The sequence below is a fragment of the Pseudonocardia sp. genome (assembly GCF_025965585.1).
GTDB lineage: Bacteria > Actinomycetota > Actinomycetes > Mycobacteriales > Pseudonocardiaceae > Pseudonocardia.
On record NZ_JAOPWR010000477.1, the window covers coordinates 1 to 56,764 of the forward strand.

The following is a 56,764-nucleotide window of genomic DNA, read 5'->3' on the forward strand; positions in this document are numbered from 1 at the left end:
TGCACCTGGTGCAGCAGTCGCTCAGCGCACAGATCAGACAGCTCGAGGACGAGCTCGGGGTGCAGCTGCTGCGCAGGACCACGCGCACGGTCGAGCTGAGCGAGGCCGGGGAGATCCTGCTCGGGCACGCCCGATCCATCCTGGACGCCGTCGGCAGCGCCCTCGAGCAGACGCGGCGCACGGCCTCGGGCGAGGCCGGCAAGCTGGCCATCTGTTACACCCCGACGCTGGCAGCGGAGACGCTGCCCCGGCTCGTCACCGGCCTGCACGAGCGCCATCCCGGGGTCACCCTGCAGATGTGCGAGATGTGGCAGTCCGAGAGCGTCAACGCGGTGCGCTCCGGCCGCTTCGACGTCGGCCTGGCCCGCTGCCCGGACGTCATCGACGGTGTGGAGTACGTCCGGCTGCGCGAGGAGCCGCTCGGGGTGGTCCTCGGCGACAGCCACCCCCTCGCCCGTCGCGACCACGTCGAGCTGCACGACCTCGCGCGGAGCACGCTGGCGATCTGGCCGCGGTCCCTCTCCCCCGGGTTCTACGACCTCGTCGTCGACTTCTTCCGCGGCCAGGGCTTCGCCGGTGCCATCCAGGAGTTCGAGTACCTCACCTCGGCGGTCTTCCACAGCGACCCCGCGGCCCGCGCCGAGATCCGTAGGGGCGGGGCGTTCTCCGTCACCTTCGCGACGCAGTTCGACCCGGTGCCCGACGGCTTCGCGTGGCGCCCCGTGGTCCCGGCTCCGATGGTGCCGGTGCAGCTGTTCTGGCGCACCGGAGCCGGGCCCGTGACGAGGAACTTCCTGACCCTGGCCCGCGACGTCGGCGAGGACGAGGGATGGCTCGACCCTTCTTCTAGGCCACGCAGTGCAGCGGGTGCCCGTCGTTGAACGCGACCATGTCGGCGACGACGCGGTCGAAGTCCAGCGCCACGCCCAGCGGCTCGCCACGCAGCTCGGAGTAGGCGCGGTGGAGGTTGCCCACCAGCCGTTCGCGGTCGGTCAGCCCCGCGAACTCACCGAGGTCGATCTGCCGGCCCCAGTCCAGGGGCGCGATCCCCGCCGCGAACCCCTCCTTGGCGCGGTCCTGCAGGAACCGCAGGTAGCGCAGCTGGTCGCCGATCGTCTCCGGCCCGCAGACGGCTCCGTGGCCCGGCGCGACGACGGCGGCACCGAGGCGGTCGACCTGCACCAGGGTATCGATCAGGCCCTGCACCGAGCCCATGACGACGAACGGCGTGCCCCCGTTGAACGCGAGGTCCCCGGTGAACAGCAGCCCGCGGTCCTCGATCCAGAGCGTCACGTCGTCGGTCGTGTGCGCCGGACCCCAGTAGCGCAGCTTGCCGGGGACGTCGTCGAACCACACCGTGAGCTCCTCGGTGAACGTCACCTCGGGCGCCCGGATCTCGAGGTCGCCCCAGTCGACGCCGGGGAACCACTCCTTGGTCGCGAACCCGGTGGCGAGGGTGGCGCTGCGGCACAGCTCGTGCCCGATGATCGTGGCCTCGGGGAAGAGGTAGTTGCCGTAGGTGTGGTCGGCGTGGTGGTGGGTGTTGATGACGGTGCGGATCGGCTTGTCGGTCAGCTCCGCCACCGCGCCGCGCAGCGCACGTGCCCGCCGCTCGGTCATCGTCGTGTCGATCAGCGTGACGGCCTCGCGGCCGACGTGGATCCCGACGTTGTTCAGGCCCCAGCTGCCGTCGAGCTGCACGTAGAGGTGGAACCCGTTGCCCAGGTCGTGCAGGTAGGGCTCGGGCATCCCCGACGCGGCGCTCACGAGCCCGCCACCGGAGCGGCTCCGGTGAGCCCGAACTCCGGCATGATCTCGGTGCCGAAGAGCTCGAGCATCGGCAGCGCCTCCTCGCGCGGGATCATGCCCCAGTGGTACAGCCACACGAAGTAGTCGATCGGCATCTTCTCCAGGAAGCCCTCGACCTGGCGCTTGACCTGGTCCACGGTGCCGCCGATGAGCAGCCCGCTGTTGATCAGCCGGTCGGCGAGGTGCTCGCCGGGCTTGGGGACCGGACCCTCCTCACCGTCGTAGCGGGCCGCCTCCATGAAGCCGAAGCGCTCGTACCAGCCGTGCCAGACCGGCTGCTCGTAGAGCTCGACGCTGCGCCGGATCCGGGCCCTGACCTCGTCGTCCGGCGTGCCGTTGGGGTAGACGTAGAACGTGCGGCAGACGCCGATCCCCTCGCCGAACCGCGGGCTGCGGCCGCGGGAGTTCGCACCCTCCATGTAGATCTCCATGAGCTGGCGCAGCATCTGGTGCGAGCCCATCAGGATCGTCGGGGTGACGTCCTCCTCGCCGCACCAGCGCAGCGTGCCGGGGCTGGCCCCGAAGGCCTGGAACAGCTGCGGGTGCGGGCTGGTGTAGGGCCGCGGCACGACGCTGACGCCCCTGATGGTGCCGTTCTCGTCCACCTCGCCCGGCGTGCCGTAGCGGCCGGTGATCGACTCGGCCGGCGGCCAGTTCGGGATGCCCTCGCGCGGGTAGGGCACCTGGTAGGTCGGGCCGTCGTAGGTCAGCAGGTCCTCGGCCCACGCCTTCTTCATGATCGCGAAGTTCTCGCTGAACAGCAGCCGGTTGCGCTTGTCGGCGTCGCTGGCGTCCGACGACGTCGCGGTGACGCCGAAGTGCTGGCACAGGATGTTCTGCCAGCGGGCCTGGTAGCCGCGCGCCATGCCGACGAACAGGCGCCCCTCCAGCATGTGGTCGGCGATCGCGATCTCCTCGGCGAGGCGGATCGGGTCGTGCGACGGCAGGACGAGGCCGAGCTGCCCGTGCTTGAGGCGCTTCGTGTGACGCGCCAGGTAGAGGTTGAGCATCAGCGGGGCCGGGGAGATCTCCATCCCCTCGGAGTGCATGTGGTGCTCGGTGTGGCAGATGCCCCAGTAGCCCAGGTCGTCCGCCGCCTTGCAGAGCTCGACGAGCCCGGCCAGCATCCGCTGGTATGCCCCGTTGTCACGGCCGATCGGCCGGTGGGCGAGCATCTCGTCCTCGGCCCCCAGGGCCGGGTACACCTGCAGGATCACCTCGGTCATCGCGTGCCTCCTCTGTTCAGGTCGATCGCCTGCCGGCCCGGGTCCTTCTTCGCGCCGACGGTGTTGCGCAGTACGCCGATCCCCTCCACCTCGAGCTCGACGACGTCGCCGGACGCGATCCAGCGGTCGAGCTCCAGCCCGCAGCCCCGGCCGACCGTGCCGCCGCCGAGCACGTCACCGGGCTGCAGCGGCTGGTCCTGCGAGAGGAGCGAGATGACTTCGGGGAAGCTGAAGTTCATGGCGCCGAGGTCGCCCTCGGACCAGGTCTCGCCGTTGATCCGTGCCGCCAGCCGCACGGTCCCGATGTCGATCGCGTCGGCGGTGGTCAGACACGGGCCGAGCGACGTCGCGAAGTCCTTGCCGAACGCCGGGCCGATCCCGACCGCCATCTCGCGGAACTGGATGTCGCGGGCGCTCCAGTCGTTGAAGATCGTGTATCCGGCGATGCACGCGGCGGCCTCGGCCACGCCGACCCGGTAGGCGGGCCGGCCGAGCACGGCGGCCACCTCGAGCTCGAAGTCGAGCTTGTCGGTGTAGTGCGGCCAGGGCACCTCGTCCCCGGGGCCGAAGACGGTGTCGGGATTGCCCTTCCAGTGGACCGGGATGTCGTACCACTCCGCGGGGACGGTGCCGAAGCTGTTCTTCACGTGCTCCTCGACGAGCATGAAGTCGCGCATCGAGTTCGGCCGCGGGAGTGGCGCGCGCAGCCGGACGCGGTCCAGCGGCTCCCGTTCACCGGTTCCCTCCATCGCGGCCGCGGCGAGGGCCATGCCCTCGTCGCCGAGCCTCAGCAGTTCGAGCATCGTGGGGGGCCCGTCGATCGCGACGACCTTGCCGTCGTGCTGCACACCGATGCGCTCGCGGGCGTCCCCGGGACGGCAGTAGGTGACCAGTTGCACGCAGACCTCCCTGTCCGGTTGGCCCGACCGTAGGAGCACGGCGAGGGCGGAGGGAAACACCGGCTGATGGTGGATTCACCATCAGCGGTGGTGAATGCGGCGACGAGCGGGGATTGTGCTGGAATCGAGCGGCATCAGACCCGACGAAGGGAGCACCACGTGGCCGACCCGAACCCGCCGGGCTACGCCGGCTCCGTGGTGCGTCGGATCCCGGCACCACTCGAGGAGCTCGGGTTCCGGGGGCACGACGTCGTCACTGCAGACGGGACCAGCACGTTCGTCGTGCGGGGCGGTACCGGCCGGCCGGTCGTGCTGCTGCACGGGTACCCGCAGGACTGGACGGTCTGGTCGGACGTCATGGCGGATCTCGTCGACACCCACGACGTGGTGGTGCCGACGTTGCCGGGCATCGGCGCCTCACAGGTCTGGCCCGGCGGGTCGTCCACCCCCGCACTGGCCGACTGGCTCTCGAGCGTCCTGGCCTGCTCCGGGATCGCCGGGCCGGTCACGGTTGTCGGACACGACGTGGGGGCGTGGATCGCCGCGGCGTTCGCGGCCGGCCACCCCGGGGAACTGACCGAGCTGATGCTGATCGACGCGTTCCTCCCGGGGATCTCGGACCGTGCTGCGCTCGCCCTCCGACCCGACAGTCCTCTCTGGCACATGCACCTCCACGCGCACGCCGACGCGCTGCGGGTCCTGGTCGGCGGACAGCTACGTACGTTCCTCGCCTGGTTCCTGCGATCGAAGAGCGGCACGGCCGGCGTCTTCCCGGACAGTCGCATCGACCATTTCGCCGCGGTCTACGGCGAGCCGGGTGTCCTCGAGGCCGCGTCCGGCTTCTACCGCGCACTGGCCGAGTCGATCGACGCCGTCCGGGCCGTCGCGGCCGGGTCCGGCTTCGACGGGGACGTGTTCGTGGTCAGCGGTGAGACCGGTCGCGGCCGGCAGATGATCGACGAGGTCGCGGCGCTCTGGCCGAACGTCGACGGGCAGGCGCTGGCCGGACGCGGTCACTACATCCCGGAGGAGGCGCCCGCCGAGCTCGCGCGCCTCATCCGGTCGCTGGCTACCCGCGACGGTCCCGACGGCGGCACCTCCACCGCATGAGGTCCGCGTGCGGGTCACGGGCGAGCGCCAGCATCACGGCGCCCGCGGCCAGCAGCGCCGTCAGGCAGAGGACGGCGATGCCCGACTCCAGCACCACCTCTCACCCCACGAGCGCGACGGCCCTGGTCGGGCCGCCGTGGGCACCCTGCAGCTTGAGCGGGAAGCCGACGAACGTGAACCGGGTGTTGACGATCTTGTCGAGGTTGGCCAGGTTCTCGTAGTGGGTGATGTGCTCCCGACGGCACATCATGTGGCACGGGTAGCTGGTGCTCGCCGGGTTGTCGGGCGTCGGGCTGTCGACGCCGAACGTCTTGACCCCCCGCTCGACGATCCACTCGCTGGCCGACTCGCCGAGCCCGGCGAACTCGCTGAGGTAGCGCTTGTCGCCGTTGTACCTGTTCCACGTGGCGGTGTGGAACAGCACGATGTCGCCGCGCTGCACGTCCACCGGGGACGCGTCGACGACCCGGTCGAGGTCCTCGGCGGTGATGTCGGTCTGGGGCTTGAACTCCGTGACGTCGAGGCACACGGCGGTGCCGTAGAACAGCTCCAGCGACATCTTCTCGATCGTCTCGGCGGACGGGTCCGGGTCGAGGTGGGAGAAGGAGTCGACGTGCGTCGGCCCGTTGTCGTTGAGCATGAACCCGGTGGTCTGGAACGAGAACCCGCTGTCGAAACGCGGGGCGGTCTCCTCGTGCGTGGCGTGGTCGAACTGCACGGTCTTGAGGTGCCCCGGGTAGACCTTCATGCCCTCGTAGATGTCCTGCGAGAGATCGATCAGCTGCATGTCCACTCCTAATACATCACGACGCCTGCGGTCACGTTCAGGTCCTCGCCGGTGATCGCCGACGCGGCGTCGGAAGCGAGGTACGCGCACGCCGCGGCCACCTCCCCCGCCTCGACGAGCCGCCCCAGTGGTGCCGCCCCGGTGAACGCGGCGAGCGCCTCGGCCTCGCTGATGCCGCGCGCGGCGGCCTGACGGGCGATCACCTCGTCGATGCGCGGGCCGGCGACCGCGCCGGGGCAGACGGCGTTGACGCGGATCCCGTGCGGCCCCAGCTCCAGCGCGAGCGTCCGCACCAGCCCGATCACGCCCATCTTCGCGGCCGCGTAGGGCGTGCGGCCGTGCAGCGGGCGCTTGCCCGTCATCGACGAGACCGCGATCAGGCTCCCCTCCCCCGCCGCGATCAGCGCCGGGACGAACGCGCGGAAGGTGAGGAACACGCCGTCGAGGTCGGTGGCGACGCAGTCACGCCAGTCGGCGAGCGCGATCTCGTGCAGCGGCGCCGTCGGGCCGGCGATCCCGGCGTTGGCGACGACGGTGTGCACGGGCCCGAGCTCGCGCGCCGCGTCGGCCACGGCCGCCACCGACGCCTCGTCGCGGACGTCGCAGGCCAGCGCGAGCGTCGTGGCCCCGCCGGCCTCGACGTCGTCGACCGTCTCCTTGAGCGTCGCGGGGTCCCGCGCCGTGACGGCCACGGCGAACCCCGCCGCCCCGAGCGCGACGGCGATGGCCCGCCCGATGCCGCGGTTGGCCCCGGTGACGACGGCGACCCGGGCGGTCATCCGTGCCGGCTCGTGCGCCGATCCGTGCCCACTCGCGCACGGGGTCGTGCCGACTCGCGGGGGGTCACCGGTCCGCCGCCCGGATCGCCGCCCGGAGGCGGTCCGGGGTCATCGGCAGCTCCGTCACGCGGACCCCCAGCGGCGCCAGCGCGTCGTTGACCGCCACGTTGATCGCCGCCGGCGCCATCATCCGGCCGCCCTCGCCGCCGCCCTTGATGCCGTGCAGCGTGTACGGCGACGGGGTCTCGTGGTGGCCGATCTTCAGCTCGGGCACCTCCATCGCCGACGGGATGAGGTAGTCGAGGTAGCTGGAGGTGAGCAACTGCCCGTCGTCGTCGTAGACGAACTCCTCGTAGAGCGCCGTCCCGATGCCCTGCGCGGTACCGCCGACGATGTGGCCGGCGAGCGAGCGGGGGTTCACCAGCGTGCCGCAGTCGTGTACGGCGGCGTAGGCGAGGAAGGTGACCGCACCGGTCTCGATGTCGACCTCCACCACCGGCACGTGGCAGGCGTGCCCCATGAACGGGTAGAAGACGCCGAGGTCCTTGCGGTCGGCCGAGGGCATCGTCGTGTACGGGTGGTCGAAGACCTTCGAGTCCTCGAGCCCGGACTCCATGTCCTCGGGGAAGCTGTGCTTGAACAGGTGCAGCATCACCGCGATGTCGGCGAGGGTCTTGCGTTGCTCGGGCACGCCCTTGACCTGGTAGCCGCCGTCCACCCACTCCAGGTCGTCCGGATCGGCCTCCAGCAGGTGCGCCGCCGCCCGCAGCGCCTTCGCCTTGATCTTCGCCGTGGCGCCCTCGACGGCGCCGGCGAGCATCACCGTGGTGCGCGACCCACCCGGGCCCGTGGCGGGCAGCCCGTTCTTGCTGCCCTGGTAGACGATCGCGACGTCGTGCGGGTCGCAGTCGAACTCCTCCGCGACGAGCTGCGCCACCATCGTCTCCGGGGAGTTGCCCCAGAACGCGCAGGAGTACAGCGTGGCGGTGATCCCGCCGGTGGCGTCGACCTTGAGGGTCACACTCTCGGGCATGGACGTCACCGGGGCGCCGGGCTCGTCGAACCAGAACCAGAACTCCGTGGCCGAGAACACCGAGCGCTCCTGCGCGGTGATCAGACCGATGCCGATGTAGCGCCCCTCCTCGCGGGCCTTCGCCTGCTCCGCGCGCCAGTGCTTGTACTCCGAGAGCTCCAGCGCCTTGTCCAGCACCGCGTCGTAGTCGCCGGAGTCGTAGACGTTCCCGGTCGGGATGAAGTGCGGGAACTCGCGGATGAAGTTGCGCCGCCGGATCTCGACGGGATCGAGATCGAGCTCGCGGGCGGCCTTGTCCACCATCTGCTCGAGCATCCAGTTGTTCACCTCCGAGCCGAAGCCGCGGTAGGCGCCCTGCTGGTTCTTGTTGGTCATCGCCGCGCGCACCCGGTACCGCACGCTCGTCATCGCGTACGGCCCGACGACCTGGGCGAGCGCGTTGCCGTGGTGGCCCACGCCGAACTGGATGTAGGCGCCGTAGTCGTCGACGGTGTCGATGTCGATCCCGCGCAGGGTCCCGTCGCGCATCAGGGCCAGCCGCACGTCGTAGACGCGGTCCGAGCCGTGGTGGTCGCAGTTGGAGATGTTGTCGACGCGGTCCTCGAGGTACTGGACGGGCCGGCCCACCTCGCGCGAGCACATCCCGGCGATCACCGAAGGCTTGGTGGCGAACAGCTTCGAGCCGAAGCTGCCGCCGGCCGGTACGGGCCGGACGTCGAGCTTGTTGGCCGGGATCTTCAGCGTGCCGGCCACCATGAACAGGTAGCTGGTGAAGCTCAGCGAGTTGGTGTGCACGGTGAGCTCGCCGGTGGCGTGGTCGAAGTCGGCGACAGCGCCGACGGTCTCCAGCGGCTGGCCGCCCGAGCGGCGCCAGCGCAGCCGGTCGGTGACGATCACGTCGGCCTCGGCGAAGTCGCGCTCGACGTCGCCGAAGTCGAACGTGCGGTCATACGCGCAGTTGGAGCCCAGGTCGTCGTGGACAAGCGCGGCGCCGTCCTCCAGCGCCCGTTCCGGGTCGACGACGGCGGGCAGTGGCTCGTACTCCACCTCGATGAGCGCGAGCGCGTCCTCGGCGAGGTAGCGGCTGTCGGCCACGACCACCGCGACGCCCTCGCCGACGTAGCGCACCTTGTCCAGCGCGAGGCAGCGCCACGTGTGCTTGGCGGGATCGGGCCCGAAGTCGGGAAGCGGGCCGCACAGCTGCGCCGCCTGGGCTCCGGTGATCACCGCGTGGACGCCCGGGGCGGCCAGGGCCTCTGCGGCGTCGATGCCCGCGATCACCGCGTGGGCGTGCGGGCTGCGCAGCACCGCTGCGTGCAGCATGCCGGGCACGGTCATGTCGCCGATGTAGCCGCCGCGCCCGCGCAGGAACTTCGGGTCCTCGACGCGGCGGATCGACTTGCCGACCCACGTGCGGCCTTCCTTGTGCGTGCGGACGGGCGGGGCGTCGGGCCGGTCCATGGTGGTCATGCCTGGGCTCCCGTCGGTGCGTCCGAGTCCGCCTTCATGCGCGCGGCGGCGGCGCAGACGGCCTCGGTGATGAACTGGTAGCCGGTGCAGCGGCAGAGGTTGCTCGCGATGCCCGCACGCACCTGGTCGTGCGTCACGTCGGGGTTCTGCTCGACGATCTCGCAGGCCCGCATGAGCATCCCGGGCGTGCAGTAGCCGCACTGCAGGCCCTGCTTGTCCCAGAACTCGTCCTGCAGGGGATGCAGCTCGGCGCCGTTCGCCAGCCCCTCGACCGTACGGATCTCCGCCCCGTCGACCTGGACGGCGAACGTCGTGCAGGAGCGGATGCTCGCGCCGTCGCGCAGCACGGTGCACGTACCGCAGACGCCGTGCTCGCAGCCGACGTGGGTGCCGGTGAGCCCGAGATCCTCGCGCAGCACGTCGACCAGCAGCTTGCGGGCCTCCACCGACACGGTGCTCGTGCGGCCGTTGACGGTCAGGGTGACGTCGTGCCTGTCCGCTGTGCCTCTGTCCACGGGGCTCACCTCCGGTCCTGGGCGCGGGTCAGCGCCAGCTCGATGCCGCGGCGCAGGTAGCTGCGCGCGATGTCGGTGCGGGTCTCGGTGCTGCCGTGCACGTCCCCGGACGGCGCCAGCTCGGCGGTCGCGGCGTCCGCGGCCGCGCGGACCGACGCCGCGTCCGGCACCGTGCCGGTCAGCGCCCGTTCGGCGGCGTCGGCGCGCACCGGGGCGCCGGCGACACCGCTCAGCGCGATCGACGCGCGGGCCACGGTGTCGCCGTCCAGCTCGATGACGCAGGCGACGCCGACCAGCGCGAAGTTGCCGTGGGTGCGGGCGAACTCGACGAATGCCTCCCCGCGCCTGGCGCCGGCGGAGCGCGCATCGGCGTTGCCCCCGCCCCGCCGGGGGACGCGCACCTCGGTGAGGATCTCGCCGGGCTCGATGGCCGTCGAGAACGGGCCGCGGAAGAAGTCGGCGGCCGGGATCGTGCGCGACCCCTGCGGCCCGGCCACGACGAGGTCGGCCTCCAGCGCGAGCGCGACGGCGGGCAGCTCGGCGGCCGGGTCGGCGTGCGCGATGCTCCCGCCGACCGTGCCGCTGTTGCGGATCGGCGGGTGCGCGACGTACCCGAGCGCCTCGGCCAGCAACGGCGCGGTGAGCGCGACCTCGGGCGAATGCTCGGCGTGCGACTGGCGGACCATCGCACCGATCACCAGGGTGTCGCCCTCGGTCCGGATCCGCGTCAGCTCCTCGACGCGCCGCAGGTCGATCAGGTGCGCCGGCTGGGCCAGCCGGAAGTTCATCAGGGGCACGAGGCTCTGCCCGCCTGCGAGCACCCGCGCCTCGTCGTCGGCGTGGGCGCCCAGCAGCTCGACGGCCTCGGCCACGCTCGTCGGCGCGGCGTAGTGGAACGGGGGCGGTTTCACGGCGACCTCCTTGTCGTCTGCGCGCCCACGGCAGGCAACGCACTGCCACCGGCGCCCGCCGATCCTGTCGAGTCGGCGGACCGGCAGACCATGTGTGGGCCCTCAGAGGAACCGGACATGTGCTGGCCACACTCACAAGGTGCGCACCTGATCGGGCGCTACCGGTCCTCGACGCGGACGATGTCGCGCACCGTCAGCGCGAGCTGGAGATCCAGCCGGGTGTCGCTGCGGCGGAGGCTGCGCCCGGTGAGCTTCTCGATGCTCGCGAGCCGGTAGCCCACCGTGTTGGGGTGGACGACGAGTGTCCGGGCGGTGGCCGAGGTCGAGCAGCCGGCGGCGAGCCACACCCGCAACGTCGGGAGCAGGTCGCCGCCGCGCCGGGCGTCGTGGGCCACGACGGGCCGCAGCAGGTTCCTGGCGAACCGGCGCAACGCGCCCGGTGTGCCCTCCTCCAGGAGGAACGCGGCCAGCCCGAGGTCGCGGACGTCGACGAGGCCCCCCGGTCGGACCGCGCGGCGCAGCCGGACGGCGCCGCGGGCCACCCGGTACGCGGCCTCGTGGTCGGTGGGCCCGTCCGCGACCGGGCCGACCGCCATCGTGGCGGTCCGTTCCGGCAGGGCGTGCTCGACCTGGGTGAGGATGCCGCGCAGCACGTCGTCGAGACCGGGCACGTCCGGGAGCAGGAGGACCTGCACGTCCTCGTGCGGCCCGACGAGCGGTGGCACGGTCCGGCGCGCGGCCGCGTGCACGACCTCGGCCAGCCGGGGAGCCGGCCCGGGCGGATCGAGCGTGAGCACCGCGACGACGTGCGGACGGGAGAGGTCGTGGCCGAGGGCGGCCGCCCGGTCCAGCACGCCCTGCGGGTGCAGCGGCCCGCCCGGGTGGAGCAGGTCGCCGATCAGGTCACCCGACAGCCGCTCCTCGACGTCCACCAGGTACTGCTGCTTGAGCACCTCGAGCGCCACCACCAGCGCGAACCGCTCGATCACCCGCCGTTCCACCGGCGCGGGCGCCGCGCGCGGGTTGGTCACCCACAGCCGCGCGGCCAGCTCGCCGCCGACCACCACCGGCGCCACCCAGACACCGCGCGTTGCGGCGACGGGGTGCCCGACCGCCGACGCACCCGGGCGGCCCGGGCGGCCCGCGGGCACCTCGACCACCTCGTTCTGGCGGGCCAGCGTGTCCAACGCCGCCCGCACCGGCCGGCGACGGCGCGCGGCGCCGTCCGGCGGTGGGTGGTAGCCGCTCTCCGGCGCTCGCGCGAGCACCCTGCCGTGGCGGTCCTCGACCGTGACCGACGCCCCGAGCGTCTCGGCCAGTGCGGTGACCAGTCCGGCCAGCCCGACCTCGTCGAGCACCAGGCGCATGAGCCGGCGGTGCTGCCGCTCGGCCCATTCCATCACGGCGCGGCTGCGCTGCAGCTCGTCGTTCGTCCGCGAGAGCTCGGTGATCACGTTCTGCTGGTCGCTGCGCAGCCGCGCGGTCTCGCACGCCAGCGCGGCCTGGTCGGCGAGCAGTTCGATGAGCTCCACCTCGGCGGCGCCGAACTCCCGGGCGGCCACGGAGTAGGCGACGATCACGCCGAGGAGCCCCGAGTCGGGTGCGTGCAGCGGCGCCGCGATCAGCGCCTGGTACCCCTGCTTGGGGGCCAGGTACCGCAGCCGCCCGTACCGGACGGCGCTGCCGACATCGGAGACAGCGACGGTGTGCCCGACGCGGTAGGCCTCGGCGGCGGGCGAGTCCAGGTTCGGTCCCGCGGGGTGGATGAGCAGCGACCCGGTGTCGCTGACGAGGGCGACGTAGTCACGGGACAGCCCCGACGAGCCCGCCACCCGCAGGTGCTCCTGGTCGGGTTCGGCGAGCATCACGGCGCAGTACTCGAAGCCGATCAGCGCGCAGGCCTGCTCGGCGACCCTGGTGAGCACCCCGTCCAGCGGTTCCGCGGCGTTGACGGCCCGCGCGATCTCGCCCACCACGCTCATCCACGAGCGCAGTGTCGACGGCACCTCCGGCGCACCCACCCGAGCACTGTGACCGCGCAGGGCCGGACCGGCAAGGGGCGGAGCCCCCCGCGGCCACGGTGCCGGCCGTCAGGCGTGGTGCTCGGCCCGGTGCGCGGTGAGCGCGTCGAGCCCGAAGTCGGTCTCGGGATCGCGCCATACGGAATGCGCGTGGTTGGCGCCGCGGGCCGTGTCGTCCCACTCGAGGAGCAGCCGCGGGGCCTGCAGCCGGTAGTAGTGGGGTGCGCCCGGTTCGGTCGAGCCGGCCCAGGCGAAGTGGACGGTGTCCTCCTCGATGGGGGCCGCGAGGCCGGCGGGCACGCGCCCGCGGTACGCGGCGAGCAGGCCGCGCAGGATCTCGCGCTGGCCGGCGTCGAGAGCGGTGGCGGGGATGCCCTTCGGCTCGTCCGTGATCGCCAGTAGCCGGTGGTCGGCGGCGTCCAGGCCCGACGCCTGCTCCGCCTTCCGGCTCATGGCGGTGACCCGGTCGTGCAGCCGCTCCTCGGTGAAGTGCCCGCGCCAGATGTCGGGCAGGAGGATCATCTCGTCGCCGTGGGCGATGCGGGAACGGTTGCCGCCGACGATGTCACTCGGCGCGCGGTCGAGCAGCACCGCGCGCGCGGCCGCGTCGGGCGACAGCGACCGCACCAGGTCCCTGGCGAGGTCCTCCACCCGGCCCAGCGGCCGCAGCAACCCGTCACCCACCAGCGGGGACGACGCGGGGTCGGCCCCGAGGAAGCACGGCGTGGTGGACCGGACGGCCCCGTCGACGACGAGCATGTTGAGGGAGACGTGGTGGCCGCCGAACCGCCATCCCCACACCCCGCTCGGCCCCGGCTCGCCGAAGATCCGCAGGTAGTAGAGCCCGGGGTCGCGACCCCGTTCGCGGCCCCAGTCGACGGCGAACTCCTCGACGTGGTCGAGCACGTTCTCCAGGCCCATGATCGCGGCGACCGTCACGTAGCCCGCGGTGGAGGTCCCCGCGGCGACGAGCTGCATCGCCAGGCTCTGCTGGGCGGGGCGCTGGACGCCGACGGGGAGCCCGCCGTGGTCCGTGGGCGTGTAGTACCAGCGCAGCCGCTCGGCGTCGGACTCCTCGGCTGTCCCCGGGGCCGCCCAGTGGGCGAGCGCCCGCTGGGCGGGGTCGAGCGTGGCCAGCCAGGCCTGCGCCGCGGCCGCCATGCGTTCCGCGACGGTGACCGACACCGGAACAGTGAGCTGGTCCGTCATGGGATGGTCCTCTCTGCCGAGGCGAGCGCCTGCCGGATGGCGGCGCGGAGCAGGGGCGGCTCGTGCGCAGGGTCCATCGAGGCGATCAGCGCCAGCCCCGCCCGCGAGAGATGGCGGGCCAGGAGCGTCGTGGCCGCGGCGGTGTCGCGCTCCCGGCACAGCCGGGCGAGCTCGGCGTGCTCGCGGGCACCGAGCGTCCAGCCGCTGCCGTCCCTGCTCACGTAGATCTTGCGGTAGCGCCCGGTGTGCTCGGCCCACTGGGTCATCGAGCTCAGCATGCGCTCGCCGGCGTGCGCCACCAGCCTCATGTGGAAGCGGTGGTGCTGGTCCTCCCACACGTCGAAGCCCTGCGACTCGGCCGCGGCCACCGCGTCGACCAGGCGGTCGAGCTCGTCGAGGTCGGCGGCGGTGAAGCGGGGGACGCTCAGCCCGAGGGCCAGGGTCTCGTTCGACACCCGCATCGCGTAGAGGTGCTCGACCTCGTCCACCGACAGATCGGTGACCCGGGCCCGCTGGTTGATCTCCACCTCGATCAGGCCCTCGCGCTGCAGCAGGCGGAAGGCCTCACGCACGGGCCCTCTGCTGACCTGGTGGTCCTTCGCGATCCGCGCCTGCGACAGCCAGGCTCCCGCCGGGACGTCGCCGGACAGGATGCGGCCGCGCAGGTCGGCGTGGATCACCTCGGTGGCGTCGCGGCCACCCGGGACGATCAGCCGGCCGGTGACCGCGTTCTCCTGCACCGGGCGGATTCTCCCGGACGCGACCGCCGGCGTCATTGCCCCGGACCGTGCAGCCCGAAGATCAGGCGCGGATCACCCGGCCGGAACGTCCCGTCGAACTGGGAGCTGTCGCCGATCTCGCGGTTGCGTTCGAGGAGCCGGGAACCGAGCGCGAGCTGCGATTCCTCCCAGGCGGTGAGCGCCTTGATCACGTCGCCGCCGGCGGCCTCGAGCTCCGCGGCGAGGACCCAGCCGTCCTCCGCCGCCTTCGCGGTGCCGGCCGCGGCGTGCGGCCGGACGGCGAAGGCGGCGTCGCCGAGCAGGCAGACCCGGCCGAACACCATGCGCGGCACCTCGATGTCGAAGACGGCCTGGACGAACGGCTCACGGATGCGGGCGGCGACCTCCGCGATCGGCGGTGCCAGGAGCGCATCGGCGGAGCTCCGCAGCTCGTCGACGAGCTCGTCGCGCACCGAACCCGGCGGCAGCGACACCGATCGGCGTTGGCCGTCGCGGTCGGTGAGGAACTCGGCCAGGTCGGGCTCCGCCACGTTGCGGTACCAGACCATGTTGATCAGCCGCTCGCCCACGTCGATCGCGCCGTCGGGCCCGGGGATCGGGTAGGCGAGGATGTGGCTGCCGGGCAGGACCTGGTAGGTCAGCGCGTCGTGCAGGGCGTCGAACGTGCCCGCGTCGAGCTCGCGCTCGGGCACGGTGCCGCGCCACGCGACGTAGCCCGCGTAGCGCGGCACGACGTCCGGGAGCAGCGTCGAACGTGCGAGCGAGCCGATGCCGTCGGCGCACACGAGCAGATCGGCGCGCACCTCGTCGCCGTCGGCGAAGCGCACGCTCACACCGTCCTCGACGTCGGCGAACGACGCCATGTCGCTGCTCAGGCGGTAGCGCTCGGCACCGAAGGCGTCGAGGAGGGCGCCGTAGATCGTGTTCCACGAGGAGAAGCGGTAGCGGTACTGCTGGGTGTGCCCCACCGAGCCGTCCCGGTCGAGGAAGCGGATCCACTCGGTGCTCGAGGTGATCCGCCCGACGGGGACCCCCAGCCGCTCGACCGGGTAGCGCAGGGTCTCGGGCAGGACGGCGATACCCGCCCCCCGGGCCTGCAGCGTCGCCCGGGACCGCTCGAAGACCGTGACGTCGCAGCCGATGTCCCGCAGCAACAACGCGGCGGTGAGGCCTCCCAGCGACCCGCCGACGACCGCGACCGACGGCATGCCGCTGACCGGGCCGCTCAAGGGCGACCGAAGGTCGCGATCGAGTCGACCTCGAGCTCGAACAGGACGCGGCGCTCGTCACGGCCGGGGTCGCGCAGCGCGTAGGGACCGGGGTTGCCCGTGTACTTGGTCCAGATCCGGTCGAGCTGGGCCGTGACACGCGGGCCCTCCTCCGGGTCGTCCTCGGAGATCTCGCGGGCGACCGTGGCCTTGATGCTGACCCAGTGGTAGGCGTTGGCCGGGTTCATCAGCAGGAACGTGGCCTGGGGCGCCTTGCGCAGCCAGTCCACCTTCCTGCGGTGCGTCGCGAGGTTGAGCAGCACCGTGTCGCCCTCGTAGTCGAACCACACCGGAGTCAGGTTCGACCGTCCCGTGCCACCGGTGACCGACACGACGGCCGTGACCGGCTCGTCGATCAGCTGCTTGTAGATCGGGTCCAGGTCGCCCAGGCTCGCGACCGAGGCGTGATCGCCGACCTCGAACTGGCCGGGCTGAGTACCGTCCGCGACGTCCCGGAACTTCGCGACCGTGATCGCCATCCTTGGCTCCCTCACATCGATGTGCGGCTACTGCAGACAGTTCGAGAGGAACGTAGCGAGCGACCCACGTCATGTCCAGCGCGTGAACAGTGCCGATGTCATCGCTAGTGTGTCCTCCATTGTCGAAGTGTCAACACATCAGGGGTGACGAGTGCAGGGTCCGACCACAAGCCGGGCGCTGGCCGACGCGCTGGCCGAGGGCTTGCGCGACGCGGGCGTCGAGCGGATCTTCGGTGTTCCGGGCGGCGGCCCCAACCTCGACATGATCGGCGCCGCCGCCGAGCGCGGAATCGACTTCGTCCTCACCCACGGCGAGACCGCGGCGTGCATCGCCGCCTCGACCTACGGCCGGTTGACCGGCACACCCGGCACGGCCGTCGTGACCCGCGGGCCCGGCCTGACCAGCGCGGCCAACGGCCTCGCGCAGGCGACGCTGGACCGGGCACCGCTGCTCCTGATCAGCGACACCGTCACGGCGACCTCGGCGGACCGCACCGCACACCAGCGGCTGGACCAGGTCGCAACGGCCGCGCCGCTCACGAAGTGGAGCGGCACCCTCGGCCACGCGAACCCGAAGGACGTCGTCACCGCGGCGGCACGGCTGGCGCTCGACGCCCCGGCGGGCGCGGTCCACCTGGCCTTCGACCCGACGGCCCCGGGAGATGCGCCACCCGGCCCGCCGGCCCGGACCGCCGCCGATCCGCAGAACACCGCGACCGCGCGCAAGCTGGTGGCCGCCGCGCGGCACCCGGTCGTCGTCGTGGGGGTCGACGCGGGCTCCGACGCGGCCGCCGTCCGCCAGGCCCTCGCCGGCCTCGACTGCCCGATCCTGGTCACCTACGAGGCGAAGGGAGTGGTGCCGGAGTCCTGGCCGAGCTTCGCGGGGCTCTTCACGGGTGCGGCGCTCGAACGGCCCCTGCTCGAGCGAGCGGACCTCGTCCTCGGCGTCGGGGTGGACCCGGTCGAACCGATGCCCGGCCCCTGGCCGGGTGACGCCCCGGTCGTCCTCGTGCACTCGCACCCGGTCGAGACCGCGTACTTCGGCGCCCCGCTGCTGCTCGTCGGCCCCTACGCGACGCTGCTGCCGGAACTGGTGGGAGTGGCCGCACCGGAGTGGCCGTCCGGCACCGGGAGCGCCGGGAACACGGTCAACCTCGACCGCCTCGGCGAGTACCCCTCGCCCCCGGACGGGGCCCTCACCCCGCTCGACGTGGTCCGGACGGCCCGCCGGTCGCTCGGCGACATCCTGCTCACGGTCGACGCCGGCGCACACATGCTCGTGACGATGCCGGTGTGGGCGACGGACGGCCCCGACCCGGTGCTGATCTCCAACGGTCTGGCCACCATGGGTTTCGCCCTCCCCGCGGCGATCGGGGCCGCGCTGGCCCGCCCCGGACGCCGGGTCGCCTGCCTGGTCGGCGACGGCGGGCTCGGCATGGCCATGGCCGAGATCGAGACCCTCGCCCGGCTGGCGCTCGACGTCACCGTCGTGGTCTTCAACGACACGGCGCTCACCCTCATCGCCCTCAAGCAGCGTGACGCGCAGGGCGGCCGCTCCGCCGTCACCTACCAGGCGACGGACTTCGCAGCGGTCGCCGTCGCCATGGGGGTGCCGGGAGTGGTCGCCGACAGCGTCGACGGGCTGCGCCGTGCCCTGGAGTCGCCGGCGCGGGGCCCGCTCGTCGTGGACGCCCGGATCGACCCCGGCTCCTACCGGCACGTGATCCGCACCATCCGCGGGTAGTTCGTCCGACGGGCGGCGACGGGATCCTCACGGCGATCCAGGACGCCGTGGTCGACGCGGTCGCCGAGCCGGGGCAGGTGCTCCGAACCCGCCGCGGCTCGACCCGGCCGTCCCGGCGGTGCACGCCTAACGTGGGAGGCATGGAGTACCGCAGCCTCGGACGCACCGGAATGCAGGTCAGCCCCCTCTGCCTGGGAGCGATGATGTTCGGCGCGTGGGGGGAGCCCGACCACGACGTCTCGATCGGGATCATCCACCACGCCCTCGACTCGGGCATCAACTTCATCGACACCGCCGACGTCTACAGCCAGGGCGAGTCGGAGGTGATCGTCGGCAAGGCACTCGCCGGCGGCCGCCGCGACGACGTGATCCTCGCCACCAAGTTCCACGGCCAGATGGGCGCGGACGTCAACGCCTCGCCCACCGAGCGCACCGGCGACCCGAACCACCGCGGCAACTCTCGTCGCTGGATCGTCCAGGAGGTGGACAACAGCCTCCGCCGCCTGCAGACCGACTGGATCGACCTCTACCAGGTGCACCGCCCCGATCCGGACACCGACGTCGAGGAGACGCTGTCGGCGCTCACCGACCTGCAGCGCCAGGGCAAGATCCGCGCGTTCGGGTCGTCGACGTTCCCGGCGCACGACGTGGTCGAGGCGCAGTGGACCGCCGAGCGACGGTCGCTGGGCCGGTTCGTCACCGAGCAGCCGCCGTACTCGATGCTCGCGCGCGGCATCGAGAAGGACCTGCTGCCCGTCACCGAGAGGTACGGGATGGGGGTGCTGCCCTGGAGCCCGCTGGCCGGGGGCTGGCTGTCCGGGCGCTACCGCAAGGACCAGGACGTGCCGACGTCGACGCGCGGCGAGCGGATGCCCTCCCGCTACGACCTGTCGATCCCGGCCAACCGCGCCAAGCTGGACGCCGCCGACGCCCTCGCAGTGGTGGCGGAGAAGGCCGGGCTGTCGCTGATCCACATGGCGCTGGCGTTCACCCTCGCCCATCCGGCGGTCACGGCCCCGATCATCGGGCCGCGCACCCGCGAGCACCTGGACTCACAGCTCGGTGCCGCCGACGTGACCCTGAGCAGCGACGTGCTGGACGCGATCGACGAGGTCGTGCCGCCCGGCGTCACGCTCTCGCAGTTCGACGAGGGCTACGTGCCGCCGTCGCTGCAGGACCCGTTCCTGCGCCGCCGCCGCACGGCCTGAGGCTCACGCCTGCGCCGATCCCGGGCAGCCCAGCGGGTCGGGATCGGGCGGCGAGCCCGGCCGGTCGGAGGTGAGGCGGCGCAGCATCGACTCGCAGACCGCCCGGAAGCCGTCGACCTGCTCGGCGGTGAGCCCGTCGAAGAGGTTCTCCCGCACGCAGCGGACGTGCCCGGGCGCGGCCGCGCGCAGCACGGCGCGGCCCTCCTCGGTCAGCACGACGTGCGTCACGCGGCGGTCGGTGGGGTCGAACTCGCGGCGCACCCATCCGTTGCCCTCGAGCCGGGCGACGGCGTGGCTCATGCGGCTCTGCGAGTGGTCCATGATCGCGGCGAGCTGGGTGATCCGGGCGGAGCCGCCGGGCCGCTCGGAGAGCTGCACGAGCACGCCGTAGTGCGTGTGGGCGATGCCGGAGTCGCGTTGCAGCTGCCTGTCCAGTGCGCGCATCAGGAGCATGTTCGACGAGAGGTACGCCCGCCACGTCGCCGCCTCGTCCGGTGTCAGCCATCGTTCGTCGCCCACGTCGCCACAGTGCCACCCCGCCTGGCCACCCCGCCTGCCGTCCCGGCCCGCGCTCGGGCAGGATCAGCACGTGGAAGGCGGGCTCCTCACCACCGGAGACGCGCTCCCGGCCGCACCGACGGTGGAAGCGCCGGTGCGTCGACGGGCGCTGACGGCGCTGGCCCCTGCGCTGGTGGACCTCGCCGTGCGGGCCGTCGGCGTCGCCGTGCTGGCCGTCATGGCCGGTCGTCACGACTCCGGGCCGGTTCGCGAGCTCTCCACCTGGGACGGCGCGTGGCTGCTCGCGATCGCCCAGCACGGCTACGCGGGCGTGCCCTCCGACATGCTCGACGCCTACGGCCACCACACCGCCGTCACCGCACTCGGCTTCTTCCCCGGCTACCCCGCCGCCGTCGCCGCCGTCGGGGTGCTGACCGGCGGGAACCTCGTCGCTGCCGGACTGCTGGTGTCGTTCGTGTCCGGGATCATCGGGGCGTACGCGCTGACCCGCCTCGGCGAGCTGGTGCCCGGCGGCTCGCGCCGTGCGGGCCTCATCCTCGTGGCGCTCTTCGCCGCCGCGCCCATGGGCGTGGTGCTCTCGATGACCTACTCCGAGTCGCTGTTCTGCGCGCTCGCCGCGTGGTCGCTCGTCGGCGTGCTGCGCCGGCAGTGGCTGCTCGCCGGGCTCTGCGCGGCCGCGGCCGGGCTGGTCCGGCCCACCGCGAGCGCGCTCGTCGGGGCCGTCGGGCTGGCGGCACTGGCCGCCGTCGTCGCCCGGCGCGACGGGCTGCGGCCCTGGATCGGCGGCCTGCTCGCCGCCACGGGCCTGCTCGGCTACCTCGGCTGGGTCGCGACCCGCACCGGCGAGCTCGACGGCTGGTTCCGCATCCAGCGCGAGGGCTGGGGCTGGTACCTCGACGGCGGCGGCGCCACGGCGAAGTACGTGGCCGAGGTGCTCGGCGGCGGGCAGCAGCTGTTCGACATCGCGATCCTGCTCGCGCTCGTGGGCAGCGCCGTGCTGCTGGTTATCGGCGTCCACCTGCAGCTGCCGTGGCCGCTGCTCGTGTACGGGGCGTTGAACCTCGTCACGGTCTGGGGCACCGAGGGGCTCATGAACAGCAAGCTGCGGCTGCTGCTGCCGGCGTTCGTGCTGTTGATCCCGATCGCGCTGGGTCTGGCCGGTCGGCGCCGCAGCACCATCGTCGCCGTGGTGGTGGCGGTGACGCTGGCGTCGGCATGGTTCGGCGGGTACGCCCTGACCATCTGGCCCTACGGCATCTGACGCTACGGTCGTGCGATGACCGACGACGTATTTCCTCCCGCGGAGGCGGCATCGTGACCGAGGGCAGCAGACGCGTCGGCCGGTACGTCCGGATGGTGGCGCACGAGGGACAGGGCGCGCGGCTCGCCGACACGCTGTTGAGAGTGGCAGACGGCATGCGCGGCGCACCGGGCTGCGAGCTGTACGTCATCAACGTCTCGAACGACGAGGCAGACACGGTGTGGGTCACCGAGGTCTGGGCCGACGAGGAGGCCTCCGACCGGGCCCTGAACGGCGAGCTGGGCGAGGTCGGCATCGGCGACGTGCTCGAGCTGCTGGCCGGGCCGCCGGAGCTGGTGGACATCACCCCGATCGGCGGCGCCGGCCTGCCGGGCTAGCCCTCGCGCTCCGCAGGCTCGGTCCGGTGGGCCTTGAGTGAGCCGGCGTGCGCCTTCGCCGCGGGGTCGCCCTTCGTCTTGGCCAGGCTGGCCACGGTGGTGATCACGAGCACCACCACGATCACGCCGAGGCTGACGGGCGTGGAGATCTCCGGCACCGACGTGCTGATGTCGACGTGCGCCCAGTGCAGCATCAGCTTGACGCCGATGAACGCGAGGATCAGCGCCAGGCCGGCCGACAGGTAGACGAGCCGGTCGAGCAGACCCTGCACCAGGAAGAACAGGGCGCGCAGGCCCAGCAGCGCGAACGCGTTGGCGGCGAAGACGATGTACGCCTCCTCCGTCACGCCGAAGACGGCGGGGATGGAGTCGAGCGCGAAGAGCAGGTCGATGCTGCCGATCGCGATGAGCACGACGAGCAGCGGCGTCACCATCCGGCGGCCGTCGACCTTCGTGAAGATCCGGCCCCCGTGGTAGTCGTCGGTGACGGGGAGGAACCGGCGCGCGGCCTTGACCACGGCGTTGTCCTCGACGTCGGGGTCCTCGTCGCGGTGGCGGAACAGCTGCACCGCCGTGAAGACGAGCAGCAGCCCGAAGATCAGGAACATGAACGAGAACAGCGACAGCAGCGTGGCACCGAGCGCGATGAAGACGGCCCGCATGATCAGCGCCAGGATGATGCCGAACGTGAGCACCTTGTGCTGGTGGCGCTCGGGCACCGCGAACGTGGTCATGATGATCACGAAGACGAAGAGGTTGTCGACCGACAGGCTCTTCTCGACGAGGTAGCCGGCGAAGTACTGGGTGCCGAGGTCACCCCCGTAGGCCGCGGCGAACCAGACGCCGAACGCGATCGCCACGCCGATGTAGAACAGCGACCAGGCCGTGGCCTCCTTGAACCCCACCTTGTGCGGCTTGATCGCCGCCACGACGAGGTCCATGGCCAGGAGCCCGACGATGACGGCGATCGTCACCGCCCACGTGAGCCCGCTGATCTCCAGCACGACGCCTCCAGCTTCGCTCGCCCATTACCAACGCTTTACCCAACGGAGGCTGTCGTCCCCGGGTTCCCCGGGTGATGCAGCACTCGACGCGCCGCCGCGAACACCCCGTCCGGGGAGCATCCCCCAGCGAGCAGCGCACGAACGAGAGAGCCGCCGATCTCCCCCAACCGGGCGGCGCCGTCGGCGCCGAGGTGCGCCCACGGTGCGTGGCCGAGCGGTTGGTGTCGTCCTCGGTGCCCTTCCGCAGGGCCTCACCCGCGGGCGTCAGGGCACCACCGGCATCGAGGACGCCTCGGCCAGTCGCACAACGGCCGCGTTCCACTGCTCCTGGCTCCAGCCACGGCTGCCTGTCGCGAACGGCACCACGAACCCGCGCCCGGTGGCGGTGTAGCTGACGAGCGCGTCCAGCCCGGCCCCGACGAGGCCCACCGCGCCCATCGGCGCCGACCGCACGGCCAAGTAGCTCATCCGGCCCGGCTCGAGACCGGCCGCCACCAGGTGCTGCCCCGGCTCGGGGGCGAAGTAGGTCATGGCGTGCAGAGGTTCGAGGCCGCGCGCGAGCCGGCCCGGGTCAGGGGTTCCCCGGCGCGGCCGCCACCGCCGAAAGATCCACCAGCCGGGGACATGGTTCGGCCGCGAACGGGGTAGACGGCGGAGGTCACCGCTCCTGGTGACCCGACACGAGGAGGACGACCCATGGCGCTCGACGACGACGACATGACCACGACCGCAGGCGGTGGCGCCGAGGGTCCCGCCGACTCCGGCGCGGGCAGCGGCGCCCCAGGCGTCCACGACGGCGGCGCGGACGGAGGCGCCGACTCCGGCGCCGAAGGACCGGCCGACTCCGGCGCAGGCACCCGGGGCGTCCACGACGGCGGGGCCGACGGAGGCGCGGACAGCGGTGCCAGCTGACGTCACCGGTCCCGTGACGGGCGCCGGGCAGTCCTCCGCGGACCGCCCGGCCCCGGCCCTCACCCGGGCCACCGGCCTCGACGCCGAGGTGTTCGGTGCGAAGCACTGGGGTCGCGAGCCGCTGCTGGTGCGCCGTGCGGACACCCACGGCTTCCGCGACCTGCTCGACCTCGACGGCGTCGACGAGCTGCTCTCCCGCCGCGGGCTGCGCACCCCGTTCCTGCGCCTGGCCCGCAACGGCGCGGTGGTGGACTCGAGCTCGTTCACCGGCCCCGGCGGGGTCGGCGCGGAGATCGGCGACCAGGTGCGCGACGACAAGGTCGCCGGGCTGTTCGCCGAGGGCACCACGGTGGTGCTGCAGGCGCTGCACCGCCTCTGGCCACCGGTGATCGACTTCGCCACCCGGCTCGGCGCGGAGCTCGGCCATCCCGTGCAGGCCAACGCGTACGTGACGCCGCGGGCGTCGCGCGGGTTCTCGGCCCACTACGACGTGCACGACGTCTTCGTGCTGCAGCTCGCCGGGCGCAAGCACTGGACCGTGCACGCGCCCGTGCACACCGACCCCCTGCGCGACCAGCCCTGGAACGACCACGCCCGCGCCGTCGCCGCCCGGGCCCGCGACGACGCGCCCGCGATCGACACGGTGCTGGAGCCCGGCGACGTGCTCTACCTCCCACGCGGCTGGCTGCACGCGGCCACCGCGCTGGGCGAGACGTCCGCGCACCTGACCGTGGGCGTGCACGTCGTCACCCGGTTCGCGCTGGTCGAGGCGCTCACCGCGCTCGTGGGCGACGACCCGGAGCTGCGTGCGTCGCTGCCGCTGGGGCTCGACCTCGCCGACCCCGACATGCTCGACCCACACCTCGACGACGTGCGCGCGGCCCTGCACGCCGCGATCGACCGGGTGCCCGCCGAGGCGGTCGCGCGCCGGGTGCGCCGTCACGTCTGGACCGGCGGCCGCCCGGAGCCGGTGCGCCCGGTGGCCGCCGCCGCGTTCGCCGAGGGGCTGGCCGAGGGCGACACCGTCCGGCTCCGCGTCGGTCTGCACCACCGGCTGACCAGGAACGGCACCACCGTCGTGCTGGAGCTGCCCGACCGGCGGATCGAGCTGCCGGCCGCCACCGCCGACGCCGTCCGCGCGCTCCTCGGTGGGGACGCCCTGGTCGTGGGTGGCCTCCCGGGCATGGACGGGCCTGACCAGATCGTGCTGGTCCGCCGCCTGCTGCGGGAGGCCGTGCTGGTGCCGGCCGACCCGGCATGACCACCGCGACGCGCTGCGCGGACGTCGCCGACGCCGCGGACGATCCGCGCGAGGGCACGGCACCCCCGGCCGAGCGCTGGTTCCTCGTCGAGCACCCGGGGCCCTGGGGCCGGGTCGCGCTCGCCCAGTCGGGCATCGTTCCGGGTGCGGTCGCCGCGCTCTCGGCCTGGGCACTCGCGGAGAACGGGCGGGTGCTGCTGGTCCGCAGGCACAGCCGCCGCACCGGTGCGGCGAAGCGGCGCTGGTTCCGCGTCGACTCCCGCCCGGGCCACGAGGAGATCCGCACCGGCACGTTCACCGACGAGGCCGACCTCGTGGCCGCCGTCCGTGCCGCGGGCGACCCGTTCGACGGGCCGCTGTACCTCGTCTGCACCCACGGGCGCCACGACACGTGTTGCGCGGTGCGCGGCCGGCCGGCGGCCGCCGCGGTGGCCGCCGCCGCGCCGGAGCGCACGTGGGAGTGCAGCCACATCGGCGGGTGCCGGTTCGCGCCCGCGCTCGTGCTGCTGCCGCACGGGTTCACGCTCGGCGGGGTCCCGCCGGAGTGCGTCCCGGCCGTCGTGCGCGACTACGCCGAGGGACGCCTCGAACCGCGCTGGGCCCGGGGCCGCTCGGTGCACTCTCCTGCGGTCCAGGCCGCGCAGCAGTACGCCCGCGTCGTCACGGGTGCCACGGCCGTCGACGCGCTCGAGCCGGTGTCCGTGGAGCCCGACGGCGCCGCGTGGGTGGTCCGGTTCCGCGACCCGGACGTCACCGTGCGGTTGCGGGAACGCCGCGTCGAGGCCGGCCGGCCGCTGACCTGCACCGCCACCGCGCCCGGCTGGTTGCGCGTCTTCGACCTCGTCGACGTCGAGCCGTCCCCTACCGGTCGGCCCTGATCTGCGCCGGGGCCGCCGGGTCGAGCAGCCCCAGGCCCGCCGCGTGCACGGCGATCTCCACGCTGTCGTCCACCGCCAGCATCGGTACGCCCGCGGCGGTGACGTCGGCGGCCAGTGCGTCCACCTCCGCGACGCGCCGCAGCGTGGCCGTCGGGGTGCGCCGGATATAGATCGCCACGATCCGGTCCGGGTGCTCGCGCGCGAGCGTCGCGTAGATCTCGGGATCGGCCTGCCCGCTGTCGCCGACGAGCACCAGCCCCAGCAGCGGGTGCTCGGCCAGCAGCCTGCGCACCACGCCGAGCTTGTGCTCCTGCGCGCCGATGCGGAACAGGCCGCTGCGCGACGGCCCCCAGTCGGTGAGCAGCATCGGCCCGAGCGGGAACCGGCGCAGCACGATGAACTCCAGCAGCATCTCGTGCAGGTTCCACGGGCTGGTGGAGAGGTAGAAGACCGGACGGCCGGGCGTGACGAGCGCACGGTAGAGCGCCGCGGCCCCCGGGAGCGGGGTGCGGTCGCCGACCTCGGTCATCAGCGCCGCCCGCAGGAACGCCCACCCGCGGCTCAGGCCGGTCTCGATGATGGTGTCGTCGACGTCGCTGACCAGACCGATGCGCGCCTCGGGGTCCACGACGAGCACCTGGGCCCGCGCCGTCGTGCCGTCGGCCAGGGCGAGCCCGACGTCGTGCCAGCCGGGGACGAGGTCGGGCACGTCGAGCACGGCATCGAGGTAGCCGTCGTGGTCGGTGGTGTCGCTCTCCGCGCCGCCGGGGGCGTCGATCGTGACGGCGACGCGGGGCACCTCCACGGTGAGGAAGCGCGCCAGTGTGGAACGCAGCACGGCCTGCCGCGAGCGCCGGGTGGGCGGTTCGGCCACCGGCACGCCCACCGCGGGCACCTCCACCGCCGGGCGCCCGCGCACGACCCGGCCCCCGACCCGGATCCGGCGCGTGGTGCCGTGGCCGACGAACGGGACGATCATGGGCAGGTGCCGGCCCCGTACCCGCAGCACGAGCAGCACCACCATCTGAACGGCGTCCTCGACGGTCATCGCGACACGGATCAGCACCGGACGCCATCGCAGGTCCACCCCGCAGGAGTACCGCACGGCGGACACCACCGCCAGCCCACGTAAAATGTGCTCAGTGCGCACCGTGCTCCTCGACCTCGACGGCACCCTCGTCGACTCCGCGGCCCTGATCACCGAACACCTCGCCGCCGCCATCGCCGCGGCCGGTGCCCCGGCCCCCCATCCCGCGCAGCTGCGCGGGCTCGTCGGGCCGCCGTTCGAGACGGCGCTGCCGGAGCTCGGGCTCACCGCGGAGCAGACCACCGCCACGATCGCCGCCTACCGCGGGACCTACGACGCCGTCGCAGCCACGCACACGCCCCTCTACCCGGGCGTGCCCGCGCTGCTCGACGACCTGCGCGACGCCGGGCTGCGGCTGGCCGTCGCCACGTCGAAGCCCGAGCACCTGGCCCGCCGCATCGTCGACGGCGTGGGCCTCGGCGGCGCGTTCGCGCTGGTCGGCGGCGCCGATCACCCGGCGGGACGGATGGGCAAGGCCCGTGTCGTCGAGTCTGTGCTGGCCCGTCTCGCGCTCGACCCCGCGCGCGACGCCGTGGTCATGGTCGGCGACCGCCACCACGACGTCGACGGCGCGGCTGCGCACGGCGTGCCGACCATCGGCGTGGCCTGGGGCTACGCGGAGCCGGGCGAGCTCGCCCGCGCCGTCGTCGTCGTGCCGGACATCGACGCGCTGCGCACGGTGCTCACCGGCGACGACATCTGGTCGGCGGCCTCGCCCGCAGCCTGAGGTCAGGACCCCGGCAGGCCCCGCGGCGCGCCCCCGCCGTCCACCTCGACGCGAGATCGGGCACGCGGGCTTCTCGGCGTCGGGACGGTCCTGATCACTGTGCCCACCCCCTCGGCCCCGGATCAGTCCCCGGCCGGCGCCTGCACCCAGCCGTAGCTGCGGTTCACCGCGCGCCCCCAGTTCGCCCGCTCACGACGGCGCACGTCGGGGTCCATCGCCGGCTCCCACGCTGCGGCGCGATGCCAGTTGGCGCGCAGCACCTCCAGGTCCGACCAGTGCCCGACGGCCAGGCCCGCAGCGTACGCGGCACCGAGCGACACCGCCTCCGAACCGAGCGGGCGCTCCACCGGCACGTCGAGGACGTCGGCCACGAACTGCATGAGCAGGTGGTTGGCCGTCATGCCGCCGTCCACCTTGAGGCGCGTGACGGGCACCCCGGAGTCGGCGTTCATCGCGTCGACGACCTCGCGGGTCTGCCACCCGGTGGCCTCCAGCACCGCCCGGGCGAGGTGGCCGCGGTTGATGAACGACGTCAGCCCGACCATGACGCCGCGCGCGTCGGGGTGCCAGCGCGGGGAGTACAGCCCGGAGAACGCCGGCACGATGTAGCAGCCACCGTTGTCGGGCACGGTGGCGGCGAGCGTCTCGATCTGGGCGGCGGTCTGGATCATGCCCAGCGCGTCGCGGAACCACTGGACGAGCGACCCGGCCACCGCGATCGCCCCTTCCAGGGCGTAGACGGGCTCGTCGCCGAAGAGGTAGCCGACGGTCGGGATCAGGCCGTGCGTGGAGCGGGCGAGGCGATCGCCGGTGTTCATCAGCAGGAACGCGCCCGTGCCGTAGGTGCACTTCGCCTCGCCGAGCGAGAAGCACGCCTGCCCCACCAGCGCGGCCTGCTGGTCGCCGAGCGCGCCCGACACCGGGACGCCGGGCAGCAGCGTGGTGCAGATGCCGTAGACCTCCGCGCTGGGCCGGATCTCCGGCAGCATCCGCCGCGGCACGTCGAGCGCCTCCAGCAGCGGGTCGGACCACTCCAGCTTGCGGATGTCCATGAGCATGGTGCGGCTGGCGTTCGTCACGTCGGTGACGTGCCTGCCCCCCTCGACACCGCCGGTCAGCTGCCAGATCAGCCACGTCTCCATGGTCCCGAACAGGACGTCACCCGCTTCGGCGCCGGCCCGTGCGCCCGGCACGTGGTCGAGCAGCCAGCGCAGCCGCGGCCCGGCGTAGTACGTGGCCGGCACGAGCCCGGAGATCGCCTCGACGAGCGGGGAGTGCCCGTCCTCGGCGAGGCGGGCGACGATGCCGTCGGTACGCGTGTCCTGCCAGGTGATCGCACGCGCGAGCGGCTCTCCGGTGTGCCGGTTCCAGATGACGGTGGTCTCGCGCTGGTTGGCGATGCCCAGGGCGACGAGGTTCTCCGGGGCCAGGCCGGCGCCGCGCAGGGCCGCGGGCACCACGCGCTTCACGTTGCGCCAGATCTCCGCGGCGTCGTGCTCGACCCTCCCGGGCTGCGGGTAGTGCTGGCGGTGCTCCAGCTGGGCGACGGCGAGCATCCGGCCCGAGCGGTTGAACAGCAGGCAGCGCGTGGACGTGGTGCCCTGGTCGATGGCGGCGACGACGTGCTCGGTCACGGGCGAACATCCGACCTGCGCGCGACTTTGCGTCCTCGCACGGTCCACGGACGGTGCGAGGACGCGAAACGGCGCGCGGATCGGAGTCGGCGGCCTCTCACAGAACACCCACCAGCGACGACGAGATCTCCCGCGACGCCGCGAGCAGCTGCTCGGCCAGCCGTGGCCGCAGCTCGCCGCCGACGCCGAAGAGCTCCTCGACCGGCCCGACCACGCCGATGGCCCCCGCGACCATGCCGCCGCTGCCCCGCAACGGAGCGGCGGCGCCGCCGACGCCGGACTCGAACTCCCCCGCCTCGCTCGCCCACCCTCGCCGGCGGGCGGTGGTGAGGTGCGCTTCCAACGCCGCGACGGAGGTGCAGGTGCGGCCCGTCCACGGCTGCAGGTCCAGCTCGCGGGTCGGCGGGATGGCGATGGGTGCGAACGCGAGCAGGCACTTGCCCAGAGCCGTGGCGTGCAGCGGCTGCTCCTCGCCGGTGCGGATGTGCTGCGGCGAGCCGTCGGGCCGGAATACGTGGTGCACCAGCCGCACGGACCGGGACCCGGCCACGCCCAGCTGCACGGCCAGACCGGTGCTGCCCGCGAGGGAGTCGGCCCAGTTCATCGCGGCGGCACGGAGATCGTGGCGGTCCCGCGGATGGCCGAGATCGCTCAGGCCCGCGCCGAGGAAGTAGCGGGCCGACCCGGCGTCCTGGTCGACGAACCCCACGTCGCAGAGGGTGCGGACGATGCCGTGCACGGTCGGACGGGGCAGGTTCAGCGCGGCGGCGAGCTCGGCCAGCCCCAAGGGCCGGTCGGTGCCGCCGAGCAGGCGCAGCACCGCGGCGGCTCGTTCGATCGACTGGATGGATCCCGGCACTCGCCCGACCCTACGGGCGCGGTGTGATCTCCGCCCGCACCTGCGTTCGACAATGCCGAACGCCACCCGTTGCCGCTGCTCGCGGGGCTTCCTAGCGTCAGCGGAACCCGCTATGGGAGCGGGCAGAAACCGGAGGACTTCGATGAAGAACTCATTGCTCGGGGAGTTGAGTGCCGAGTTCCTCGGTACCATGATTCTCCTGCTCTTCGGTGCCGGAGTGGTCGCGCAGGTCATCACCAATCCTCAGGGCAGCCTGGGCAACCACAACTCGATCGCCTGGGCGTGGGGCTTCGGTGTCACGCTCGGCGTCTACGTCGCGGCCCGGCTGTCGGGGGCCCACCTCAACCCGGCCGTGACGATCGCCCTCGCGGCGTTCAAGGGCTTCTCGTGGCGGAAGGTGTTGCCCTACTCGCTCGCACAGACGGCGGGCGCGTTCGTGGCCGCACTGATCGTCCGGTTCGTCTACGCGGACCTGATCAACTCGGTCGATCCCGGACACACCTTCAAGACCCAGATCATCTTCTCGACCCTACCCGGCAACGGGTCAGGACCCGTCTCGGTCACGACGGCGTTCTTCGACCAGATCGTCGGCACCGCCATCCTGGTCTTCGTGATCTTCGCGATCACGACGGCCGCGAACAACGCCCCGCTCGCGAACCTCGGACCGGTCGTGGTCGGCCTGCTCGTCGTCGCGATCGGGATGGCGTGGGGCGCGAACGCGGGATACGCGATCAACCCGGCCCGTGACTTCGGCCCGCGGCTGGCCTCACTGGTCACCGGGTACGGGACCGCGATGTTCGACCAGTACGGCGGGTTGTACTTCTGGCTACCGATCGTGGCGCCGATCATCGGCGGCCTGATCGGTGGCGCACTTTTCAAGTACGCGATCGAGGGCTTCCTGCCCGCCCCCGGCGAGGACATCACGGTGTCCGAGCCCATCGGGCGCATCCCGCCGTCAGCCCAGAACCCCTAGAAGGAGAGTTCAATGGCCGAGTTCGTCGGTGCCGTCGACCAGGGCACCACCAGCACCCGATTCATGATCTTCGACCACGCCGGCAACGAGGTGGGCCGCCACCAGCTCGAGCACCTGCAGATCCTCCCGCAGGCGGGCTGGGTGGAGCACAACCCCGTCGAGATCTGGGAGCGCACCTCCGCCGTCATCCAGACCGGGCTGAACAGGACCGGCCTCACGTCGAAGGACCTCGTGGCGCTCGGCATCACCAACCAGCGCGAGACCACGGTGGTGTGGGACAAGCGCACCGGACGCCCGATCTACAACGCGATCGTCTGGCAGGACACCCGCACCGACCGCATCGCCTCGGCGCTGGACCGGGACGGGCGCGGGGACGTCATCCGGCGCAAGGCCGGCCTGCCGCCCGCCACCTACTTCTCCGGCGGCAAGATCCAGTGGATCCTGGAGAACGTCGAGGGCGCCCGCGAGGCCGCCGAGAGCGGCAACGCGATCTTCGGCAACACCGACGCCTGGCTGCTGTGGAACCTCACCGGTGGCCGGGACGGGGGCGCGCACGTCACCGACCCCACCAACGCCAGCCGCACGATGTTGATGAACCTCGAGACCCTCGACTGGGACGACGAGCTGCTCGGCTTCTTCAACATCCCCCGGTCGATGCTGCCGGAGATCAAGCCCAGCTCCTGCCCGGAGTGCTACGGCCACACCCTGCCGACCGGTCCGCTCGGCGGCGAGGTCCCGCTCACCGGCGACCTCGGCGACCAGCAGGCCGCGATGGTCGGGCAGGTCTGCCTCGCCCCCGGCGAGGCCAAGAACACCTACGGCACCGGCAACTTCATGCTGCTCAACACCGGTACCGAGCTCGTCCGGTCGAAGGCGGGCCTGCTCACCACGGTCTGCTACAAGTTCGGCGACGAGCCGACGGTCTACGCCCTGGAGGGCTCGATCGCTGTCACCGGATCGGCGGTGCAGTGGCTGCGCGACCAGCTCGGCATCATCAGCGGCGCGGCGCAGAGCGAGTCGCTGGCCCGGCAGGTCGAGGACAACGGCGGCGTGTACTTCGTGCCCGCGTTCTCCGGCCTGTTCGCGCCGTACTGGCGTTCCGACGCCCGCGGCGCGATCGTCGGCCTCTCGCGCTACAACACCAACGCCCACCTGGCCCGGGCCACGCTGGAAGCCATCTGCTACCAGAGTCGCGACGTGTCCGAGGCCATGGAGAAGGACTCCGGGGTACACCTGGACGTGCTCAAGGTCGACGGCGGCGTCACCGCCAACGAGCTGTGCATGCAGATCCAGGCCGACGTCCTCGGCGTCGATGTCAGCAGGCCCGTCGTCGCGGAGACCACGGCGCTCGGTGCGGCCTACGCTGCCGGGCTGGCCGTCGGGTTCTGGAAGGACACGGACGAGCTGCGCACCAACTGGAACGAGTCCAAGCGCTGGTCCCCGCAGTGGTCCGAGGAACAGCGTGACTCCGGTTACGCACGGTGGAAGAAGGCCGTGGAGCGGACGTTGGACTGGGTGGATGTCGACTGAGGCAAGGTCCCGAGCCGGCGCAGGAGCAACGAGAGGAACACTGACATGAGATCGGTCGCGCTCTCCCCGCAGGCCCGTGAGGCCGCATTGGAGGCGATGGCGTCGACCGAACTCGACGTGCTGGTCGTCGGGGGCGGGGTCGTGGGCGCGGGAAGCGCCCTCGACGCCGCCACCCGCGGCCTGACCGTCGGGCTCGTCGAGGCCCGCGACTTCGCCTCCGGAACGTCGAGCCGCTCCAGCAAGCTCATCCACGGTGGCCTGCGCTACCTGGAGATGCTGGACTTCCGGCTCGTCGCCGAGGCACTGTCCGAGCGGGGGCTGCTGATCGAGAAGCTCGCCCCCCACCTGGTGCGTCCCGTGCCGTTCATCTACCCGCTCAAGCACCACGTGTGGGAGCGGCTCTACGCGGGCAGCGGCGTGGCGCTCTACGACACGCTCGCCCGGCTCAGCGGCCACCGCGCAGGGCTGCCGCTGCACCGCCACCTCACACGCACCGGCGCCCGCCGGATCGTCCCGTCGCTGCGCAAGGACTCCCTCGTCGGCGCTCTGCAGTACTACGACGCGCAGGTCGACGACGCCCGGCACACGATGTTCCTCGCCCGCACCGCCGCGGCGTACGGCGCGCACGTGGCCAACCGGGCCCGTGTCACCGCGCTGCTGCGCGAGGGCGAGCGCGTCACGGGCGCGGAGGTGCACGACCAGGAGTCGGGGCGCACCTTCCGGGTGCGCGCCAAGCAGGTCATCAACGCCACCGGCGTGTGGACCGACGAGACGCAGAGCCTGGTCGGCGAGCGCGGCCAGTTCAAGGTCCGGGCCAGCAAGGGCATCCACCTCGTCGTGCCGCGCGACCGGATCCAGGGGGACTCGGGGCTGATCCTGCGCACCGAGAAGTCCGTGCTCTTCGTCATCCCGTGGGGCCGGCACTGGATCATCGGCACCACCGACACCGACTGGAGCCTCGACAAGGCCCACCCGGCCGCGTCCGCCGCCGACATCGACTACCTGCTCGACCACGTCAACGCCGTGCTGGAGCAGCCGCTCACGCACGCCGACGTGGAGGGCGTGTACGCCGGGCTGCGGCCGCTGCTCTCGGGCGAGTCGGACTCCACGTCCAAGCTCTCGCGCGAGCACGCCGTCGCCCACACCGTGCCGGGGCTCGTGGTCGTCGCGGGCGGGAAGTACACCACCTACCGGATCATGGCCAAGGACGCCGTGGACGCGGCGGTGCACGGCCTGGACGCGAAGGTGCCGGTGTCGGTGACGGAGAACGTGCCGCTGCTGGGCGCCGAGGGCTACGACGCCATGAAGAACAACCGCTACCAGCTGGCCCAGCACTACGGGCTGCACGTGGCGCGGATCGAGCACCTGCTCGGCCGGTACGGGTCGCTGGTCGACGAGGTGCTCGACCTCGTCGCGGACGACCCGTCGCTCGGTGAGCCGCTGGCCGGCGCACCGGACTACCTGCGCGCCGAGATCGTCTACGCCGCGAAGGCCGAGGGTGCCCGGCACCTGGACGACCTCCTGGCCCGACGCACCCGCATCTCGATCGAGACGTTCGACCGCGGCGTGGGCGTGATGGAGGAGGCCGCGAAGCTGGCCGCCCCCGTCCTGGGCTGGAGCGACGAGCAGGTGGCGCGCGAGGTGGAGCACTACGGCAAGCGGGTCGACGCCGAGCGCGAGAGCCAGAAGATGCCCGACGACGAGACGGCCGACTCGGCCCGCCTCGGGGCACCCGAGGTGGTCCCGCTGCGGTAGCCGCTCCGCCGCCCCTGCGCGGATATCGCGACCCCTGGCCGCGATATCCGCGCCCGCCACCTACTTGAACGACCGGATCGCCGGGATCGAGGGGGCGAAGAAGTACTCGCCGCCCTCCATGTGCACGAACCGGTTGAGGTTCACGTTCGGCTTGCGGCCGAGATTCTTGGAGAACGGCGCCGCGCCCCGGAACGGGAGCACGTCGTTCGCCCCCTGGCCGATCAGCGGGTCCACACCGGATTCGGGCTGGACGAAGTCGGCGTCGTTGATCCAGAACCGCTGGACGAACTCGAACTGGTCGAAGAGATCGGTCACGTAGCAGGCGAACAGCAGCCCCCGCTCCTCCGTCGTCGTCCCGGTCAGCGCTTCCTCCTGCTTCAGCTCCGGCCCGAAGGCGATGCCACGGCGCATCATGCGGTGGGTCTGGGTGAAGGCCTCCGCCCGGGGGACGTCGCCCGGCGCCGGGTCCACGTCGTGCCGGACGTCGTCGCGCGGATAGGCCTTGCGGATGTGGGCCCCCCACGGGCAGACCAGGCCCTCGCGGTCCCCGTCGAATTCGAAGGCGTTGACGTCGGGCGTCCCGTCGGCGGTCGACGGGTCGTCCGCGCGCGGAGCGTTGATCAGCGCCGCACCGCTCTTCCACCGGCCGACCATCTGCGCCCCGAGCAGGTCGGCCGACGCCGGGTCCGACGCCGCGGGGTCGATCTGCGACGCGGCCGCCTCCTTCACCGACAGATCGAACTCGGGCACCCTCTGCGCGAGCCGGCGGAACACCAGGAACGCGCCGTTGGCCATCAGCGGGATCGGCGGCTCCTGCACGGGCCCCTTGATCGTCAAGTCGGCGGCGGCAGGATCCTGCGCCGGATAGCCGAACAGGAACTCACCGGGCCAGAGCAGATCGCGGCCCGGTTCGGCCTGGTCGGGATCGGGGCCGACCGTGGGATCGAGGGCAGCCCCGGGGGCGATGCGACCACGCACGGCCGGCTGCGAGACACCGTCGGCGTAGCCGAAGTGCTCGTGCCCCGCCACCGGCTCCGGCCGCACGGTGCCGACCTCGGTGGCCACGTGGTCCCAGCCGTTGGCCCCGGCCGGGGCGAGTCGCAACGCGATCGTGTTGTCGACCTCGGCCTCGGTCGCGCCGGCGACGAGGAACACTCCGTGCACAGGATCGCCCCCCGGTCGCAGGACCTTCCACGTCGCGGGATCGGGGTCGGCGAGGTCGGTGGCACTCGCAGCCATGCCCTTGCCGAACGTCGAGTCGGAATCGAGACCGCCGACGCCGAGCGCTGCCAGGCCGGCCTGGGTGAACGCCACGTTCAGGCCGGGGGTCGAGAGCAGGGCGGTGCTGCCGGTCGCCTTCGACGCCGCCACCGCCGCCCGCTGGTCGAGGCAGTCCTGCATGCTGGTGATCTGCAGGTCGTGCAGGAACGCTGCGAATGCGGCGGAGTCGACGATGCGGAAGAACACCAGCTTCTCGGACTTCTTCAGCAGGCCGACGAGGATGTCGCCCTGGATCTCGTCGGTCGGGAACAGGGGCTCCGCGGTGAGGTCGCGCGCCATGGCCGTCCTTCTTCCTGTGCGAGGGATGCTCGTCAGGAGGAGCGGGGCCGGGCGCCCGAGATACGACGAGATGCCCGACTACCGTGGCCGTGTGGGCTCTCTGATCGACATCGAGGACATCCGCGCGGCGGCCGCCGCCATCGCCGGGCACGTGGTGCGCACCCCGGCCGTGGTCTCCCCCGGGCTGACGGCGCACCTCGGCATCCCGGTCACGGTCAAGCTGGAACTGTTGCAGCGCACCGGTTCCTTCAAGGCGCGCGGCGCGTTCCACAAGCTGCTCGGGCTGTCGGCGGCCGAGCGCGCGGCCGGGGTCGTGGCGGTCAGCGGCGGCAACCACGCCACTGCGCTCGCCGACGCCGCCGGTGCGCTGGGCATCACCGCCACCGTCGTCATGCCGGAGTCCGCGCCGGCACGGGCGGCCGCGGCGGCGCGCGCCTCGGGCGCCGACGTCCGGCTGACCCCGGACATGCCCGGCGCGTTCGCGCTGATGGACGAGCTGGTGGCCGCCGGGAGCACGCTCGTGCACCCGTTCGACGACGCGGTGGTGATCGCCGGGCAGGGCACGGTCGGGCTGGAGTTCGCCGCTGACGCGCCCGAGGTCACCGACGTGCTCGTCAGCATCGGGGGCGGCGGGCTCATCGCGGGCGTCGCGTCGGCGTTCCACGCCCTCGCGCCGCACGTGCGGGTGTGGGGTGCGGAGACCGAGGGTGCCGACGCGATGACCCGTGCTCTGGCCGCGGGCGCGCCGGTGCCGATGACGCCCACGTCGATCGTGAGCACGCTCAGCGCCCCGTACGTCTCGACGCTGACGCTCGAGCACGTCCGCGCGCTGGTGGAGGACGTGCTAGTCGTCCCCGACGCCGACGCCGTGCGCGGCAGCCTCACCCTCGCCGAGGAGGCCAAGGTGTGGGCCGAGCCCGCGGCCGGGTGCCTGGTGCCGGCCGCGATGCAGGTGCTGGACCACGTGGGCCCGGACGCCCACCTGGGTCTGGTGGTCTGTGGCGGCAACGTCACCGCCGCGGACGTCGCGGCATGGACCGAGCGCTTCGCCGCCACACCCCTCCCGGCCCGCACACCCGCATCCCACTGACCCGAGGCCTCCCAGCCCGGGTGATCAACGCCGCGGAAGGGGGGCGGGGCGCCCGCGTTGAGCCCGGTGTGCGCGCGGACGTGGTGGTGATCGGGGCCGGGCAGGCCGGGCTCTCGGCCGCGTACGGCCTGCGCCGGGCGGGGTTCGAGCCCGGCTCCGGGTTGGTGGTGCTCGACGGCGAGGACGGTCCCGGCGGGGCGTGGCGTCACCGCTGGCCGACGCTGCGGGTGGACACCACCCACCGCATCCACGGCCTCCCGGGCCTGCCGTTCGACCCGGACGACCCGACGCGGCCCGCCGCCGAGGTGGTACCCGCCTACTTCGCCGACTACGAGCGCACGTTCGACCTCCGGGTCCTGCGCCCCGTGCACGTCTCCGCCGTCCGCGACGCCGCCCCCGACCTGCTCGTCGAGACCGACCGTGGCACCTGGCGCGCCCGCGCCCTCATCAACGCGACCGGCACGTGGACCCGACCCTTCCGGCCGAGCTACCCGGGCCAGGAGACCTTCCGCGGCCGCCAGCTGCACCCGGCGCAGTACGGGGAGCCGACGAGTTCGCCGGACAGCGCGTGGTGGTGGTCGGCGGCGGGACGTCGGCGGTCCAGCTGCTGCTGGAGATCGCGCCCGTGGCCGCGGCCACGACGTGGGTGACCCGGCGGCCCCCGGTGTTCCGCGACGGGCCGTTCGACGCCGAGGCCGGGCGCGCCGCCGTCGCGCGGGTGGACGAGCGGGTGCGCGCGGGCCTGCCGCCGCAGAGCGTGGTGGGGGCGACGGGGCTGGCGCTGACACCGGCCGTGCGGGCCGCGCAGGAGGCCGGGGTGCTCGACCGGCGGCCGATGTTCGACCGCATCGAGCCCGACCGCGTGGTCTGGGCCGACGGCACGTCCGAGCCCGCCGACGTGATCCTCTGGGCCACCGGCTGGCGGGCGGCCCTGGGCCACCTCGCCCCGCTGGGCCTGCGGGGACCGGGTGGAGGCATCGCGATGGACGGCACCCGCGTGCCGGCCGACCCGCGCATCCACCTCGTGGGCTACGGCCCCAGCGCGAGCACGATCGGCGCCGACCGGGCAGGCCGCGCCGCCGCCCACGAGGTGGCCGCGCTGCTGGCCGCCCCAGCGGCCTGAGCGGCTCCCCCCTGGGTTCGCGCGATGACCGCCCGCCGGCTCGTGGTGGCCCGGGCCGTCAGCGTCCTGGGCCGGCCTGGGTGGCCGGCAGGTTCCGGTACTCACGGATGATCAGCACGATGATCGCCACGTCGAGTGCGGCGAGGAACGGCAGCAGTACCGACCCGGTCTGCGTGGCGCGGTATATCTCATAGACCACGAACGCGCCGAGCACCACCACGGCCACCGGGTAGGCCGGCCGGATCCGGCGCAGCATCGCGGCCACCAGGACGAGCTTCACGATGCCGTGCAGGCCGAGGTAGAGCACAGCGAACGTCCTGTTGCCCGACACGAAATCGGCCGTGCCGGACACGAAGTGCGTGGCCAGCGAGCCGTCCGGCGGCCCGAGCAGATCGCGGGAGATCACGTCGTTGATCAGCGCCTGCACCGTGGCCGTCGGGATGAGCAGCAGCACGATCGCGCCGATCAGCTCGATCGCGCCGTCGAGCCCCTTGACCGCGAGCGCGATCTTGAACAGCAGCTCGCCCCCGCGGCCCTCGGTCATCGCGTGATCCCGGTGTGTCCCAGCGAGTAGCGGCCCGGCTGAGGCCACACGCAGAGGCCGTGCGGGCCCTTACCCACGGGGATCTCCTTGATCAGATGGCCGTCGACGGTCGAGAGCACGTAGACGACGTTGTTGTAGCGGCCCGAGAGCCACAGCTGGCTTCCGTCGGCGGTCACGTTACCCATGTCGGGGCTGCCACCGCCGGGGATCTTCCACTTCGTCAGGACCGCGCCCGTGTAGGCGTCGAGCACGCTGACGGCACCCTCCTTGCGGTCGGTGACGAACAGCCGCTTCGCGTCGCGCGACATGTAGAGCCCGTGCGCCCCGAGCCCGGTCGGGATCTCGCGCAGGACCTTGGTCGCGGCGCCGTCGAGCACCCACACACCGCCCTCCTGGCTGTCGGCGATGTAGAACACCGACCCGTCCGGGGCGAGCTTGATGTCCTGCGGGCCCATGACGAAGTGGCGAACGGGCATGTCGATCGTGCGCAGGAGCTTGCGGTTCACGGTGTCGATCACGGCGACCCGGCCGGCGAACTCGCAGGTGAACACGGCCGTGCGCCCATCGGGCATGAAGTCGGCGTGGTCTATGCCCGCGCAGTCGGGCACCAGCAGGGTGCTCTGCACCTTCCATGTGTGCGGGTCGTAGAACACGAGGCGCTTGCGCTCCTCGGCCACCGAGATCGCCGACTTCCCGTCGGGCGTGAAGTACATGTTGTAGGGGTCGACCACGGGGATGTTCGCGCCCGGCTTGCCCGTCTTCGGGTCGAACGGCGTGAGCTTGTTCGTGGTGTCGTCGCTCGCGTACAGCGTGGTCATGTCGTAGGACGGGATGACGTGCTGCAGCTCGCCGCCGAGCCGGTACCTGCCCACCACCGCGAACGTCGCCGGGTCGATCACCCACACGTCGCCCGACTTGGTGTGCGGCACGTAGACAAGCGGCTTGGCCGCCTTGGCTGCGTCCGAGAGCATGTTCGCCCCGGCGTCGGCGTAGATGTCGTGCGGGTCGGTCACCGGAGGCATGCCGGGCAGCGGGACGCCGGGGGCTGGGGCGGGGGCGGGCGCGGCCCCGGTGATGACCGGCACCGGGGTCGTGACGCCGGAGGCGCCGCTGTCGGGGGCTCCCGAGCAGCCCGCGAGCAGCACGAGGGCGATGCCGAGCAGCGCTGCGCGACGGAAGGGCAGTGGCACGGCGGTCCCTCTCAGGCGAACAGTCGGCCGGCGGTGACCGGCTTGAGGCCGCGGGCGGCCAGGTCGTCGAGCAGGCCGGGGAGCGCCTCGAGCGTGCCGGGGTGGCCCAGGTGCATGCTCACGACGTCGCCCGCGACGGCCGCGCGGAGGTTGCGGCGGATCGCGGCGGCGCCGGGGTCGGTGAAGTCGCGGGAGTCGACGTCGTAGGACAGCACGTGCCGGTAGCCGGCCGCACCTGCGAGCTCCAGCACCTCCTTCGTCGCGTGCTGCGCCGCCGACGGCCGGAAGAAGTCGCCCGGCGACCCCGTCAGCGCGGCGAGCCGGTCGCGGCAGCGCTCGATCTCGGCCCGGACCCCCGACACGCTCAGCGTGGTCAGGTCGGGGTGTGACCACGTGTGGTTGCCCAGCTCGTGGCCGTGGTCCGTGACGACCTTGACGGCGTCCGGGTACTGCTGCAGCCACGTGCCGATCGCCAGCACGGTGACGGCGGCGCCCCGGTCGGAGAAGCCGGTGAGGACCTTCGTGGCGAGGTCGAGGTCACCGGCTCCGTGGAACGTCAGCGCCACCTCGGGACGACCCGACGTGGCGTGCACGAACTCCGTGGCGATGCCGGTGAACGGCGCCGTGGTCGTGGGAGCAGCGGCGGCCGCGGCCGTCGTGGCCTCCGGAACGGGGGTGGTAGTCACCGGGGAGGCCGCGGGGGCCGGTGCCGCGCAGGCCCCCACCGCGGCCACCGGGACGGCGGCGAGGAAGGCACGCCGGGACAGCTCCGCGCGTCGATGGGTGCTCACGGGCGCGGACCCTACTGTGCGCCCCGACGTGGGAATTCCTTTACCCGGAAACCCCCCGGTCAGGGGTGTGCTCGTCGCGCAGCACCCGCTTGAGCAGCTTGCCCGAGTCGGTGCGCGGCAGCGCGTCGCGCACCTGCCAGCTCCGCGGGTGCTTGTAGCGCGCGAGGTGCTCGGCGACGTGCGCCTCGAGCACGGCGACGTCGATCTCCCGGCCGCGGCGTGGCACCACCACGGCGTGCACGGTCTGGCCCCACTCGTCGGACGGCAGGCCGAACACCGCGGCGTCCATGACGTCGGGGTGGGCGTGCAGCACGGCCTCCACCTCGGCCGGGTAGACGTTCATGCCGCCGGTGATCACCAGGTCGCTGCCGCGGTCGCGGATGTAGAGGTAGCCCTCGGCGTCGAGGTGGGCGACGTCGCCGACCGACTTCCACCCGTCCCCGAGCGGCTCCCTGCCGTGATAGCCCGCGAACGTGATCGGCGACCGCACCTGCAGCTCCCCGGGCTCGCCCGCCGGCAGCGGCTCGCCGTCGGGCCCGACGACCCGCAGCTCGACGCCCGGCAGCGCCCGTCCGCACGAGCCCGGCCTGCCCAGCTGCTCCTCGGGCGGCATCACCGCGTCCACGCCCAGCTCGGTGGAGCCGTAGATCTCGAAGAGGAACCCCTCCCCCAGCTTCTCCGCGATCTCCACCTTGAGCGCGTACGGCACGGGCGCGGCGTTGACCACCAGCGATCGCATCGAGGAGACATCGGCGCGGGCCAACGCCTCGGGCGGCAGCGCCACGATCCGCTTGAGCGGCGTGGGCGCGGTGAAGGTGTTGGTGACGCGGTACTCGCGCACGAGGTCGAGCCAGCGCCCGGCCTCGAAGCTGCGCATGATCACGATCGTGCCGCCGAGGGCGTGGGTGAGCGTGGCCCACGACAGCGGGCCCGAGTGGTAGACCGGCCCGGTGGTCAGGTGCACCTCCTCGCCGGCGCGCAGCCGCAGGGTCGCCACCAGCGCCGCGGTGATCGCGGGGTCCACCCGGGTGCGCAGCGCTCCCTTCGGCTTGCCTGTCGTGCCCGAGGTGTAGATCATCTGGCCGCCGCCCTCCCCCGGCGGGAGCGGCGGGTCCTCCGAACCACCCGCGAGGACGTCGTCCCAGGCGAGGGCCCCGTCGAAGGGGTCGCCGCGGAACACCACCACCTCGCGGACGTCCGGCAGATCGGCGCGCACCGCCGCCACCCGTCCGGCCTGCTCGGCATCGACGAGCACGACGACCGCGCCGCTGTCGGCGATGACGTAGCGCATCTCGTCGGAGGTGAAGCGGTAGGCCAGCGGCACCGCCACCAGCCCGATCTTGCGCGCCGCGTGCAGCACGACGAGCACCTCGAGGCTGTTGGGCCCGCACCAGACGATCCGGTCGCCCGCGCCCAGGCCCAGCTTCAGCAACCCGTGGGCCAGGCGGTTGGCCCGCGCCTCCAGCTCGGCGAAGGTGACCGTGGGCCCGTCCGGGTCGATCACCGCGGGCTTGTCCGGGGTGGTGGCGGCGTGGGCGGTGAGGTGGTCGGGCGCGGCGGTCTGCACGTCATCGGGCATCTGTCCACCTTCACCGATCACACGGCCGGACGCGAGAGGCTGCCCGATACGTCCCCGACCACCCGCCACTGCGTCGTTCAGCATCCGCACCCCGTTGGCGCCGACAGGATGGCCCGCGCCGAACAGGGCCCCGAGGTGAGCCGGTGGACGGCCTCGACCGGCTCGTGCAGGCCCTCACAAGCGACCGTTTGCACCATCACCGACTGGTCCGATCGGCCCAGCTCGCCCTAAGGTCACGCTGTGACCAGCGCGGGGAACATCGTCATCGTCGGCGCCGGGTTCGGCGGGATCGCCGCGGCCATCGAGCTCCAGTCCCACGGCTTCACCGACATCACGATCCTCGACGCGGCGCCCGAGCTGGGCGGCACGTGGTTCCACAACACCTATCCCGGCGCGGCGTGCGACGTGCCCAGCCACAAGTACTCGTTCTCGTTCGCGCAGCGCCGCGACTGGTCACGGCTGTGCTCCCCGCAGGCCGAGATCCTCGACTACCTGCGCGACGTCGCCCACTCCTACGGCGTCGACCGGCGGATCGTGCCGAACACCACGGTGACGTCCTGCGCCTGGGACGACGCCGCGCGCCGCTGGACGGTCACGGCCGCCGACGGCCGCACCTTCGACGCCTACGCCGTGGTGATCGCCACCGGCCAGCTCAACCGGCCGGTGACGCCCAGCATCGAGGGCGCCGGCACGTTCACCGGCCACACGTTCCACTCCGCCCGCTGGGACCACGACCACGACCTGCGCGGCAAGCGGGTGGCGGTGATCGGCACGGGGGCGAGCGCCGTGCAGTTCGTGCCCGCCATCGCGCCCGACGTCGCGCGCATGACGGTCTTCCAGCGCACCGGCAACTGGTTCATGCCGCGGCGCAACCGCCCCTACCCCGCAGCCGTCCGCGCCGCGATCAAGCACGTCCCCGGCCTCCAGGCCTACCGGCGCCGCTACCTCACCCAGTACCTCGAGCTGCTCACGGCGATGATCCGCAACCCCGACCGGCTCGGGAGGCTCGGCCGCGCGCTGTCCTCGGCGTTCATGCGCTCCCAGCTCAAGGACCCCGAGCTGCGCCGGAAGATCTGGCCCGACTACACGTTCGGCTGCAAGCGCGTGCTGTTCAGCTCCACGTACCTGCCCGCGCTGCAGCGGCCGAACGTCGACGTCGTCACCGCACCGATCACGCGGATCACCCCCACCGGCGTGCAGGACGCCGAGGGCGGGCACCACGAGGTCGACACGATCATCTGGGCCACCGGCTTCGCGACCCGCGACTTCATGTTCCCGATGGCGATCACGGGCACCGGAGGGCGGTCGCTCGCCGACGTGTGGGCGAAGGGCCCGCACGCCCACCTGGGCATGACGGTGCCGGGCTTCCCGTCGCTGTTCGTGATGTACGGCCCGAACACCAACACCTCGGGCGGGTCGATCATCTTCTTCCTCGAGGCCCAGGCGCGCTACCTGCGCCTGGCGCTCACGCAGGTGCGCGAGCGTGGCGCGTCGGCGATCGACGTGCGCCAGGAGACCGAGGCCGCGAGCGACGCCGCCGTCCAGGCCGGCTTCACCGGCACGGCCTGGACGCGCTGCGACTCCTGGTACCGCGACGAGGAGGGCCGGATCATCACCAACTGGCCCCGCTACATGCGCGACTACGAGAAGGCCACGGCGACGCTGGACCCGGCGGACCACGTGTTCCTCCCGTGAGCGGGTCGCGCCGCCCGTAGGAACCGGACCGGGTGTGACCCGGCCTGGCGGACCGACCGGACGGGCTGTGGTTGGCCGTCCCGTGCCGATGTGCCCGGGCTCCGGGCGCTCCGAGGATGGCGGGCGTGGAACGCAACGCGGCACCCGGTGTGCAGGAGGACGTCGCGGACCTCGGACGTCCGATCGCCTACCTCGCGCTCGCCGAGGGCACCCCCGTCCTCGACCGCGAACGCCGGCGGATCGGGGTGGTCGACCAGGTGATCGCCGACCTCGACCTCGACCTCTTCCACGGCGTCGTCGTGCACACCCACCCGCTGCCCGGACGGGACCTCTACGCCGATCGCGACCAGATAGCCGAGCTCCACGAGTGCGCGGTGCTGCTGGGGGTCACCGTCGACGACCTGCACGAGCCCGGCGACCCCGGCCCTCCGCGTCGGGACGACCATCCACGCGGTCCCGAGACCAGGCTCGAGGCCGGGCTGCGCCGGGCCTGGGACCGGATCGCCGGCCGGCGCTGACGCACGAGGAGCCCCATGACCTACGAGCAGTTCCTGACCATGGTCGCCCGGATCGCGGACACCGACCAGGACGCCGCCGAGCGCGCGTCCGAGGCCGTCCTCACGGTGCTGGGCCAGCACGTGAGCCGCGGCGAGGCCGCTGACGTGCTGCAGAGCCTTCCGCCGGAGCTGCAGGCGTACGTCTGGTCACCGGGCAGCCCCGAGCGCTTCCCTCCGGAGGAGTTCCTGCGCCGCGTCGCCGAGCGGGAGGGCACCGACACGCTCACCGCGGAGCGGCACGCCCGGGCCGTGTTCACCGCGCTGCGCCAGGCGGTCGGGCCCGACGAGTACGAGGATGTCCGCGCCCAGCTCGGGAAGCACTACGCCGCTCTGCTCGACGCTGACGCCTTCGTGCCGTCTCTCGAACCCGTCGTCGGCGCGGTCGCCGCGAAGGCCGGGATCGACCACGACGCCGCACGCACGCTCATCGCGGCGGTGCTCGAGACGCTCGCCGAGCGCATCGCCCCGGGCGACTCCGACGACCTCGCGGCACGCCTGCCCGTGGCCCTGCACGCCCCGCTGCACCGTGGCCGCGACGCCGACGAGCAGTCCCGCCGGATGGGGCCCGAGGAGTTCGTCATCCGGGTCGCGCGGCGGACCGGCCTGCCGCTGGACGAGGCCGCACGACGCATCCCCGCGGTGTTCGCCACGCTGCGCCCGATCGTCGGCGACGAGTTCTTCGACATCATCGTTCAGCTGCCGGACGGGTACCGCCCCCTGCTGGGCGCCGCCCGGACCGGCTGACCGAGAAGGAGGCACCGTGCTCCCGCGCATCGACCGAGTGGTCACCTCCGCGACCGTGACGACCGACGACGGGCCGCGGACCGTCGAGACCAGCACCTGGCTGCTCGGCGACGACGAGCAGGTCCTCGTCGTCGACGCCGCGCACGACCCCGCGCCGATCCGGGCCGCGGTCGGAGACCGGCGGGTGGTCGGGGTCGCGTGCACGCACGCGCACCGCCATCACGCGGACCAGGCCGTCGCGCTCGCGGACGCGGTCGGGGCGCCGATCATGCTGAACGAGGCCGACCATCCCCTCTGGAACGAGGTCCACGCCGGCCACGGGCCCGACGAGGACCTCCCGAACGACGAGGAGATCGCCGTCGCACACGTCAAGGTCCGGGTGCTGCACACCCCGGGCCACACGCCCGGCTCGGTGTGTCTGTACGTGCCCGCGCTCGACGTCGTGTTCACCGGCGACATGCTGCTCAAGGGCGGCCCGCTGCGCACGGACCGGACGCTGAGCAGATACCCGCAGATCACCCGGTCACTGCGCGAGCGGGTGCTGGGGCTCCCGCCGGAGACGCGCGTCCTGCCCGGGCACGGCGACGAGACGACGGTCGGTGACGAGCGCGACCTCCCGGACCTCGTGGCGCCCGAGCCCTGACCGCACTGTTCCCCGAGGGCGAACGGCGGAGCCGCACCTCGCCTCGGCGGACCGAAGACGGGTGGAGCCGCCCCGAGCAGCATCGTCGTCATGACTGCGAACCCAGCCGCCCCACCGGTCCCGCGCGGTGCCACCCCCGCGGGGGACGGCATCGTCGTCGGCGCCGGACCGGTGGAGGTCGAGGCCTACATCGACTTCGCCTGCCCCTTCTGCAAGCAGTTCGAGCTGATGGCCGGGCCGACCCTGGACCGGCTGCTCGAGGAACGGCTCATCGGCTTCGTCCGGCACCCGATGGACTTCCTCGACGCCGTCTCCACCACGGGGTACTCGACGCGCGCCGCAGCGGCCTCCGGGGCGGCGTCGGACGCCGGCATGTTCCACGAGTACGCCCGGACCCTGTTCGCGAACCAGCCGCCCGAGGGCGGCCCCGGCCTCACCGACGGTCAGCTCGTCGAGCTCGGACAGGAGATCGGCATCACCGACAAGCAGTTCGCCGAGACGATCCGCAAGGGCACCTACCTGCCGTGGCCGCCGTACGTCACCCAGCGGGCCACCGAGCGCGGGATCGCGGGGACGCCCAGCGTCTTCGTGAGCGGCGTCGCGGTACCGGCCCGGCCGGGCCCGATCCTGGCCGCGGTCCAGGCCGCGATCGAGGGTCCCGTCTAGCCGTCGGTGCGGACCTCCGTGCCGTCCTGGCTCCAGCGGGTGTGGAACGCGCCCTCGGCGTCGGTGCGGCGGTAGGTGTGGGCGCCGAAGAAGTCGCGCAGGCCCTGGATGAGGTTGGCCGGGCCGCGCTCGCGGCGGTAGCCGTCGTAGTAGGAGAGCGAGCTGGAGAACGCCGGGATCGCCACGCCCTGCTCGGTGGCCGTCACGACGACGCGTCGCCACGCGTCCTGCGCGTCGGCGACGGCCTCGGTGAAGTACGGCACCATCAGCAGGTTCTCGATGTCGCCGTGCTCGGCGTAGGCGTCGCGGATCCGGTTGAGGAACTGTGCGCGGATGATGCAGCCGCCACGCCAGATGGTGGCCATGGCACCGAGGTCGAGGTCCCAGTCGTTCGCCTCGGACGCCGCGCGCATCTGCGCGAAGCCCTGCGCGTACGCCACGACCTTGCTGGCGTAGAGCGCCTGGCGGATGTCCTCGACGAGGCTCTCGGGGTTCTCACCGGCGCCGGGCGTCGGGCCGCCGAGCGTGGTGGACGCGGCCTTGCGCTCGTCGCGCAGCGCGGACAGACCGCGGGCGAACACCGCCTCCGTGATGCCGGTGAGCGGGATGCCCAGCTCGAGGGCGTCGATCGCGGTCCAGGTGCCTGTGCCCTTCTGCTCGGCCTGGTCGACGATCACGTCCACCAACGGGCCACCGGTCTTCGCGTCGGTCTTCGCGAGCACCTTCGCCGTGATCTCGATGAGGAACGACTCGAGGTCGCCGGTGTTCCACTCCTCGAAGATCGCCGCGATGGCCGGTGCGTCCAGGCCCGCGACGTGGGTGAGCAGGTCGTAGGCCTCGGCGATGAGCTGGATGTCGGCGTACTCGATGCCGTTGTGCACCATCTTCACGTAGTGCCCGGCCCCGCCCGGCCCGACGTGGACGCAGCACGGGGTGCCGTCGACGACGGCCGCGATGCTCGTGAGGATCTCCTCGACCTCCGCGTAGGCGGACGGGTCGCCGCCGGGCATGATGCTCGGCCCGAGCAGCGCGCCCTCCTCGCCGCCGGACACGCCGATGCCCATGAAGCGCAGGCCGTGGGCGGCGCACTCCTCGGTGCGGCGCACGGTGTCGGGGAAATGCGAGTTGCCGGCGTCGATGATGACGTCGCCCTCGTCGAGCAGCGGCGTGAGGTCGGCGATCACGCCGTCCACCGGCTTGCCTGCCTTGACCATCACGATGATCCGGCGCGGCTTCTCCAGCGCGGCGACGAACTCCTCGAGCGTCTCCGCGCCCGTGAACGCGCCCTCGTGGCCGTGCTCCTCCATGAACTCCTTGGTGCGCGCCGTCGTGCGGTTGTGCACGGCGATCGGCACGCCGCGCGAGGCGATGTTGCGGGCCAGGTTGGCCCCCATCACCGCCAGCCCGGTGACCCCGATGCGACTCTGTCCGGCTTCACGCTGCGCCGATGATTCGCTCGCAGGCTTGCTCATGGTTCTCCCTCGTCGTCACGGGTGGCGCGGGCGACGCTACCGACATCTCCGCGCCCTGCGCATCCGATCGTGCGGTTGCCCATCTCCAGCCACCCGAACCGGTCAGCGACACGCCTACCGGACAACAGGCCCGATCCGCGGAAATCCGCCGGTGAGAGGCCCGGGGTGGGCCTCGGGATAGCGTCGCGCCGTGCGTCATCGCTGTGCCTCGCGGAGGCTGTTCCTGGGTCTGCTCGGTGTCGGCGCGGCCGCCGTCCTGAGCGGGTGCGCGTCCCACGCCTCCGCGCCCGGCTCCCCTACCCCGGCCCCCGTGGCGCCCGTGCCGCCCCTGCCGCCGGTGCCCGCCGCGACGCCGGGGGCGTCGAAGGTGCTCTTCAGCGGCCCCACCGAGGGCGGGCGCATCGTCCTCACCGTCGACGACGGCACGTGCGCCCACTGCGTCGCGGGCTACGCCGACTTCGCCGTGCGCACCGGCACGCACCTCACGTTCAGCCCGAACGGCACCTACGCCCACGAGTGGCAGCCGCACGCCGAGGCGCTGCGCCCGCTCGTGGCGGCGGGCCAGGTCCAGGTCATGAACCACACGTTCTCCCACAAGGACCTGCGCAAGCTGCCGGCCGCGAAGGTCCGAGAGGAGCTGGAGCGCAACGACGAGTGGGTGCAGCAGAAATTCGGCATCACGACGCGCCCCTACTACCGGCCGCCGTTCGGCTTCCACAACGCGACGGTGGACGGGATCGCCGGCGAGCTCGGCTATACCCGCGCCGTGATGTGGAACGGCTCCTACTCCGACTCCGAGACCGTCACGCCGGAGTTCCTCATGAGCGAGGCCCGGAAGTACATGAAGCCGGGCGTGATCATGCTCGGCCACGCCAACCACCCGACGGTGCTCGGCCTGTTCGACCAGCTCCTGGCCCTGATCCACGACCGGCAGCTGACGCCGGTGACGCTCGACGAGATGTTCGACACCAGCCGCGCGGTCGGAACCGTCTGACCTCTACATCTCGGCCGCGGCGGGCACGATCTCCTTGCCGATCAGGGCGAGCCGCTCGGTCTCCCAGACCTTCGGCACGATGCCGTGCGCCTCCTGCACGCCCAGCGCCGCGAAGCCCTGCAGCATCGACTGGAGCTCGCCGATCTTCTCACCGTTCTCGCCGGGGTCGAGGGTGACCATCACGGTCTTCTCGATCTCGTCGTAGTCACGGCCGACGGCCTCGCAGTGCCCGCGAAGGACGTCGAGCTTGTGCTCCACGTCCGGCCCGCCGAACAGGTTGCAGGCCTGCGCGTACTGGGCGACGAGCCGCAGTGTCTTCTTCTCGCCGCCGCCGCCGATGAGGATCGGCGGGGTGCGCAGCGGCTGCGGCACGTTGAGCGTGCGGCCGAGCCGGTAGTGCTTGCCCTCGTAGGGCGCATCGGAGTCGCTCCACATCTGCCGACAGATCTGCAGCGTCTCCTCCAGCCGCTCGAAGCGCTCGGCGGTGGGCGGGAAGAACAGGCCGAGCCCCTCGGCCTCCTCGCGGTTCCAGGCCGCGCCGATGCCGAGCCACGCCCGGCCCTTCGAGAGCACGTCCAGGGTGGACACGATCTTCGCGAGCATGCCGGGTTCGCGGTAGGTGACGGCCGTGACCCAGGCCAGCAGCTCGACCTTCGACGTGCGGGCGGCGATGTAGCCCAGGGTGGTGTAGGCCTCGAGCATGTCGCTGTCGACCGGGCCGACGGGCCTGATCTGCCACAGGTGGTCCATGACGCTGACCCGCCCGAAGCCCGCCTCCTCGGCGGCGACGACGATGCGCGTCAGGTCGTCGGCGAGCCCGGCGGGCCCGCTTGGGTAGGTGAAGTTCGCGACGTGCAGACCGATCTTCACTGCTGCCTCCCTCGAGGTGTCCGTCCGGTGCGGACGTCCCGTACCCGACGCTAGTACCGCGCGCCGATGTCGGCTCGGCCCGAGGGTGGTACCGACAGGCCCAGGCGACCACCCGGCCCCGCCGAGACAGGACAGCGCGGCTCACGTTCCGGAATGCCGTTCCGTGAAACAGAACGGTTGGGCTCGACGCGCCTGTCCGCGCCGTAGCGTGCGCAGGGTCGAGCGAGGGAGGACACAGCGTGGGTGAGTACGAGGTCGTGCTGCTGCGGCACGGCGAGACGATCGGCTACGACGGCGATCTGGGGCTCACGCCCCGCGGTGAACAGCAGGCCACCGACCGCGGCACCGCGCTGGCGGCGGAGATCAAGCCGGGCACCACGGTCCGGATGCCGCACGCCCGCACGGCACGCGCGATCGCGACGGCGGTGACGGTGCGCGCGGCGCTGGTGGACGGCCTCGCCGACGGCGTGGACCTGGGCCCGCTGCACCCGGAGCCGTGGTTCGACAACCTGCGTTACTCGTTGCACGGCGAGGGTGTCGACACCTCCGCCGCGATCATCGAACGGCTCACCCTCGGCGACGAGGAGCTGCCGGACTGGGCCCGCGAGTACGACCGGTTCGACAGCGACTACCAGGAGGCCGCGGCGGCGGGCACCCCGATCGGGTACTGGCTGCACAACCCGACGCTGTACTTCGAGCCCCCGCACGTGGCCGCGCACCGGTTCTGGCGCGGGATCGCCGAGGCGCGCGACGACACGGCGGAGAACCTCATGGTCGTGGTGGCCACCCACTCCGCGCCGATGCGTGCGTTCATCGCCACCACGCTGGGCACCGACCCGGGCGAGCCGCACAACCTGGAGGACATCCGGGTCCGCGTGCGCGACGACGGGAGCACGACCGTGACGTTCCGAGGGGAGACCACGGCGATGACCGTGCCGCCGCACCTGCCGCCGTGGATCGACCGCGCCTGGTTCGAGTCGTACGGCCGCTGACACGCGACGGCTCTAGATGTTGGTGCCGTCCGGCGGGATCCCGGGCGGCACCGACCCGGCGGGACCACTCCCGTGCTCGGGGTGGGCCGGGAGGTCCAGCGTGTACGCCGTCATCGACAGCGAGCCGTAGGCGTAGCCGTCCACGAGGACGTCGGCCGGACGGTGGGCCGCCGCGCCGAGGCCGGCGAGGTAGAGCAGCGGGATGAAGTGGTCCGGCGTGGGCACGGCCACCTCGAAGTCGCGTGACTCCGGCAGCCGCAGCACCTCGTCCGGGTTGCTCGTCATGTGCTCCTTGGCGAGCTCGTCGAAGCGCTGCGCCCAGTCGAAACCCAGATCGGGCCGGGAGAAGTCGACTCCGCCGAGGTTGTGCACGACGTTGCCGCTACCCACCACCATCACGCCGCTCTCGCGCAGCGGGGCGAGCTTGGCACCCAGCTCCACGTGGTAGTCGAACGGCTTCATCGCGTTGATCGACAGCTGCACGACCGGGATGTCGGCGTCGGGGAACATGTGCGTGAGCACCGACCAGGTGCCGTGGTCGATGCCCCAGCTGTCGGAGTCGTGCCCGACCCAGGTCGGCTTGGCGATCTCCGACACCTCGTCAGCGATCTCCGGCGCGCCCGGGGCGGGGTACTCGACGTCGAACAGGTCCTGTGGGAAGCCGTAGAAGTCGTGGATCGTGCGCGGTTTCGGCATCGCGGTGACGGCCGTGGCGTTGATGTACCAGTGCGCGGAGATCACCAGGACCGCGCGGGGCTTCGGCAGCGCGGCGCCCAGCGCCCGCCAGGACTCGGTGTAGCGGTTGTGCTCGAGGGCGTTCATCGGGCTGCCGTGCCCGATGAACGCCGCCGGCATCGGAGAGACCGTCATGGGAGGAGCCTAGGAGGCGAACCGGAGAACCGCGACGACCAGCGCGAGCACGCCCAGCACGAGCGGCGGGACGAACTGCTCCTTGCGTCGGATGTGCACGACGACCGCCCCTGCCATCACCAGCGCCAGGCCGATCGCGGCGATCGGGGTGAGGATCGGCGCGATGCCCGTCAGCCACGGCACGATCAGGCCGATGGCGCCGATCACCTCGATGGCGCCGATGAGCTTGATATTGCTGTCGGTGTAGTCCTCGGCGTAGCCCATGCCGGCGCTGACGAGCGCGGGCTTCGGCCGGGCGAGCTTCATGCCGCCCGCGGCCAGGAAGGCCACGGCGAGCACGATCTGCAGGATCCAGGCGACGATGTTCATGAGGTTCTCCATGCTGGGAGCCCGGCGGCGCCGAGCTTGAACACTCAAGAACCTAACGCACGAAGCATGAGTGTTGAAGTATTGGGCGGGACAGTGACTCAACCGTGATCACGACGTCCTCGGCTTCCCCGTGGCCTTCGAGCTGCCCGCCGACGCCGACGAGGCCACCCAGGACCAGCTCTGGTTCCTCTTCGGCGGCGTGATCCACCAGGTGCCCGGCGGCAGCCTGCTCGGCGTCGCCCACGAGCCGGTCGAGGACATCGGGCATGGGCTTCCCGCTCGGGTTCCGCGACCCCGACGGCATCGCGCTCCAGCTGATGGGCGCCGGCTGGCGAGTAGGGGGCGCCGGCTAGAACGCGGGCCAGGGGATGGCCGGCCCGTAGCCCGTCGGCTCCGGGTAGCGCGGGTCGGCCAGCAGGGCGTCGACCCGAGCGGAGAGCGTGCGGGTCTCGCGGCGCGTGATGTGCTCCCCCAGCACGTCGATGAAGGTGCCGTCGAGCTCGGTGCGCAGCTTCTCCAGCGCCTCGACGACGTCGCCGGGCAGCGGCTGCCCGACCCAGCCCCACAGCACCGTGCGCAGCTTGTCCTCGACGTGCATCGTCAGGCCGTGGTCGACGCCGTACAGGTTGCCATCGGTGCCGGCGAGCACGTGGCCACCCTTGCGGTCGGCGTTGTTGACCACCACGTCGAACGCGGCCATCCGGCGCAGCGCCGGCGTGTCGGCGTGGACGAGGACGGCGGGCTCGCCTCGGTCGCCGCGGGCGCGCAGCACCCCGATCCAGCCCTGCGGCACCTTCTTCGGCGAGCAGACGTCCACGAACTCACGCTCGTCGTCGGTGTCCACCCAGACCTGCATCATCCCGGGTCCGAACGGCCCGTCCTCGCGCAGGACGGTGGGGGGGACGACGTCGAACCCCGCGGCCTCGGACACCAGGAACGCCGACATCTCGCGGCCTGCGAGCGTGCCGTCGGGGAAGTCCCACAGCGGGCGCTCACCGCGCACCGGCTTGTAGACGCACTTGACCGCGACGCCGTCGGCGCTGACCGTGCCGAAGAGGGTGGCGTTGGACGCGTCGACCAGGCGTCCGGTGATGTCGATGCGGCCGCGCCGCAGCAGCTCCGGCACAGCCGGATCCCGAGGGTCCACGTACCGGCTCAGTCCGCGACCGTGGACCTCTGGTGGTACCCGTTGAGGCGCACGCAGACGTGACCCTCCGGGTCCAGCGGCTCCGCGCACAGCGGGCACGGGGCACGGCCGGCCGAGACGACCTTCTCGGCGCGGTCGGCGAACGCCTTCGCCTGCTCCGGGGAGAGGAAGACGCGCAGGGCGTCGGGGCCCTCCTCCGTGTCGTCGAGCACGACCGACTCGTCGACCTCCTCCTCGGTGACCGCGAGGAGCTCCACCACGATGGACTTGGAGTCCGAATCCCAGCCCAGCCCCATCGTGCCGACGCGGAACTCCTCCTCCAGCGGCACCGACAGGGGGTCGAGATCGCTGCCGACCTCGTCGGGGACGCCCGCGCCGAACCGGCGCGACACCTCGGTGAGGAGCGCGGCGATGCGCTCGGCGAGCACGGTGACCTGCTGCTTCTCCAGCAGGACACTGATCGTGCGGGCCTCTTCGATCGCCTGGAGGTAGAACGAGCGGTCGCCGGGCTCGCCGACGGTCCCGGCGACGAAGCGCTCGGGCTGGCGGAAGACATGGATGACGCGTGACATGGCGCTGTCCAGAGTAGGCCACTCACGGCGGTGCGGCACGGCCGTGCACCGGCTCACGCTCCGGTGGCCCCGCCGACCACTGCGTCGGAGCTGCGCGCGGCCGGCTTGCGGCGCCGCTTGGGCTTCGGCGGGATCAGGCCGGCCACGTCGCCACCCGGGTCGTTGACGCGCTCGACGAAGGGGCGGGTCTCGGTGTAGTGGATGACGCTGATCGAGCAGGTGTCGACCATGATCCGCTGGAAGTTGTCCAGGTGGGACGCGAGCGCGTCGGCCAGCACCGCCTTGATGACGTCGCCGTGGCTGCACGCGAGCCAGACGGCCCGGGGACCGTGCTCGGCGGCGATCCGCACGTCGTGGCGGCGGACGGCGGCCACGGCGCGGGCCTGCATGCCCGCGAGCCCCTCGCCGTCGGGGAACACCGCGGCGGACGGGTGCGCCTGCACGACCTTCCACAGCGGCTCCTTGGACAGGTTCTTCAGCTCGCCGCCCGTCCAGCTGCCGTAGTCGACCTCGGCCAGGTCGTCCTCGATGACGGGGGTGAGCCCGCGGTCCTTCGCCAGCGGCGCCACGGTCTGCTCGCAGCGCAGCATCGGCGAGCACACGATCTCCGAGATCGGCACACCCGCGAGGCGCTCCACGACCTTCTCGGCCTGCTCCCGCCCCTTCTCGTCGAGCTCGACGCCGGGGGTGCGGCCGGCCAGCACGCCGGCGACGTTGGCCGAGGAGCGGCCGTGGCGGAGCAGGATCAGGGTGGTCACGGTCAGCGAGCCTACGTGGCCCCACCGGACGGCGACGGTGTCACCGTCGGGCCGGCGGCTGCGGCTCCGGGTCTCACGCGTCCTGCCCCGCGGACGCGAGGAACCCGTCGAGCAGGACGTCGACGGCCCAGGCGAACCGGTCGGCACCGGTACCACCCGTGATGCCGTCCGGCCCGCGGTGCACGGCCCGGTACAGCTGCGGGTGGGTGTCGGCGGACACCGAGGCCAGAGCGGCGACGAGGTCGGAGTCCTCCTCCTCGGCGCCCGGGCGCTCACGGCGGGTGCCGTGCTCGGCCGCGATGGTGGTGGCGTGGAGCAGGAGCAGGTCGACGCCCCAGGCGCACTGCTTCGGGCCCAGCCCGCCCTCGGCGAGCAGACCCAGGAGCGTGTCGAGCAGCCGCAGGTAGTTCGGGCCGGAGGGGCGCGTGAAGACCGACAGCCGCGCCACGCTCGGGAACGCGACCAGCACCGCGGTGTAGGACGTCAGCAGCGCGTGGAGGCGCTCCCGCCACGAGCCCTCGCCCTCGAGGTCGCCTCCGTCGAGGTCCACGGTGCCGAGCAACTCGTCGAGCACCGCGGCGTGCAGCGCCTCGGTGTTGCGGACGTAGACGTAGAGGGAGGCGGGGCCGGTGTCGAGCACCGCCGCCAGCCTGCGCATCGTCAGCCGCTCCAGGCCCTCTGTGCGCAGCAGCGCGACGGCCGCGCCGACGATGGCCTCGCGGCTCAGCGCGGGCTTGGCCGGGCGCTGGCGGCGGCTGACAGGTGCGTCGCTCATGGCCTCAGCGTAGGACGAACATGTTCGTCACTCAGGTGGCGGAGATCCAGCCGGAGCCCAGCGCGACGAACAGCAGCGCGCCCAGCGCGATGCGGTACCAGACGAACGCGTAGACGCTGTGCCGCGCGACGAACCGCAGCAGCCAGGCGATCACCGCGTAGCCGACGACGAACGCGATCACGGTGGCCACGGCCATCTGGATGCCGCTCGGGCCGTCGCCCGCGCCGATGTCGGGCAGCGTGAACAGGCCGGCGGCGACCACCGCGGGGATCGCGAGCAGGAACGAGTACCGCACGGCCGCGGTGCGCGTCAGGCCGAGGAACAGGCCCGCGGTGATGGTGCCGCCCGAGCGCGACACCCCGGGAATGAGCGCCAGCGCCTGTGCGAAGCCGAGGATCACGCCGTCGGCGGGCTTCATCCCGGTCAGCTCGGTGCGCTGCCTGCCGACCCGTTCGGCGAGCCCGAGCAGGATGCCGAAGACGACCATCGTCGTGGCGATGAGCCACAGGTTGCGGGCCACGGTCTCGATCTGGTTCTTGAACAGCACGCCCAGGATCGCGATCGGGATCGTGCCGATGATCACCAGCCAGGCGATCTTGTAGTCGGCCGTGATGCGCACCATCGGCGTGCGGAACCCGCGGAACCACACCACGACGAGGTGCCCGATGTCCTTCGCGAAGTAGAGGATCACCGCCGCTTCGGTGCCGAGCTGGCTGACCGCCGTGAAGGCCGCGCCCGGGTCGTTGCCGAAGAACACCCCCGAGACGATCCGCAGGTGGGCCGACGAGGAGATCGGCAGAAACTCGGTCAATCCCTGCACAACACCCAGAACCAGAACTTCCAGCCAACTCACGCGGGGACCGTACCGGGGGTGCGCGACCGTCCTGGCAATAGGCTCTCGGCGTGCAGCGGCGGCGGGTGGGATCCAGCGGGCTGGAGGTGTCGCGGATCGGCCTGGGCACCATGACGTGGGGCGACACCGACGCCGGCACGGACGTCGAGGGCGCCACGGCCCAGCTCACCTCGTTCGTCGACGCCGGGGGCACCCTCGTCGAGACCGCGGACGGCTACGGCGACGGCGCGGCGCAGCAGGTGCTGGGCGAGGTGATGGCCGCGAGCGTGCCCCGCGACTACCTGGTGCTGGCCGGACGCGGCACGCTGCCCGGCGGCCCGCTCGGTGACGGCGCCGCCCGCGGCGCCCTGCTGGCCGGCCTCGACGCCACGCTCAAGCGCCTCGGCACCGACCACCTCGACCTCTGGCAGCTCCCCGGCTTCGACGCCACCGTGCCGCTGGAGGAGACCCTGTCCGCGGTGCAGGTGGCCGTGATGTCGGGCCGTGCCCGCTACGCCGGCATGGTGGCTCCGCGCGGCTGGCAGCTCGCCACCGTCGCCGAACGGGGCCGGGCGCTGGGCGCCGTCACCGTGCCCGTGTCGGCGCAGGTGGAGTACTCCCTGCTCTCCCGTCACGCCGAGACCGAGCTGCTCCCGGCCGCCACCCACCACGGGGTCGGGCTGCTGGCCTGGGCCCCGCTCGGCCGCGGTGTCCTCACCGGGAAGTACGCCGACGGCATCCCGGCCGACTCGCGCGCAGCCTCCCCCGCCCACGCGCCCTACGTGGAGGCGCGGCGCAACGAGCGCTCGGCGCGGATCGTGCAGGCGGTGCTCACCGCCGCCGACGGGCTGGGCACCTCGCCGCTCGCCGTCGCCCTGTCGTGGGTGCGCGACCGGCCCGGCGTCGCGGCCGCCGTGGTCGGCGCGCGGGACGCGGCGCAGCTCAC

At 72.6% G+C, this 56,764-nt stretch carries 56 protein-coding genes and 1 pseudogene (1 of these 57 cut by a window edge); 23 read left to right on the forward strand and 34 right to left on the reverse strand.

Annotated features, from left to right (window positions below):
- Positions 1-881: LysR substrate-binding domain-containing protein (locus JWR81_RS29225; RefSeq protein ID WP_297660070.1), on the forward strand; the 881-nt coding region annotated here is incomplete at its 5' end.
- On the opposite strand, the gene JWR81_RS29230 is transcribed toward JWR81_RS29225, so the two are convergent.
- The 3 genes from JWR81_RS29230 to JWR81_RS29240 are packed head-to-tail and all read right to left on the reverse strand — an operon-like array spanning position 847 to position 3,934.
- Positions 847-1,767 (reverse strand): MBL fold metallo-hydrolase, encoded by a 921-nt coding sequence (locus JWR81_RS29230; protein ID WP_297660074.1) that lies wholly within the window; start codon positions 1,765-1,767, stop codon positions 847-849. The two genes, JWR81_RS29225 and JWR81_RS29230, sit on opposite strands and share 35 nt — an antisense overlap.
- Positions 1,764-3,035 carry an LLM class flavin-dependent oxidoreductase gene (locus JWR81_RS29235; RefSeq protein ID WP_297660077.1) on the reverse strand — a complete coding sequence of 424 codons (1,272 nt, stop codon included), beginning with the start codon at positions 3,033-3,035 and terminating at the stop codon, positions 1,764-1,766. The genes JWR81_RS29230 and JWR81_RS29235 overlap by 4 nt, the downstream gene beginning before the upstream one ends.
- Entirely contained in the window at positions 3,032-3,934 is a 903-nt protein-coding gene (locus JWR81_RS29240; RefSeq protein ID WP_297660086.1) for a fumarylacetoacetate hydrolase family protein, read from the reverse strand. The genes JWR81_RS29235 and JWR81_RS29240 overlap by 4 nt, the downstream gene beginning before the upstream one ends.
- Before the next feature lie 159 nt (positions 3,935-4,093).
- Between JWR81_RS29240 and JWR81_RS29245 the strand changes: the two genes are divergently transcribed.
- The gene (locus JWR81_RS29245) at positions 4,094-5,044 is read left to right on the forward strand and encodes an alpha/beta hydrolase (protein WP_297660089.1); all 951 of its coding nucleotides are present in this window, start codon (positions 4,094-4,096) and stop codon (positions 5,042-5,044) included.
- Positions 5,045-5,144: 100 nt separating this feature from the next.
- On the opposite strand, the gene JWR81_RS29250 is transcribed toward JWR81_RS29245, so the two are convergent.
- The 10 genes from JWR81_RS29250 to JWR81_RS29295 all read right to left on the reverse strand — a co-directional run bounded on the left by JWR81_RS29250 (position 5,145) and on the right by JWR81_RS29295 (position 16,256).
- Positions 5,145-5,831: a cyclase family protein gene (locus JWR81_RS29250; RefSeq protein WP_297660092.1), complete on the reverse strand. Its 687-nt coding sequence runs from the start codon at positions 5,829-5,831 to the stop codon at positions 5,145-5,147.
- Between the two features lie 8 nt (positions 5,832-5,839).
- Entirely contained in the window at positions 5,840-6,610 is a 771-nt protein-coding gene (locus tag JWR81_RS29255) for an SDR family NAD(P)-dependent oxidoreductase (RefSeq protein ID WP_297660095.1), read from the reverse strand.
- Positions 6,611-6,674: 64 nt separating this feature from the next.
- Positions 6,675-9,113 (reverse strand): xanthine dehydrogenase family protein molybdopterin-binding subunit, encoded by a 2,439-nt coding sequence (locus JWR81_RS29260; protein WP_297660098.1) that lies wholly within the window; start codon positions 9,111-9,113, stop codon positions 6,675-6,677.
- Positions 9,110-9,628, reverse strand: coding sequence for a (2Fe-2S)-binding protein (locus JWR81_RS29265; protein WP_297660101.1), 519 nt, complete (start codon positions 9,626-9,628; stop codon positions 9,110-9,112). The genes JWR81_RS29260 and JWR81_RS29265 overlap by 4 nt, the downstream gene beginning before the upstream one ends.
- Positions 9,629-9,633: 5 nt before the next feature.
- On the reverse strand, positions 9,634-10,539 hold the full coding sequence (locus JWR81_RS29270) for a xanthine dehydrogenase family protein subunit M (RefSeq protein ID WP_297660104.1): 906 nt from the start codon (positions 10,537-10,539) through the stop codon (positions 9,634-9,636).
- Between the two features lie 158 nt (positions 10,540-10,697).
- Positions 10,698-12,560 carry a helix-turn-helix domain-containing protein gene (locus tag JWR81_RS29275; RefSeq protein WP_297660107.1) on the reverse strand — a complete coding sequence of 621 codons (1,863 nt, stop codon included), beginning with the start codon at positions 12,558-12,560 and terminating at the stop codon, positions 10,698-10,700.
- Between the two features lie 69 nt (positions 12,561-12,629).
- A complete protein-coding gene (locus JWR81_RS29280) occupies positions 12,630-13,769 on the reverse strand; it encodes a DUF3500 domain-containing protein (RefSeq protein WP_297660111.1) in 1,140 nt (379 codons plus the stop codon).
- Positions 13,766-14,509 (reverse strand): GntR family transcriptional regulator, encoded by a 744-nt coding sequence (locus tag JWR81_RS29285; RefSeq protein ID WP_297660114.1) that lies wholly within the window; start codon positions 14,507-14,509, stop codon positions 13,766-13,768. The genes JWR81_RS29280 and JWR81_RS29285 overlap by 4 nt, the downstream gene beginning before the upstream one ends.
- A gap of 32 nt (positions 14,510-14,541) precedes the next feature.
- The gene (locus tag JWR81_RS29290) at positions 14,542-15,717 is read right to left on the reverse strand and encodes an NAD-binding protein (RefSeq protein WP_297660117.1); all 1,176 of its coding nucleotides are present in this window, start codon (positions 15,715-15,717) and stop codon (positions 14,542-14,544) included.
- A gap of 17 nt (positions 15,718-15,734) precedes the next feature.
- The gene (locus JWR81_RS29295) at positions 15,735-16,256 is read right to left on the reverse strand and encodes a pyridoxamine 5'-phosphate oxidase family protein (RefSeq protein WP_297660121.1); all 522 of its coding nucleotides are present in this window, start codon (positions 16,254-16,256) and stop codon (positions 15,735-15,737) included.
- A 151-nt stretch (positions 16,257-16,407) separates the two neighbouring features.
- Between JWR81_RS29295 and JWR81_RS29300 the strand changes: the two genes are divergently transcribed.
- Together JWR81_RS29300 and JWR81_RS29305 are read left to right on the forward strand one after the other, a co-directional pair.
- A complete protein-coding gene (locus tag JWR81_RS29300) occupies positions 16,408-18,000 on the forward strand; it encodes a thiamine pyrophosphate-binding protein (protein WP_297660126.1) in 1,593 nt (530 codons plus the stop codon).
- A gap of 140 nt (positions 18,001-18,140) precedes the next feature.
- Positions 18,141-19,208 carry an aldo/keto reductase gene (locus JWR81_RS29305; RefSeq protein ID WP_297660129.1) on the forward strand — a complete coding sequence of 356 codons (1,068 nt, stop codon included), beginning with the start codon at positions 18,141-18,143 and terminating at the stop codon, positions 19,206-19,208.
- Positions 19,209-19,211: 3 nt separating this feature from the next.
- Here the strand turns inward: JWR81_RS29305 and JWR81_RS29310 are convergent, their stop codons facing one another.
- Positions 19,212-19,727, reverse strand: a complete 516-nt coding sequence (locus JWR81_RS29310; protein WP_297660132.1) for a MarR family winged helix-turn-helix transcriptional regulator — start codon at positions 19,725-19,727, stop codon at positions 19,212-19,214.
- A gap of 70 nt (positions 19,728-19,797) precedes the next feature.
- Between JWR81_RS29310 and JWR81_RS29315 the strand changes: the two genes are divergently transcribed.
- Complete coding sequence (locus JWR81_RS29315; protein ID WP_297660135.1) at positions 19,798-20,988, forward strand: hypothetical protein; 1,191 nt, start codon at positions 19,798-19,800, stop codon at positions 20,986-20,988.
- Positions 20,989-21,041: 53 nt separating this feature from the next.
- Positions 21,042-21,365: a putative quinol monooxygenase gene (locus JWR81_RS29320; RefSeq protein WP_297660138.1), complete on the forward strand. Its 324-nt coding sequence runs from the start codon at positions 21,042-21,044 to the stop codon at positions 21,363-21,365.
- On the opposite strand, the gene JWR81_RS29325 is transcribed toward JWR81_RS29320, so the two are convergent.
- The gene (locus tag JWR81_RS29325) at positions 21,362-22,369 is read right to left on the reverse strand and encodes a TerC family protein (protein ID WP_297660141.1); all 1,008 of its coding nucleotides are present in this window, start codon (positions 22,367-22,369) and stop codon (positions 21,362-21,364) included. The genes JWR81_RS29320 and JWR81_RS29325 overlap by 4 nt on opposite strands.
- Before the next feature lie 264 nt (positions 22,370-22,633).
- Positions 22,634-22,900: a hypothetical protein gene (locus tag JWR81_RS34600; protein ID WP_367278882.1), complete on the reverse strand. Its 267-nt coding sequence runs from the start codon at positions 22,898-22,900 to the stop codon at positions 22,634-22,636.
- Between the two features lie 165 nt (positions 22,901-23,065).
- Between JWR81_RS34600 and JWR81_RS29335 the strand changes: the two genes are divergently transcribed.
- Genes JWR81_RS29335 through JWR81_RS29345 form a run of 3 tightly spaced genes read left to right on the forward strand, consistent with a single transcriptional unit; the run spans position 23,066 to position 25,420 of the window.
- A complete protein-coding gene (locus JWR81_RS29335) occupies positions 23,066-23,281 on the forward strand; it encodes a hypothetical protein (RefSeq protein WP_297660144.1) in 216 nt (71 codons plus the stop codon).
- Positions 23,271-24,542, forward strand: a complete 1,272-nt coding sequence (locus JWR81_RS29340; protein ID WP_297660147.1) for a cupin domain-containing protein — start codon at positions 23,271-23,273, stop codon at positions 24,540-24,542. The genes JWR81_RS29335 and JWR81_RS29340 overlap by 11 nt, the downstream gene beginning before the upstream one ends.
- The gene (locus tag JWR81_RS29345; protein ID WP_297660150.1) at positions 24,539-25,420 is read left to right on the forward strand and encodes a sucrase ferredoxin; all 882 of its coding nucleotides are present in this window, start codon (positions 24,539-24,541) and stop codon (positions 25,418-25,420) included. The genes JWR81_RS29340 and JWR81_RS29345 overlap by 4 nt, the downstream gene beginning before the upstream one ends.
- Here the strand turns inward: JWR81_RS29345 and JWR81_RS29350 are convergent.
- Complete coding sequence (locus JWR81_RS29350) at positions 25,404-26,570, reverse strand: App1 family protein (protein WP_297660153.1); 1,167 nt, start codon at positions 26,568-26,570, stop codon at positions 25,404-25,406. The genes JWR81_RS29345 and JWR81_RS29350 overlap by 17 nt on opposite strands.
- On the opposite strand from JWR81_RS29350, the gene JWR81_RS29355 reads away from it, so the two are divergent.
- Positions 26,563-27,234: an HAD hydrolase-like protein gene (locus JWR81_RS29355; RefSeq protein WP_297660156.1), complete on the forward strand. Its 672-nt coding sequence runs from the start codon at positions 26,563-26,565 to the stop codon at positions 27,232-27,234. The two genes, JWR81_RS29350 and JWR81_RS29355, sit on opposite strands and share 8 nt — an antisense overlap.
- 122 nt (positions 27,235-27,356) lie before the next feature.
- Here JWR81_RS29355 and glpK (JWR81_RS29360) read toward each other — a convergent pair whose 3' ends face one another.
- Both glpK (JWR81_RS29360) and JWR81_RS29365 read right to left on the reverse strand, forming a co-directional pair.
- Positions 27,357-28,868: a glycerol kinase GlpK gene (gene glpK / locus JWR81_RS29360; RefSeq protein ID WP_297660159.1), complete on the reverse strand. Its 1,512-nt coding sequence runs from the start codon at positions 28,866-28,868 to the stop codon at positions 27,357-27,359.
- Positions 28,869-28,965: 97 nt separating this feature from the next.
- Entirely contained in the window at positions 28,966-29,727 is a 762-nt protein-coding gene (locus JWR81_RS29365; RefSeq protein ID WP_297660162.1) for an IclR family transcriptional regulator, read from the reverse strand.
- 142 nt (positions 29,728-29,869) lie between these two features.
- Here JWR81_RS29365 and JWR81_RS29370 point away from each other — a divergent pair, with 142 nt between their 5' ends.
- The 3 genes from JWR81_RS29370 (at position 29,870) to JWR81_RS29380 (ending at position 33,985) form a co-directional block, all read left to right on the forward strand.
- A complete protein-coding gene (locus JWR81_RS29370) occupies positions 29,870-30,700 on the forward strand; it encodes an MIP/aquaporin family protein (RefSeq protein WP_297660165.1) in 831 nt (276 codons plus the stop codon).
- A 12-nt stretch (positions 30,701-30,712) separates the two neighbouring features.
- Positions 30,713-32,230, forward strand: coding sequence for a glycerol kinase GlpK (glpK, locus tag JWR81_RS29375; RefSeq protein ID WP_297660168.1), 1,518 nt, complete (start codon positions 30,713-30,715; stop codon positions 32,228-32,230).
- 96 nt (positions 32,231-32,326) lie between these two features.
- Positions 32,327-33,985: a glycerol-3-phosphate dehydrogenase/oxidase gene (locus tag JWR81_RS29380; protein WP_297660248.1), complete on the forward strand. Its 1,659-nt coding sequence runs from the start codon at positions 32,327-32,329 to the stop codon at positions 33,983-33,985.
- Positions 33,986-34,045: 60 nt separating this feature from the next.
- Here JWR81_RS29380 and JWR81_RS29385 read toward each other — a convergent pair whose 3' ends face one another.
- Complete coding sequence (locus JWR81_RS29385; protein WP_297660171.1) at positions 34,046-35,545, reverse strand: Dyp-type peroxidase; 1,500 nt, start codon at positions 35,543-35,545, stop codon at positions 34,046-34,048.
- A gap of 91 nt (positions 35,546-35,636) precedes the next feature.
- Here JWR81_RS29385 and JWR81_RS29390 point away from each other — a divergent pair, with 91 nt between their 5' ends.
- Together JWR81_RS29390 and JWR81_RS29395 are read left to right on the forward strand one after the other, a co-directional pair.
- The gene (locus tag JWR81_RS29390; protein ID WP_297660174.1) at positions 35,637-36,635 is read left to right on the forward strand and encodes a pyridoxal-phosphate dependent enzyme; all 999 of its coding nucleotides are present in this window, start codon (positions 35,637-35,639) and stop codon (positions 36,633-36,635) included.
- A 68-nt stretch (positions 36,636-36,703) separates the two neighbouring features.
- Positions 36,704-37,758: pseudogene (locus tag JWR81_RS29395) on the forward strand (NAD(P)-binding domain-containing protein).
- A gap of 58 nt (positions 37,759-37,816) precedes the next feature.
- Here the strand turns inward: JWR81_RS29395 and JWR81_RS29400 are convergent.
- Genes JWR81_RS29400 through JWR81_RS29415 form a run of 4 tightly spaced genes read right to left on the reverse strand, consistent with a single transcriptional unit; the run spans position 37,817 to position 41,862 of the window.
- Positions 37,817-38,302, reverse strand: coding sequence for a DUF2127 domain-containing protein (locus JWR81_RS29400; RefSeq protein WP_297660177.1), 486 nt, complete (start codon positions 38,300-38,302; stop codon positions 37,817-37,819).
- Positions 38,299-39,492 carry a YncE family protein gene (locus JWR81_RS29405; protein WP_297660180.1) on the reverse strand — a complete coding sequence of 398 codons (1,194 nt, stop codon included), beginning with the start codon at positions 39,490-39,492 and terminating at the stop codon, positions 38,299-38,301. The genes JWR81_RS29400 and JWR81_RS29405 overlap by 4 nt, the downstream gene beginning before the upstream one ends.
- 11 nt (positions 39,493-39,503) lie before the next feature.
- Positions 39,504-40,283 (reverse strand): polysaccharide deacetylase family protein, encoded by a 780-nt coding sequence (locus JWR81_RS29410; RefSeq protein ID WP_297660182.1) that lies wholly within the window; start codon positions 40,281-40,283, stop codon positions 39,504-39,506.
- A 40-nt stretch (positions 40,284-40,323) separates the two neighbouring features.
- A complete protein-coding gene (locus JWR81_RS29415; protein ID WP_297660185.1) occupies positions 40,324-41,862 on the reverse strand; it encodes a class I adenylate-forming enzyme family protein in 1,539 nt (512 codons plus the stop codon).
- A 240-nt stretch (positions 41,863-42,102) separates the two neighbouring features.
- Between JWR81_RS29415 and JWR81_RS29420 the strand changes: the two genes are divergently transcribed.
- The 5 genes from JWR81_RS29420 to JWR81_RS29440 all read left to right on the forward strand — a co-directional run bounded on the left by JWR81_RS29420 (position 42,103) and on the right by JWR81_RS29440 (position 46,167).
- Positions 42,103-43,557: an NAD(P)/FAD-dependent oxidoreductase gene (locus tag JWR81_RS29420; RefSeq protein ID WP_297660188.1), complete on the forward strand. Its 1,455-nt coding sequence runs from the start codon at positions 42,103-42,105 to the stop codon at positions 43,555-43,557.
- Between the two features lie 125 nt (positions 43,558-43,682).
- The gene (locus tag JWR81_RS29425) at positions 43,683-44,075 is read left to right on the forward strand and encodes a PRC-barrel domain containing protein (protein ID WP_297660190.1); all 393 of its coding nucleotides are present in this window, start codon (positions 43,683-43,685) and stop codon (positions 44,073-44,075) included.
- A 15-nt stretch (positions 44,076-44,090) separates the two neighbouring features.
- Positions 44,091-44,858: a DUF2267 domain-containing protein gene (locus tag JWR81_RS29430; protein ID WP_297660192.1), complete on the forward strand. Its 768-nt coding sequence runs from the start codon at positions 44,091-44,093 to the stop codon at positions 44,856-44,858.
- Positions 44,859-44,874: 16 nt separating this feature from the next.
- Positions 44,875-45,501: an MBL fold metallo-hydrolase gene (locus JWR81_RS29435; protein ID WP_297660194.1), complete on the forward strand. Its 627-nt coding sequence runs from the start codon at positions 44,875-44,877 to the stop codon at positions 45,499-45,501.
- A 90-nt stretch (positions 45,502-45,591) separates the two neighbouring features.
- On the forward strand, positions 45,592-46,167 hold the full coding sequence (locus JWR81_RS29440) for a thioredoxin domain-containing protein (RefSeq protein ID WP_297660197.1): 576 nt from the start codon (positions 45,592-45,594) through the stop codon (positions 46,165-46,167).
- Here the strand turns inward: JWR81_RS29440 and gndA are convergent.
- A complete protein-coding gene (gene gndA / locus JWR81_RS29445) occupies positions 46,164-47,639 on the reverse strand; it encodes an NADP-dependent phosphogluconate dehydrogenase (RefSeq protein ID WP_297660200.1) in 1,476 nt (491 codons plus the stop codon). The two genes, JWR81_RS29440 and gndA, sit on opposite strands and share 4 nt — an antisense overlap.
- A gap of 190 nt (positions 47,640-47,829) precedes the next feature.
- On the opposite strand from gndA, the gene JWR81_RS29450 reads away from it, so the two are divergent.
- On the forward strand, positions 47,830-48,633 hold the full coding sequence (locus JWR81_RS29450) for a polysaccharide deacetylase family protein (protein WP_297660203.1): 804 nt from the start codon (positions 47,830-47,832) through the stop codon (positions 48,631-48,633).
- 3 nt (positions 48,634-48,636) lie between these two features.
- Here the strand turns inward: JWR81_RS29450 and JWR81_RS29455 are convergent, their stop codons facing one another.
- Entirely contained in the window at positions 48,637-49,503 is an 867-nt protein-coding gene (locus JWR81_RS29455) for an LLM class F420-dependent oxidoreductase (protein ID WP_297660206.1), read from the reverse strand.
- A gap of 239 nt (positions 49,504-49,742) precedes the next feature.
- Between JWR81_RS29455 and JWR81_RS29460 the strand changes: the two genes are divergently transcribed.
- On the forward strand, positions 49,743-50,495 hold the full coding sequence (locus JWR81_RS29460) for a hypothetical protein (RefSeq protein WP_297660209.1): 753 nt from the start codon (positions 49,743-49,745) through the stop codon (positions 50,493-50,495).
- Positions 50,496-50,507: 12 nt separating this feature from the next.
- On the opposite strand, the gene ygiD is transcribed toward JWR81_RS29460, so the two are convergent.
- The 8 genes from ygiD to JWR81_RS29500 all read right to left on the reverse strand — a co-directional run bounded on the left by ygiD (position 50,508) and on the right by JWR81_RS29500 (position 55,839).
- Positions 50,508-51,365, reverse strand: coding sequence for a 4,5-DOPA dioxygenase extradiol (ygiD, locus tag JWR81_RS29465; protein WP_297660212.1), 858 nt, complete (start codon positions 51,363-51,365; stop codon positions 50,508-50,510).
- 9 nt (positions 51,366-51,374) lie between these two features.
- Positions 51,375-51,734 carry a DoxX family protein gene (locus tag JWR81_RS29470; protein WP_297660215.1) on the reverse strand — a complete coding sequence of 120 codons (360 nt, stop codon included), beginning with the start codon at positions 51,732-51,734 and terminating at the stop codon, positions 51,375-51,377.
- A gap of 52 nt (positions 51,735-51,786) precedes the next feature.
- Complete coding sequence (locus JWR81_RS29475; protein ID WP_297660218.1) at positions 51,787-52,002, reverse strand: hypothetical protein; 216 nt, start codon at positions 52,000-52,002, stop codon at positions 51,787-51,789.
- An 81-nt stretch (positions 52,003-52,083) separates the two neighbouring features.
- A complete protein-coding gene (locus JWR81_RS29480; protein ID WP_297660221.1) occupies positions 52,084-52,860 on the reverse strand; it encodes an SCO1664 family protein in 777 nt (258 codons plus the stop codon).
- Positions 52,861-52,889: 29 nt separating this feature from the next.
- Positions 52,890-53,453, reverse strand: a complete 564-nt coding sequence (locus JWR81_RS29485) for a DUF3090 domain-containing protein (protein WP_297660224.1) — start codon at positions 53,451-53,453, stop codon at positions 52,890-52,892.
- A gap of 53 nt (positions 53,454-53,506) precedes the next feature.
- A complete protein-coding gene (locus tag JWR81_RS29490) occupies positions 53,507-54,211 on the reverse strand; it encodes a histidine phosphatase family protein (RefSeq protein WP_297660227.1) in 705 nt (234 codons plus the stop codon).
- A 73-nt stretch (positions 54,212-54,284) separates the two neighbouring features.
- Positions 54,285-54,986 (reverse strand): TetR/AcrR family transcriptional regulator, encoded by a 702-nt coding sequence (locus tag JWR81_RS29495; protein ID WP_297660230.1) that lies wholly within the window; start codon positions 54,984-54,986, stop codon positions 54,285-54,287.
- 31 nt (positions 54,987-55,017) lie between these two features.
- Entirely contained in the window at positions 55,018-55,839 is an 822-nt protein-coding gene (locus JWR81_RS29500) for an undecaprenyl-diphosphate phosphatase (RefSeq protein ID WP_297660233.1), read from the reverse strand.
- Positions 55,840-55,889: 50 nt separating this feature from the next.
- On the opposite strand from JWR81_RS29500, the gene JWR81_RS29505 reads away from it, so the two are divergent.
- A protein-coding gene (locus JWR81_RS29505) for an aldo/keto reductase (RefSeq protein WP_297660236.1) crosses the window boundary here: on the forward strand, positions 55,890-56,764 show its 5' portion. Its footprint extends 79 nt past the window's final position; 875 of the gene's 954 nt are visible here — the first part of the coding sequence; the start codon lies at positions 55,890-55,892; its stop codon lies off the right edge, out of view.

Bases quoted from the DNA above. Each gene is read 5' to 3' on its own strand.
- JWR81_RS29430 (WP_297660192.1), top strand. From the start codon at position 44,091: ATGACCTACGAGCAGTTCCTGACCATGGTCGCCCGGATCGCGGACACC.
- JWR81_RS29370 (WP_297660165.1), top strand. From the start codon at position 29,870: ATGAAGAACTCATTGCTCGGGGAGTTGAGTGCCGAGTTCCTCGGTACC.
- JWR81_RS29235 (WP_297660077.1), bottom strand. From the start codon at position 3,035: ATGACCGAGGTGATCCTGCAGGTGTACCCGGCCCTGGGGGCCGAGGAC.
- JWR81_RS29415 (WP_297660185.1), bottom strand. From the start codon at position 41,862: ATGCCCGATGACGTGCAGACCGCCGCGCCCGACCACCTCACCGCCCAC.
- JWR81_RS29475 (WP_297660218.1), bottom strand. From the start codon at position 52,002: ATGCCCGATGTCCTCGACCGGCTCGTGGGCGACGCCGAGCAGGCTGCC.
- JWR81_RS29260 (WP_297660098.1), bottom strand. From the start codon at position 9,113: ATGACCACCATGGACCGGCCCGACGCCCCGCCCGTCCGCACGCACAAG.
- JWR81_RS29290 (WP_297660117.1), bottom strand. From the start codon at position 15,717: ATGCCGTCGGTCGCGGTCGTCGGCGGGTCGCTGGGAGGCCTCACCGCC.
- JWR81_RS29400 (WP_297660177.1), bottom strand. From the start codon at position 38,302: ATGACCGAGGGCCGCGGGGGCGAGCTGCTGTTCAAGATCGCGCTCGCG.
- ygiD (WP_297660212.1), bottom strand. From the start codon at position 51,365: ATGACGGTCTCTCCGATGCCGGCGGCGTTCATCGGGCACGGCAGCCCG.
- JWR81_RS29485 (WP_297660224.1), bottom strand. From the start codon at position 53,453: ATGTCACGCGTCATCCATGTCTTCCGCCAGCCCGAGCGCTTCGTCGCC.
- glpK (WP_297660168.1), top strand. From the start codon at position 30,713: ATGGCCGAGTTCGTCGGTGCCGTCGACCAGGGCACCACCAGCACCCGA.
- JWR81_RS29280 (WP_297660111.1), bottom strand. From the start codon at position 13,769: ATGACGGACCAGCTCACTGTTCCGGTGTCGGTCACCGTCGCGGAACGC.
- JWR81_RS29495 (WP_297660230.1), bottom strand. From the start codon at position 54,986: ATGAGCGACGCACCTGTCAGCCGCCGCCAGCGCCCGGCCAAGCCCGCG.
- JWR81_RS29345 (WP_297660150.1), top strand. From the start codon at position 24,539: ATGACCACCGCGACGCGCTGCGCGGACGTCGCCGACGCCGCGGACGAT.
- JWR81_RS29470 (WP_297660215.1), bottom strand. From the start codon at position 51,734: ATGAACATCGTCGCCTGGATCCTGCAGATCGTGCTCGCCGTGGCCTTC.
- JWR81_RS29295 (WP_297660121.1), bottom strand. From the start codon at position 16,256: ATGGCGATCACGGTCGCGAAGTTCCGGGACGTCGCGGACGGTACTCAG.
- JWR81_RS29440 (WP_297660197.1), top strand. From the start codon at position 45,592: ATGACTGCGAACCCAGCCGCCCCACCGGTCCCGCGCGGTGCCACCCCC.
- JWR81_RS29380 (WP_297660248.1), top strand. From the start codon at position 32,327: ATGGCGTCGACCGAACTCGACGTGCTGGTCGTCGGGGGCGGGGTCGTG.
- JWR81_RS29250 (WP_297660092.1), bottom strand. From the start codon at position 5,831: ATGCAGCTGATCGATCTCTCGCAGGACATCTACGAGGGCATGAAGGTC.
- JWR81_RS34600 (WP_367278882.1), bottom strand. From the start codon at position 22,900: ATGACCTACTTCGCCCCCGAGCCGGGGCAGCACCTGGTGGCGGCCGGT.
- JWR81_RS29335 (WP_297660144.1), top strand. From the start codon at position 23,066: ATGGCGCTCGACGACGACGACATGACCACGACCGCAGGCGGTGGCGCC.
- JWR81_RS29305 (WP_297660129.1), top strand. From the start codon at position 18,141: ATGGAGTACCGCAGCCTCGGACGCACCGGAATGCAGGTCAGCCCCCTC.
- JWR81_RS29385 (WP_297660171.1), bottom strand. From the start codon at position 35,545: ATGGCGCGCGACCTCACCGCGGAGCCCCTGTTCCCGACCGACGAGATC.
- gndA (WP_297660200.1), bottom strand. From the start codon at position 47,639: ATGAGCAAGCCTGCGAGCGAATCATCGGCGCAGCGTGAAGCCGGACAG.
- JWR81_RS29255 (WP_297660095.1), bottom strand. From the start codon at position 6,610: ATGACCGCCCGGGTCGCCGTCGTCACCGGGGCCAACCGCGGCATCGGG.